At 65.1% G+C, this 57,486-nt stretch carries 48 protein-coding genes and 2 pseudogenes (1 of these 50 only partly in view); 10 read left to right on the top strand and 40 right to left on the bottom strand.

Translation table 11 applies throughout. The features are described from left to right. Positions 1-330: 330 nt before the first annotated feature. The 22 genes from ACXRVZ_RS13290 to ACXRVZ_RS13185 form a co-directional block, all read right to left on the bottom strand. Positions 331-1,026, bottom strand: coding sequence for a class I SAM-dependent methyltransferase (locus ACXRVZ_RS13290; RefSeq protein WP_458232469.1), 696 nt, complete (start codon positions 1,024-1,026; stop codon positions 331-333). A gap of 68 nt (positions 1,027-1,094) precedes the next feature. Beyond that, the gene (locus ACXRVZ_RS13285) at positions 1,095-2,189 is read right to left on the bottom strand and encodes a DegT/DnrJ/EryC1/StrS family aminotransferase (RefSeq protein WP_457427324.1); all 1,095 of its coding nucleotides are present in this window, start codon (positions 2,187-2,189) and stop codon (positions 1,095-1,097) included. After that, positions 2,190-2,777 (bottom strand): DapH/DapD/GlmU-related protein, encoded by a 588-nt coding sequence (locus ACXRVZ_RS13280; RefSeq protein WP_457427322.1) that lies wholly within the window; start codon positions 2,775-2,777, stop codon positions 2,190-2,192. Between the two features lie 5 nt (positions 2,778-2,782). After that, positions 2,783-3,853, bottom strand: a complete 1,071-nt coding sequence (locus ACXRVZ_RS13275) for a Gfo/Idh/MocA family protein (RefSeq protein WP_457427320.1) — start codon at positions 3,851-3,853, stop codon at positions 2,783-2,785. 16 nt (positions 3,854-3,869) lie between these two features. Continuing rightward, entirely contained in the window at positions 3,870-5,351 is a 1,482-nt protein-coding gene (locus ACXRVZ_RS13270) for a lipopolysaccharide biosynthesis protein (protein ID WP_457427318.1), read from the bottom strand. Further along, positions 5,348-6,610: a glycosyltransferase gene (locus tag ACXRVZ_RS13265; RefSeq protein WP_457427316.1), complete on the bottom strand. Its 1,263-nt coding sequence runs from the start codon at positions 6,608-6,610 to the stop codon at positions 5,348-5,350. The genes ACXRVZ_RS13270 and ACXRVZ_RS13265 overlap by 4 nt, the downstream gene beginning before the upstream one ends. Beyond that, complete coding sequence (locus ACXRVZ_RS13260; RefSeq protein WP_457427314.1) at positions 6,610-7,569, bottom strand: polysaccharide deacetylase family protein; 960 nt, start codon at positions 7,567-7,569, stop codon at positions 6,610-6,612. The genes ACXRVZ_RS13265 and ACXRVZ_RS13260 overlap by 1 nt, the downstream gene beginning before the upstream one ends. Further along, a complete protein-coding gene (locus tag ACXRVZ_RS13255; RefSeq protein WP_457427313.1) occupies positions 7,566-8,888 on the bottom strand; it encodes a putative O-glycosylation ligase, exosortase A system-associated in 1,323 nt (440 codons plus the stop codon). Before ACXRVZ_RS13255 ends, ACXRVZ_RS13260 begins: the two co-directional genes overlap by 4 nt. Then, positions 8,881-10,077, bottom strand: a complete 1,197-nt coding sequence (locus ACXRVZ_RS13250; protein ID WP_457427328.1) for a glycosyltransferase family 4 protein — start codon at positions 10,075-10,077, stop codon at positions 8,881-8,883. The genes ACXRVZ_RS13255 and ACXRVZ_RS13250 overlap by 8 nt, the downstream gene beginning before the upstream one ends. A 2-nt stretch (positions 10,078-10,079) precedes the next feature. After that, positions 10,080-11,246: a glycosyltransferase family 4 protein gene (locus ACXRVZ_RS13245; protein WP_457427311.1), complete on the bottom strand. Its 1,167-nt coding sequence runs from the start codon at positions 11,244-11,246 to the stop codon at positions 10,080-10,082. Then, positions 11,243-13,162 carry an XrtA/PEP-CTERM system amidotransferase gene (locus tag ACXRVZ_RS13240; RefSeq protein ID WP_458232468.1) on the bottom strand — a complete coding sequence of 640 codons (1,920 nt, stop codon included), beginning with the start codon at positions 13,160-13,162 and terminating at the stop codon, positions 11,243-11,245. The genes ACXRVZ_RS13245 and ACXRVZ_RS13240 overlap by 4 nt, the downstream gene beginning before the upstream one ends. A 122-nt stretch (positions 13,163-13,284) precedes the next feature. Further along, positions 13,285-14,430, bottom strand: coding sequence for a TIGR03088 family PEP-CTERM/XrtA system glycosyltransferase (locus ACXRVZ_RS13235; protein ID WP_457427307.1), 1,146 nt, complete (start codon positions 14,428-14,430; stop codon positions 13,285-13,287). A gap of 4 nt (positions 14,431-14,434) precedes the next feature. Then, a complete protein-coding gene (locus tag ACXRVZ_RS13230; protein WP_457427305.1) occupies positions 14,435-15,715 on the bottom strand; it encodes a nucleotide sugar dehydrogenase in 1,281 nt (426 codons plus the stop codon). Positions 15,716-15,757: 42 nt separating this feature from the next. Then, entirely contained in the window at positions 15,758-17,329 is a 1,572-nt protein-coding gene (gene xrtA, locus ACXRVZ_RS13225; RefSeq protein WP_458232467.1) for an exosortase A, read from the bottom strand. Next, the gene (locus ACXRVZ_RS13220) at positions 17,323-18,519 is read right to left on the bottom strand and encodes a TIGR03087 family PEP-CTERM/XrtA system glycosyltransferase (RefSeq protein ID WP_457427301.1); all 1,197 of its coding nucleotides are present in this window, start codon (positions 18,517-18,519) and stop codon (positions 17,323-17,325) included. Before ACXRVZ_RS13220 ends, xrtA begins: the two co-directional genes overlap by 7 nt. A gap of 10 nt (positions 18,520-18,529) precedes the next feature. Then, complete coding sequence (locus tag ACXRVZ_RS13215) at positions 18,530-19,579, bottom strand: FemAB family XrtA/PEP-CTERM system-associated protein (RefSeq protein ID WP_457427299.1); 1,050 nt, start codon at positions 19,577-19,579, stop codon at positions 18,530-18,532. Beyond that, positions 19,580-20,473, bottom strand: coding sequence for an XrtA system polysaccharide deacetylase (locus ACXRVZ_RS13210; RefSeq protein ID WP_457427297.1), 894 nt, complete (start codon positions 20,471-20,473; stop codon positions 19,580-19,582). Between the two features lie 16 nt (positions 20,474-20,489). Next, positions 20,490-21,587 carry an XrtA/PEP-CTERM system-associated ATPase gene (locus tag ACXRVZ_RS13205; protein ID WP_458232466.1) on the bottom strand — a complete coding sequence of 366 codons (1,098 nt, stop codon included), beginning with the start codon at positions 21,585-21,587 and terminating at the stop codon, positions 20,490-20,492. Positions 21,588-21,613: 26 nt separating this feature from the next. Further along, positions 21,614-23,224, bottom strand: a complete 1,611-nt coding sequence (locus ACXRVZ_RS13200) for a TIGR03016 family PEP-CTERM system-associated outer membrane protein (RefSeq protein ID WP_457427293.1) — start codon at positions 23,222-23,224, stop codon at positions 21,614-21,616. Continuing rightward, a complete protein-coding gene (locus tag ACXRVZ_RS13195) occupies positions 23,142-24,128 on the bottom strand; it encodes an XrtA-associated tyrosine autokinase (protein ID WP_458232465.1) in 987 nt (328 codons plus the stop codon). The genes ACXRVZ_RS13200 and ACXRVZ_RS13195 overlap by 83 nt, the downstream gene beginning before the upstream one ends. A gap of 1 nt (position 24,129) precedes the next feature. Beyond that, complete coding sequence (locus ACXRVZ_RS13190; protein ID WP_458232464.1) at positions 24,130-25,719, bottom strand: XrtA system polysaccharide chain length determinant; 1,590 nt, start codon at positions 25,717-25,719, stop codon at positions 24,130-24,132. A 67-nt stretch (positions 25,720-25,786) separates the two neighbouring features. Further along, entirely contained in the window at positions 25,787-26,395 is a 609-nt protein-coding gene (locus tag ACXRVZ_RS13185; protein WP_458232470.1) for an XrtA/PEP-CTERM system exopolysaccharide export protein, read from the bottom strand. Between the two features lie 273 nt (positions 26,396-26,668). Between ACXRVZ_RS13185 and ACXRVZ_RS13180 the strand changes: the two genes are divergently transcribed. Continuing rightward, positions 26,669-27,460, top strand: a complete 792-nt coding sequence (locus ACXRVZ_RS13180) for a PEP-CTERM/exosortase system-associated acyltransferase (protein ID WP_458232463.1) — start codon at positions 26,669-26,671, stop codon at positions 27,458-27,460. On the opposite strand, the gene ACXRVZ_RS13175 is transcribed toward ACXRVZ_RS13180, so the two are convergent. Continuing rightward, positions 27,461-28,339, bottom strand: a complete 879-nt coding sequence (locus ACXRVZ_RS13175) for a ThiF family adenylyltransferase (protein WP_458232462.1) — start codon at positions 28,337-28,339, stop codon at positions 27,461-27,463. 195 nt (positions 28,340-28,534) lie between these two features. Between ACXRVZ_RS13175 and ACXRVZ_RS13170 the strand changes: the two genes are divergently transcribed. Then, complete coding sequence (locus ACXRVZ_RS13170) at positions 28,535-29,611, top strand: molybdopterin biosynthesis protein MoeY (RefSeq protein ID WP_458232461.1); 1,077 nt, start codon at positions 28,535-28,537, stop codon at positions 29,609-29,611. Between the two features lie 36 nt (positions 29,612-29,647). On the opposite strand, the pseudogene ACXRVZ_RS13165 reads toward ACXRVZ_RS13170, so the two are convergent. The 8 genes and pseudogenes from ACXRVZ_RS13165 to ACXRVZ_RS13130 form a co-directional block, all read right to left on the bottom strand. Next, positions 29,648-30,766: pseudogene (locus ACXRVZ_RS13165) on the bottom strand (IS3 family transposase). Between the two features lie 473 nt (positions 30,767-31,239). Beyond that, complete coding sequence (locus tag ACXRVZ_RS13160) at positions 31,240-32,061, bottom strand: hypothetical protein (protein WP_458232460.1); 822 nt, start codon at positions 32,059-32,061, stop codon at positions 31,240-31,242. Positions 32,062-32,757: 696 nt separating this feature from the next. Continuing rightward, a complete protein-coding gene (prsT, locus tag ACXRVZ_RS13155) occupies positions 32,758-35,526 on the bottom strand; it encodes an XrtA/PEP-CTERM system TPR-repeat protein PrsT (RefSeq protein ID WP_458232459.1) in 2,769 nt (922 codons plus the stop codon). Between the two features lie 331 nt (positions 35,527-35,857). Further along, entirely contained in the window at positions 35,858-36,568 is a 711-nt protein-coding gene (locus ACXRVZ_RS13150) for a S1C family serine protease (protein WP_458232458.1), read from the bottom strand. Positions 36,569-36,621: 53 nt separating this feature from the next. Further along, positions 36,622-37,914, bottom strand: a complete 1,293-nt coding sequence (locus ACXRVZ_RS13145) for a GNAT family N-acetyltransferase (RefSeq protein ID WP_458232457.1) — start codon at positions 37,912-37,914, stop codon at positions 36,622-36,624. 97 nt (positions 37,915-38,011) lie between these two features. Continuing rightward, positions 38,012-39,373 (bottom strand): PEP-CTERM-box response regulator transcription factor, encoded by a 1,362-nt coding sequence (prsR, locus tag ACXRVZ_RS13140; protein WP_458232456.1) that lies wholly within the window; start codon positions 39,371-39,373, stop codon positions 38,012-38,014. Then, positions 39,370-41,469 carry an XrtA/PEP-CTERM system histidine kinase PrsK gene (gene prsK / locus ACXRVZ_RS13135; RefSeq protein ID WP_458232455.1) on the bottom strand — a complete coding sequence of 700 codons (2,100 nt, stop codon included), beginning with the start codon at positions 41,467-41,469 and terminating at the stop codon, positions 39,370-39,372. Before prsK ends, prsR begins: the two co-directional genes overlap by 4 nt. A gap of 117 nt (positions 41,470-41,586) precedes the next feature. Next, positions 41,587-42,930: a TIGR03013 family XrtA/PEP-CTERM system glycosyltransferase gene (locus ACXRVZ_RS13130; protein WP_457427189.1), complete on the bottom strand. Its 1,344-nt coding sequence runs from the start codon at positions 42,928-42,930 to the stop codon at positions 41,587-41,589. Here ACXRVZ_RS13130 and ACXRVZ_RS13125 point away from each other — a divergent pair. Continuing rightward, a complete protein-coding gene (locus ACXRVZ_RS13125) occupies positions 42,823-43,137 on the top strand; it encodes a hypothetical protein (RefSeq protein ID WP_458232471.1) in 315 nt (104 codons plus the stop codon). The two genes, ACXRVZ_RS13130 and ACXRVZ_RS13125, sit on opposite strands and share 108 nt — an antisense overlap. A 511-nt stretch (positions 43,138-43,648) precedes the next feature. Here ACXRVZ_RS13125 and ACXRVZ_RS13120 read toward each other — a convergent pair. From ACXRVZ_RS13120 to ACXRVZ_RS13110, 3 genes are all read right to left on the bottom strand, one after another. Then, a complete protein-coding gene (locus ACXRVZ_RS13120) occupies positions 43,649-44,791 on the bottom strand; it encodes a branched-chain amino acid ABC transporter substrate-binding protein (RefSeq protein WP_457427193.1) in 1,143 nt (380 codons plus the stop codon). 124 nt (positions 44,792-44,915) lie between these two features. Next, a complete protein-coding gene (locus ACXRVZ_RS13115) occupies positions 44,916-45,338 on the bottom strand; it encodes a DNA polymerase III subunit chi (RefSeq protein ID WP_457427195.1) in 423 nt (140 codons plus the stop codon). Further along, positions 45,338-46,801, bottom strand: coding sequence for a leucyl aminopeptidase (locus ACXRVZ_RS13110; RefSeq protein WP_457427197.1), 1,464 nt, complete (start codon positions 46,799-46,801; stop codon positions 45,338-45,340). The genes ACXRVZ_RS13115 and ACXRVZ_RS13110 overlap by 1 nt, the downstream gene beginning before the upstream one ends. Positions 46,802-46,831: 30 nt before the next feature. Between ACXRVZ_RS13110 and lptF the strand changes: the two genes are divergently transcribed. The 4 genes from lptF to ACXRVZ_RS13090 are packed head-to-tail and all read left to right on the top strand — an operon-like array spanning position 46,832 to position 50,376. Then, positions 46,832-47,929, top strand: a complete 1,098-nt coding sequence (gene lptF, locus ACXRVZ_RS13105) for an LPS export ABC transporter permease LptF (RefSeq protein WP_457427199.1) — start codon at positions 46,832-46,834, stop codon at positions 47,927-47,929. Beyond that, the gene (lptG, locus tag ACXRVZ_RS13100; protein ID WP_458232454.1) at positions 47,926-49,053 is read left to right on the top strand and encodes an LPS export ABC transporter permease LptG; all 1,128 of its coding nucleotides are present in this window, start codon (positions 47,926-47,928) and stop codon (positions 49,051-49,053) included. The genes lptF and lptG overlap by 4 nt, the downstream gene beginning before the upstream one ends. Continuing rightward, complete coding sequence (locus tag ACXRVZ_RS13095) at positions 49,050-49,421, top strand: sirohydrochlorin chelatase (protein ID WP_457427203.1); 372 nt, start codon at positions 49,050-49,052, stop codon at positions 49,419-49,421. Before lptG ends, ACXRVZ_RS13095 begins: the two co-directional genes overlap by 4 nt. Positions 49,422-49,431: 10 nt before the next feature. Next, complete coding sequence (locus ACXRVZ_RS13090) at positions 49,432-50,376, top strand: CysB family HTH-type transcriptional regulator (RefSeq protein WP_458232453.1); 945 nt, start codon at positions 49,432-49,434, stop codon at positions 50,374-50,376. 224 nt (positions 50,377-50,600) lie between these two features. On the opposite strand, the gene ACXRVZ_RS13085 is transcribed toward ACXRVZ_RS13090, so the two are convergent. Beyond that, a complete protein-coding gene (locus tag ACXRVZ_RS13085) occupies positions 50,601-52,361 on the bottom strand; it encodes a type IV pilus assembly protein FimV (protein ID WP_457427207.1) in 1,761 nt (586 codons plus the stop codon). A 350-nt stretch (positions 52,362-52,711) separates the two neighbouring features. On the opposite strand from ACXRVZ_RS13085, the gene ACXRVZ_RS13080 reads away from it, so the two are divergent. Then, on the top strand, positions 52,712-53,416 hold the full coding sequence (locus ACXRVZ_RS13080; RefSeq protein ID WP_457427209.1) for a Crp/Fnr family transcriptional regulator: 705 nt from the start codon (positions 52,712-52,714) through the stop codon (positions 53,414-53,416). A gap of 62 nt (positions 53,417-53,478) precedes the next feature. Next, a complete protein-coding gene (locus tag ACXRVZ_RS13075) occupies positions 53,479-54,552 on the top strand; it encodes a phosphotransferase (protein ID WP_458232452.1) in 1,074 nt (357 codons plus the stop codon). Here the strand turns inward: ACXRVZ_RS13075 and ACXRVZ_RS13070 are convergent. Then, positions 54,549-55,280 (bottom strand): hypothetical protein, encoded by a 732-nt coding sequence (locus tag ACXRVZ_RS13070; protein ID WP_458232451.1) that lies wholly within the window; start codon positions 55,278-55,280, stop codon positions 54,549-54,551. The two genes, ACXRVZ_RS13075 and ACXRVZ_RS13070, sit on opposite strands and share 4 nt — an antisense overlap. Positions 55,281-55,353: 73 nt before the next feature. Between ACXRVZ_RS13070 and ACXRVZ_RS13065 the strand changes: the two genes are divergently transcribed. Continuing rightward, positions 55,354-56,046, top strand: a complete 693-nt coding sequence (locus ACXRVZ_RS13065) for a glutathione binding-like protein (RefSeq protein WP_458232450.1) — start codon at positions 55,354-55,356, stop codon at positions 56,044-56,046. Positions 56,047-56,116: 70 nt separating this feature from the next. Here the strand turns inward: ACXRVZ_RS13065 and soxA are convergent, their stop codons facing one another. The 4 genes and pseudogenes from soxA to ACXRVZ_RS13045 form a co-directional block, all read right to left on the bottom strand. Further along, entirely contained in the window at positions 56,117-56,512 is a 396-nt protein-coding gene (gene soxA, locus ACXRVZ_RS13060; protein WP_457427217.1) for a sulfur oxidation c-type cytochrome SoxA, read from the bottom strand. A 77-nt stretch (positions 56,513-56,589) separates the two neighbouring features. After that, positions 56,590-56,769: pseudogene (locus ACXRVZ_RS13055) on the bottom strand (sulfur oxidation c-type cytochrome SoxA); the annotation flags it as partial. 71 nt (positions 56,770-56,840) lie between these two features. After that, entirely contained in the window at positions 56,841-57,164 is a 324-nt protein-coding gene (locus tag ACXRVZ_RS13050) for a thiosulfate oxidation carrier complex protein SoxZ (protein WP_457427219.1), read from the bottom strand. A 2-nt stretch (positions 57,165-57,166) separates the two neighbouring features. Then, positions 57,167-57,486, bottom strand: the 3' portion of a protein-coding gene (locus ACXRVZ_RS13045; RefSeq protein ID WP_457427221.1) for a thiosulfate oxidation carrier protein SoxY. The gene runs 91 nt beyond the window's last position; the window shows 320 of its 411 coding nt (coding positions 92-411); the start codon falls outside the window, past its right edge; it ends in the stop codon at positions 57,167-57,169.

Here is a 57,486-nt window from a genome sequence, read left to right as displayed (position 1 = left end):
CCCCCCGCACAGATCCGAACGTACGAATTCACGCACTCAGCTCGAACTCAGGAGTTCGACGGCAATCCGCTCATACAGCGATGGATGTTGGATCTGTCGGCGCCGATCCAATATTGACCCACCGCGAGATCCTTCCCGCGCCACCGGCGGCGTGCAAGGGCAGCGAGCACCGGAGAAAACAACGAAATCAGCATGCACACTTGGGCACGCCAATTGCAGATTGACGGCGGGGGCCCCATAGGCCGATTCGCGGGTCAACCTGAGCGTTCCGTACCTTTGCTTTGCCGCAAAGAGAACCAGGACCGCGCCATGAACCTGTTCAGCCCCGAGCTAACGCCGCCGACCGGTGAAGAGAAACCATCCCCCTGCTCGCTCAAAGCTTTCCCATCCAAGAATTTTCTGAAGTCGCTCAGGCCGGTAGCGATTCCAGCGCAGTTCTCGCCAATAGCTCTGCCAAGAAAGATCGAAGAGGTAAGGCTTCTTGATACGCACAATACTGTCAATCTCAATGAGATCACCGTAGCGATCCCGCACCTGCTGTTCGCTGGTGAACACCCGAACATGGTTTTCAGCCTCGAAGTTCGGCACACTGCAAACGCAACCTACCCCTTTAGGCCAAAGGCCAACAACCTCTCGGTCAGCCTCAATGTGCTCCAATACCTCGGTGCAAATGACGGCATCGAAGTCGCCCTCGTACTGCTGCTGCAACCGCGCATCGCCCACCCAGAACCGGTCACCGCGCTCCCCTTCCCCTAGCCTGCCCTTCGCTCGCGCGACAGCAATGGGACTGAAGTCAAATCCGCGATATTGCCCCCCATTGCCGCGTTCGGCCCAAAGGTGTGCGAAACCGCCTGTCCCACACCCTACTTCCAAAATGCTGCGGGCATGCAACGCAAGACTTGCTGCTAGCACGCCCTTAAAAAGCGGGTAATAGCCACTCAGTCGATACGGCAAATCGTAAATTCTGTCCGCCCCTCCAGAGGCATAGACGCTGTCGTATTCACCACTACCCCACTCATTCGGCATTTGCACCCCTTCACTCAAATTCGCTGTAGATAGTGGCCGATTGTGCTAACACAATCACCCCAGAATACCTAGAAACATGCTGCCAGCGCAGCGACAACCCGAACCTGCTGCTCGTCCGTGAGGTCGGCGCTCATCGGCAGGCTCATCACGCGTGCGGCGGCGGCGATGCTGTGCGGGAAGTCCTCGGGCCTGGCGTACTGGGCGTACGCAGGCTGGTGATGCAGCGGGCGCGGGTAGTGCACTGCGGTCGGCACGCCGGCCGCCTTGAGCTTGGCTTGGACCGCCTCGCGGTTGTCGACGAAGACGGTGTATTGAGCCCAGACGCAATCGCGGTCATCGCGCACGGCCAGCAGTTGCAGGCTTGGGATCGCCGCCTGCAGCTTGGCGCGGTAGGCGTCACCGAGTTCCAGGCGGCGGCGCACTTCCCATTCGAAGCGGTCCAGCTTGCCGAGCACGACGGCGCATTGCAGCGTGTCCATGCGGCCACCCACGCCGACGCGCGTGTGCAGGTAGCGCTGGCTCTGGCCGTGCGTGCGAATCTCGCGGCATGCCTGGGCCAGCGCGTCGTCGTTCGTGAAGATGGCGCCACCATCACCGTAGCAACCCAGTGGCTTGCTCGGGAAGAAGCTGGTGCAGCCGAAGGTCGACAGATTGCAGCTCTTCTTGCCCTGGTAGCTGGCGCCAAAGCTCTGCGCAGCATCCTCGATGACAGCCAGGCCATGCTTGTCGGCAATCGCGTTGATCGCGTCCATGTCCGCGACCTGGCCATACAGGCTGACCGGCATGATGGCCTTGGTCCTGGCGGTAATGGCCTCTTCAATCAGCGCCGGGTCGATGTTGGCCGTGTCGGGCTGGATGTCGACGAACACAGGCACGCCGCCGGCCAGCACGATCATCTCGGCCGTGGCGGCAAACGTGAACGGGCTGGTGATGACTTCGTCGCCGGGCTTGAGGTCCAGTGCCATCAGGCAGATGAGCAGCGCCTCGGTGCCGCTGGCAACGCTGATGCAATGCCTGGCGCCGGTGTAGGCGTTGAGCGCCGCTTCCATCTCCTTGACCTCAGGGCCGAGGATGTACTGGCCATGGTCCAGCACGGCCTGGATGCGGCCATTGATGTTGTCGCGCAGGGCCGCGTACTGGCTCTTGAGGTCGATGAAGTCCATTCAGTTCTCGATCAGTTGGAGTTGCTGGCCGCTCAGGCGGTACCGGTCGCTGGTGTTGGGGCAGGCGACTTCGACGGGTTCGGCACTGCTCAACGGCAGTTCCAGCCGCTCGCCGAAACGGCTCATCCAGCCGATCTGCCTGGCCGGCACGCCGACCATCAGCGCAAAGTCGGGCACGTCGCGGTTGATGACGGCGCCGGCGCCAATGAAGGCGTAGCGGCCGACGGTCGTGCCGCAGACTATTGTTGAGTTGGCACCCAACGTCGCGCCCTGCCTCACCAGCGTGCGGCGGTACTCGTCCTTGCGCGTGACGGCCGAGCGCGGGTTGTAGACGTTGGTGAACACCATGCTCGGGCCGCAGAAGACATCGTCTTCCAGCGTCACCGCGTCATAGACGGAAACGTTGTTCTGGATCTTGACGTTGTCGCCGATGAGCACGTCATTGCCGACGAAGACGTTCTGGCCGAAGGAGCACTTGGCGCCGATGCGGGCGCCCATACTGATGTGCACGAAGTGCCAGACGCGGCAGTCGGCGCCGAGCTGGGCGCCGTCGTCGACGATGGCCGAGGGGTGGATGGTCGTGGCCATTTTCTTCAGTAGTGCAGCGGCAGGTTGACGCGCTTGCCGTCGCGGGCACTCATGTACATCGCGATCAGCAGCTCCAGCGACTTCAGGCCCTCGCGGCCGTCGGTCTCGGGGTGGGCGTTGCCCAACTGCGTGTTGATGACGTTGTCGTAGTACAGCGGGTGGCCGAAACCGTAGACCGACGTGGTCTCGTAGCTCGCATCGGCGATCTGGGCGTCCATCTCGTGCGGCGTGTCGAACTGCCAGTGCTGGATCTCGTTGACGGCGACGCCGCCGATGCGCACCGAACCCTTCTCGCCGAGCAGCGTGATGGAGCCTTCGAGGTTCTTCGGGTAGGTCAGCATGCTGACGTTGACCGTGCCCATCGCGCCGTTGCGCCACTTCAGCGCGGCCACGCCACTGTCCTCGACCTCGATGTTGCGCGCCAGCGTGCCGGTGTAGGCCATGACGCTTTCGACCGGGCCGCAGACCCAGTCCAGCAGGTCAATGTAGTGGCTGGCCTGGTTCATGAAGGCGCCACCATCGAACTCCCAGGTGCCACGCCACTCGGCACTGTCGTAGTAGGCCTGGGGACGCGTCCAGAACACGTTGACGGCGATGTTGTAGAGCCGGCCGAAGCGGCCTTCGGACACGGCGCTCTTGAGCAATTGCAGTGTCGGGTTGCGGCGGTTCTGCTTGACGACGAAGAGGCGCACGCCGGCGTCGTCGCAGGCCTTGACCATGGCCAGACCGTCCTGCCAGCGCGTGGCCATGGGCTTCTCGGTCATCACGTCGATGCCGGCCTGAGCCACCTCGATGGCCTGGCGCGGATGCAGGCCACTGGGCGTGGTCAGCACGACGCAGTCGATACCCAGCTCCGCACGCGCGGCCAGCAGCTCGGTCAACGACCCAAAGCCGCGGGCGCCGGTCTTGGCGACGGCCGCGTTGAGTGCTGCGGCGTCCACGTCGGCCACGGCCACCAGCTCTGCCCGGTCGGCGTGCTTCTTGATGGCTTCGAAATGGTTCTGCGCGATACGGCCGCAGCCGATCAGCGCGAAGCGGACCCGGCGGCCGGTGACGAGGGAGCGGGACTGTTGCATGCGAATCACCTGTGAGTTATCGATCCTGAACGGTATTGTCGGCACGTCGCCGCCCAAACCGGGTCAGTCTGGAGAAGGCCGGATCGGCGGCCAGCGGATGACGGCACCAGGTCAGCGCCACCAACCAGGAAATGATGCAGCTGAGGATGGCCAGTGCGAACCAGGGCCAGGGCATGGGCGCGCCCGGCGCGCGCGGCTGCACCCACAGCAGCAGCGCTGGCAGAACCACCGCAATCAGCGCCACGGTCAGGCTGCGCGCCAGATGGCTGCCCAGCGCACGCCAGTCGTTGGGCAAGAAGCGCCCCTTGACGGCGTAGACCAGCGGCAATTGCAGCAGCATGGCCACGACCAACGCGGCGGCGCAAGCCCACGGTTCGCGCCAGAACCAGGCAGCGGCAGCGATCAGCCCAGCACGCGCCGGCTGGAAGACCAATTCCATGCGGGTCAGCAGGTCCATTCGACCCATCGCCACGATCAGATTGCCTATCAAACTGCTGGTGGCCGACAGGGCGCCGGCCAGGCAGAACAAGGGCACCAGCGGCGCGGCGGCATCCCATTGCGGGCCGAACAGCAGGCGCAGCGTCTCCAGTGCGTAGAGCGACACGAAACCATAGAACGGCCAGGCGACGACGGTGACGTAGGTGACGCCGATCACGTACAGCGGCTCCATCGCCTCGTGCTCGCGCACGGCCTTGGCGTAGGCCGGGTAGGCCACGTTGCGCACGGCGCCCATCAGGTCACGGTGGAAGAGGTTCATCAGCCCCTGCGCGCGGCTCAGCAGCGCAACGGGCTCGAAGCCCATCAGTTTGCCGACGGCAAGATCGTTGATGTCCATGGACACCGACGTGACGATGCCGACGGCCGAGCTCTGCGCGCCGAAGCGAAACAGGCTGCGCCAGAGCGACAGGCTGGGCCGCAGCAGCCGGCGTTCGCCCTGCGCCCACCAGGCCGCGAAGCCGGTCGTCGCGCTGATGACGAGCGTGCCCGCCACCAGACCCAACGGGCCGTAGCCTGCCCAGGACAGTCCCACGCTGGTCAACGCGCCGGCCACAGTGGCGATGAGGTTGACAACCGCGAGCACCTTGAAAGCCAGCCGCCGCCGCAGCAGCGACAGCGAGATGGTCGAGAACGGCAGCAGCAGGAAGTTCACCGAGGCCAGCCACAGCAGGTCGCGCATGCGCGGCTCGCGATAGAAGTCCGCAATCCAAGGCGCCGCGCCGAACAGCACGAGGGCCAGCGCAACGCCGATGACCAGCGTGACGCCGAGCGCCGTGCGGATGTGGTCGTCGGTGAGGTCCTTCTCCTGAATCAGATAGCTGGCGACGCCGAAGTCGCGCAGCACCTGGGCGATGCTCATGACGGCCAGCGTCACCGAGTAGACGCCTATCTCGGCCGGCGTCAGCAAGCGGGCAATCAGCAGATTGGCCGCCAGGTTGATGACGATCAGCGCATAACGCTCCGCGAACGAGAACAGCAGTGCGCGGCGCACGCTGCTCATCGCAGGGGCTCCAGCACACGGCCTTCGGCGGCGGCATCCAGCACCTGGGCCAGGCGCGCGGTGGTGGCCGCGCGGCTGTAGCGTGCGATCCCTTGCGATGGCGCCACCCGGGCTTCGCCGCGCAGCCAGCCAAGGAGCGTCTCGGCCAGCCCGGCCACGTCACCCGGCTCGCAGCGCACACCGCCACCCGTGTCGTCGAGCACCCGTGCCACCTCGCTGCCCTGCGGCACGACGGCCAGCACGGGGCGGCCGCAGCCCAGATACTCGAACAGCTTGCCAGGCAGCGACGCCGTCGCGTAGTAGCCCGTCGGCACCGGCAGGTAGAGCAGATCGGCCTGCTTCATCAGCGTCAGCGCCTGGCCATGCGGCACCGGGCCGAGCTCGGTCACCCAGTCGGTGACACCGGCCTCGGCAGCGGCGCCGGGCTTGAAGCCGGCGGCCTGCACGCACAGCCGCGCCAGCTCCGGCCGGCCTTGCGCCTTCAGCAGCGTGATCGCTGCGTACAGGTCCTGCAAGCCGTAGCCCTGGCGCCAGACACCGGTGTAGGCGACGCGCAGCAACCCGTCGGCAATGGGTGCCACCTCGCCGGAAAAATCCTTGGGCTCGAAGCCGTTGGTGATCAGGTGCAGGCCGCTGCGGCCGCAGTCGCGGGCGATGCTGTCGACCAGCGCCTGCGTCACCGTGACGATGGCCGCCGCGTCGCGCGCCGCCAGCCGCTCCAACGCCGGGTTCTGGCTCGCTTGTGCAGCCGACACCTTCTCCCAGGCCATGTCGCCGCTCGGTGTCCACTGGTCGCGGTAGTCCAGCACATAGGGCTTGCCGGTGCGGCGCGACACCTCGCGGGCGATCAGGAAGCCTGTCCACGGCCAGCCACTGGCGTAGATCGCGTCGAAACCCACGCTGTCATGCAGGGCCATCGCACGCGCGACGGCGGGCGCGAGCCAGCTGGCGGCTTCGTCCGGTACATCGGCGCGGACACGCAACCGCCAGGCCAGAGCCTCGACGACCCGTTCACCCAGCCAGCCTGCCCAGCGGCGCGCCCGCAGGCGGCTTTGCAGCGCCACCCGCTCGATGCGCGTGCCGGGGCGCACCTCGGCCAGCAGTTCCGCATCCAGCGGCGCCTGCGGCTCAGGCTCCAGCGTCAGCACCAGCGGCTCCCAGCCCACGTCGGGCAGGTGGTTGGCGAAGGCGAGGCTGCGCCGCGTGCCCGAATTGGCGACCGGCGGGTAGAGGTAGGCGATGAAGAGGACGCGGCGCATCAGTTGAGCAGTTGGCGCGCCAACCGCAGGCCGAACTTCAGGCGGTCACGATCCCAGGGCGTGAAGCGCGGGATCTGGAACACGTCGTCTGCTCGGCGCGCGGCGGCCCAGCGCGTGGCTACGGCGGCGTCGAAACCCAGCTCGCGCACGATGGCCGGGTGCACGTCGGGCAGGTAGTCGGTGCCCGGCTTGCCGTTCGGGTAGGCGAACAGACCGACCTTCTCGCCAAGCAGCGCCTGCAACACATCGCGGCTGCGGCCGATCTCGTCAGCGGCCTGCCGCAGGTCGAGCTTGGCCAGGATGGGGTGGCTGACGGTGTGGGCGCCGATCTGCATGCCGGCAGCCCGCAGCGCACGCACTTGATCGCTGCTCATCATGAGGTCGTCCGGCGCTACCACCTCGGCGCGCGCGGCGATCGCGTCGACACAGGCCACGCGAGGCTCGGGCGGCAGGTATTTGACGCGTTCGATGAGCTTGCCGAGCGCCGCTCGGCGGCCGGCGGTGTCGCCCAACGCATGCTGGCCGAGGTCCTCGCCCCGCCCGTCGACCAGGCCGCGCAGGTCCAGCGTAGGCAACCGGCTCAGGCGCACCGATTCGATCAACGTGTCGTTCCACATGCGGCCACCGTTCAGGAAGCCGGTAGCGACGAAAAAACTGCAAGACAGGCCGTGCTTGCGCAGCAGCGGCAACGCCACGTCATGGTTGTCGGCATAGCCATCGTCGAAGCTCAGCGCCGCCGCACGCGCGGGCAGGCTACCCTCGTGCAGTTGCTGAATCGCCGTGTCCAGCGGCAGCACGTTGAACCAGGACTTGACCCAGCCCAACAACTCGCCGAATCGGGTCGCGTCGACCTCGTCGGGGAACAGCGGATCGGGTTCGCGCAGCACGCGGTGGAAGATCAGCACGGTCAGGCGCGCACGCGCGCCGGCCGGGGACAACAGGCTGAACAGAGGTTTCATGACAGGTTGGGAATGTTCTTTTTCTTCTTGTCGAAACGCTTCTTCATGAACGCTGGCCAGTAGATGACCGGCTCCGCCTGCTCAGTCAGCCACTCCTTGCGCTGCAACCATCGCTGGCCGATGACGGCCAGAATCATCAAGTTGTACGGCAAGTCCCAATAGCTCAGGCTCAGGAATGCGCCGCCTACGGCATACCCGGCCAAGCTCACCTGCAGCATGCCACCGAGATCGGACAACCAATGGGTCTGCGCATGTGCGCGGCCCTTGATGCGCAGCGACCCGGCCGTGAACCAGACCATCGTGAACAACGCCAGGAAAAGGAACAAGCCGAGGAAGCCCTGCTCGCCAAGCACCATGAAGTAGATGCTGTGCGCTGCATGCGTGTCGTTCGGGTCGGGGGCGTAGACAGCGAAGATGATCCCCGTCCAGATGTAGAAGCCGCCACCGAAGAAGTGGGCCTTCGCCAGGTTCCAGGCCATCCACCACGCATTGATGCGCCCCAGGGCCGACTCGTCCTGCTGGTAAGTCTTGATGGTGTTCATGCGGTCCCACCATTCGGCCGGCATCACCGACAGCAACGCGGCCCCGATGACCACCATGACGATGGCACCAACCAGCTTGTTCTTGCCGCGCCACCATAGCACCAGGGCCATCGCCGCGATGGCCAGCAACGCGCCCCGCGAATGGCTGCCCAGCGCCGCCATGGCCATCAACATCATGCACACGGCCATCGTCACCTTGGCCCATTTGGCCTGCATCTGCATCTGCAGGAAGCGCATCAGCGGGATGACGATCACGATGGCGAGCGCAACCTCATTGTTGCCCTCGATGTAGGTGTTTTCCGGCCCCCAGACCTTGTAGCTGCCGCCGGTCAGCAGCGTGAAGGCGCCGCCCTTGACACCGAAGAAACCGATGGAGATGACCAGCACCCAGGTCAGCAGCATCATGTGGCGCTTGCTGTGCAGCAGCACGATAGCCACGAGGATCATCAGGTCGATCTTCATGACCCGCTTCCACAGGTCGAAGCTTTCGTCCCAGATCATCGAGAACGGCAGCGTGATGCAGATCCACAGCATGAAGAGCATCAGCGTGATGTTCTCGCGGTTCGTCGAGTAGTCACGCCGGTCCTTTGTGATGAACAGGCCCAGCAGCGTCGCGCCGCCGATCGCTGCGGCGAAGGGCATGGTGCTAAGGTTCCATGACAGCTGGTGCGGGTTCATGATGCTGAGCCAGGTCCAGCACAGGATGCCTATCCACGGCCGCTTGAAGGCCTGCAGGAAGCACCAGCCGATGACAGTCAGCAGGGCCAGGTCACGCATGGCGGCCCGCCTCCCGGATGGCGCTGAACAGGCCCAGCTGGCCGTCCGTCGTCGCCTGCCAGCTGAAGCCTTCGGCATAGCAACGCGTGGCGGCACGGTCGACACCAGCGGCCAGCAAGGCCTCGATGCCGGCGGCAAAGCCGGCGCCGGTACGCTCGGTCACCAGCCGCCCCGCCTCCGGCGCGGCAACGACTTCGGGCGTGCCCCAGATGTCGGTCGCGACCACGGGCGTGCCGCAGGCCATGGACTCCAGCAGCACGTTGGCCCAGCCCTCGCGGCTGGAGCACAGCAGCAGCACGTCGGCGGCGCTGTACCACTTCAGCAGTTCGGTGTTGGGTAGGGCGCCTGTCAGGCGCACCTTGTCGGCCACGCCCAGGCGGGCGGCCAGCGCCGTCAGCGCCGCCCTCTCCTCGCCCTCGCCGATGACGACAAGGCGCGCGCCGGCGCGCTGCTTCGCGAGTTCGGCCAGCGCCTCGATGGCGACATGGTGGCCCTTGCGCTCGATCAGATGGCCCACCGACAGCAGCAGCGGCTCGCCGCTCACACCGAGCTCGGCGCGCATGGCCGCCTGCGGCAGCGGGCGGAAGCGCTCCAGGTCCACGCCATTGCGCAGGGTGTGAAGCCGGGCCGGGTCATGGCCCCAGCCGCGCAGCACGTCCATCAGAGCGGCGCAGACGCCAATGGAGGCGGCGGCGCGCCGGGCCGCCCACTCGATCATGCGTTTGGGCAGCGCGTGCTGCGGGATCAGGTTGAGGTCGGTGCCGCGGGCGGTGATGGTCAGAGGCTTGTCGAACCACTTGGCCAGCAGCGCTCCGGCAACGCCGTCGGGGTAGTAATAGTGAGCGTCGATGAGGTCGAAGTCGAAGCCTTCGTCGATGAGCTGCTGCACGGCGGCGCGGGCACCCAGCGCCATCGTCAACGGTGCCGAGGTCATGCCCACTTTCGGCAGCAGCAGATAGCGCGGATGCCGCACGTCGATGCCGTTGCGCTGCTCGCGTACGGGCGTGGCGGCGAACTTGGCGTAGTCGCCCCAGCGCGGATCGTTTGAGGGGAACCATGGCACGGGCGCGATGACGCGCGACTCGACCTGGCCGCTCTTCAACAGCTCGCGCAGGCGCGTCTCGACAAAGATGCCGTGCGTCGGGCGGACGCTGCTCGGGAACAGCGTCGAGAAGGTCAGCACGCGCAAGGTCAAGGGCGAGCTCCCGCGCGCACCGCCAGGCCCACGGCCTTGCGGGCATTGCCGGCCCAGGTGAGCTGCATGCGGTTGATCGTGTCCCGCGCGCCGTCGCCCAGGCGCTGGCGCAGCGCCGGCTCGTGCGCCAGACGGGCCAGCGAGCGCTCCAGCCCCGCGGCGTCGCCTGGTTCGAAGAGCAGCGCGTTGACGTCATCGCTCAGCACCTCGGCGATGTTGGGCTGGTTGGGCGCGACGATGGCCTTGCCAAGCGCCAGGTATTCGATGAGCTTGAGCGGCGAGGCGTAGGCGACGACCGCCGGTTGCAAGGCCACGTCGAAGGCGGCCACCAGACCCGGCACGCGGTCGCGGTGGACGACGCCGGTGAAGCGCACGCGGTCGCCGAGCTTCAGGTCGGCGGCCAGTTGCTCCAGCTCGGCGCGCACCGGACCGTCGCCGACGACGAGCAGGCGCGCCTCCACCGGCGCTGCGGGGCTGGCCATCCAGCGGATGACGCGGTCCATGCCGTGCCAGTCGCGCACGAAGCCGGTGAAGCCCAGCACCAGCGCCTGCGGCCAGCCGAGGCTGGCTTTGGCATCGAGCTGCGACGGCGCGGCGGCGAAATGGGCCTCATTGATGCCGTTGGGCACGACGACGATGCGCTCGTCGGGCACGCCGACAGCGCGCACATGGTCGGCCAGCACGTCGGTCACGGGCAGCACGAAGTCAGCGCCGCGCCAGGCCTTGGCTTCGGCCCAGCGGGCCAGCCATGGCAGCCCGAGGCCGCCGAACTTGCCACGTTCCTCGGCCAGCGGCGCGTTCACCTCCAGCAGCAGCGGCAGGCCGGTGCGGCGCTTGAGCATCAGGCCGGCCAGCAGGAAGAGGTTGTAGCGCTCGTAGATGACGTCGGGCTTGAACTCGCGTGCCGCGGCGGCGACGCGCCGATAGGCCACCAGCGTGTAGACCAGCTCCAGCAGTTCGTAGACGGCCTTGGGCAGGCGGGCGCGCAGCCGCGCCACCCAGCCGACCTCGGCGCCCATCTGGCCGCTGGGCTCGTCGTCGCCACCGCCGGGCGCGACGACGCGCACCTCGTGGCCCTGCTCGCGCAGCGCCGTGATCATCTCTTCGATGTGGACCGCCTGGCCGTCCTTGGACGCAGTGCGGTGGTGGTAGAGCACCCTCATGCGGCGGCGCTCGCACGCGCCTGGCCGAGGCCGGCGTTGCGCAGGAAGGCATCGAACATCAGCAGCACCCACAGCGRCTGCGAATGGTCGAGCTGGCCGCGTTCGTGCTGGTCCAGCATGCGCGAGATGACGCCGGGGTTGAACCAGCCAGTTTGAGCCAGCGCGCCCTGTTGCAGCGCCTGACGCGTCTGCTCGCGCAGCGGGCCGCGCAGCCAGCGCGCCAGCGGCACCGAGAAGCCCATCTTGGGCCGGTACAGCACATCGTGCGGCAGCATCGGCTCCAACGCCTTCTTGAAGATGTACTTGCCCTCCTGGCCACGCAGCTTCAGGTCGGACGGCAGCGTCGCCACCCACTCGACGAGTTGGTGGTCCATCAGCGGCTCGCGCACTTCCAGGCTGTGGGCCATGCTGGCGCGGTCGACCTTGGTGTTGATGTCGCCAGGCAAATACGTGTGAATGTCCAGGTACTGGATCAGCGCCAGCGGGTCGTCGGTGCCGGCACGCTGGGCGTGGTGGTGGAAGACCTCGCTGGCATGCCAGCCCTGCAGCTCGCGCTTGAAGCTGTCGCTGAACAACTCGTTGCGCATCGGGTCGCGCACCAGGCCCATGGTGTTGAAGTAGGCGTCGACCGAGTTGCGGGCGATGGCCTGGAAGGTGGTCTTGGCGCGGAAGACGCGCGGCGCCCAGTCGGCCTTGGGGTAGAGCCTGGCCAGCGGGCCGAACACGCCCTTGCGCAGCGCCAACGGGAAGGCGCTGCGCATGCGCTCTTCCATCATGTGCATCTTGTAGCGGCGGTAGCCACCCAGGCTTTCGTCGCCACCGTCGCCACTCAGCGCCACGGTCACATGCTTGCGGGCCAGTTCGCAGACGCGGTAGGTAGGAATGGCCGACGAATCCGCGTAGGGCTCGTCGTAGAGGTGGGCCAGCAGGTCGACGAGGCCGAAGTCGTCGCTGTTGACGACTTCGACGCGGTGGTTGGTGCGGTAGCGGTCCGCCACCTGCTGCGCGAACGCGGTCTCGTTGAACTTGGGGTCGTCGAAGCCGATGGAGCAGGTGTTCACCGGCTGGTCGTCCAGCCCGGCCATCGCCGCGACGACGGCGCTGGAGTCGACGCCGCCCGACAGAAAGGCGCCCAGCGGCACCTCAGCCTTCATGCGCAGCTTGACGGACTCGCTCAGGCGCCGGCGCAACTCCTCGGCGGCCTCTTCCTCGCCGATCTTGGCGTCGAGCGTGAACTTGACATCCCAGTAGCGCTGCGGCGTGCCGAGCGCCTGGCCGCGCTTGACGAGCAGGCGGTGGCCGGGGGCGAGCTTCTGGGCGTGGCGGTAGATGGTCCAGGGGTCGGGCACATAGCCCAGCGCGAAATAGGCCTCGACGGCGCGCGGGTCGATCTCCTGGCGCAGGCCGCCGTGGGCCATCAGGCTCTTCAGCTCGGAGCCGAACAGCAACCAGCCGTCCTCGGTCAGCGCGTAGTGCAGCGGCTTCACGCCCAGGCGGTCGCGGGCCATGAACAGGCAGTCGCGCTTGCGGTCGTGGATCATGAAGGCGAACATGCCGCGCAGGTGATGCACGCAGTCCTCGCCCCAGTGCTCCCAGGCGCGCACGATGGCCTCGGAATCGCTCTTGGTGCGGAACACGTAGCCGTGGCCGCGCAGCTCGTCCATCAGCTCCAGGTAGTTGTAGACCTCACCGTTAAAAACGAGCGCCACCGACTTGTCGTCGTTGAAGATGGGCTGTTGGCCGGTCGCGATATCGATGACTGACAGGCGTCGGTGACCGAAGCCCACGCCGGGCTCGATGTGCAGGTCACCTTCATCCGGCCCGCGATGGTGCTGGGATTCGTTCATCCGATGCAGGCGCTCGCGCTCGGGGAGGCGCTGGCCGCGGGTGTCGAACAGACCGGTGATGCCGCACATGGGTTGGGACCTGATTCAGCCAAGAGGAAACCGCGCCAGCGCGACGCGGGGAAAGACGGATTCTTACCGAGCTTGGGCGTGCTGCCCGGCTACGGCGGAGCCAGGCGTGATCTCGCGCACGCCTACCCCCCTGTCCGGGGGAGGCAGCCGGCATAAAGCGCTGCATAGGCGCCCACCATGCCGTCCAGGCTGAACTCGGCCCGCGCCCGCGCCAGCGAGGCCTCGGCGAGCCGTCGGCGCAGGGCCGGCTCGTTGACGAGGCGGGCCAGCGCGGCCCCAAGCGCCGCGCTGTCCTGAGCTGGCACCAGCAGGCCGTTGCCGCCCTCGCCCTCCTCCACCAGTTCCGGATTGCCGCCCACATCGGTCGCCACGGGCGCGCAGCCGCAGGCCATGGCCTCGAGCAGGGTGTTGCTGATGCCCTCGGCCTGGGACGGCAGCGCAAAGATGTCGAACTGCGGCAGCAACTGGGCCACGTCGCTGCGGTCCCCGGGGAGCCAGGCCTGCTCAAGGGCGCCGGCTGCGGCGAGGCGTTCGCGCGCCGCGTCGAGCAGCGGGCCGCCGCCCAGCATGACGAGGCGCAGTTGCGGCCAGTCCGCCGGACAGAGTTCGCGCAGCCGCAAGAAGGCGTCGACGAGGTTGAGCGGATCTTTCACCGCCTGCATGCGGCCGACCGCGCCAATGACGAGATGCTCGCCGCGGCGGTAGGGCCAGGCCGGCGGCACCGTCGTCGCCGGCGCGAAACGCTGGGTGTCCACGCCGTTGCAGATGCGCTGCACGCGCGCTTGCGCAAAGCCGACAGGCCCGGTCAGGTAGGTCTCGATGGCCCTGGACAGCGCAACGAAGCGGTGCGTGCCCGCGCCGTAGACGCGGCGCAGTCGCTGGTTGTTGCGGCTGACGCCGCCAAGGTCGTTGGTATCCCAGCCATGCTCGCTGTGCACGCGCAACGGCACGGCGGCCGCCCAGGCGGGCCACTGGAACTCCATCGCGCCGAGGTTGCGCGTGTGCACGACGTCCGGGCGCAATTCGCGCAGCAGGCGGTAGACGCGCGGATACAGCCACAGGCCCTGTCCCGGCGGCTTGTTCAAGGCAATGAACTGCGTGCCCGGCGCCTGCACGCGCTCCTTGAAGGCGGTGATCTCGGTCACCGCCACCACCGCATGCCGGAAGGCCGGCAGGTGGTTGATGAGGTTGACGACGCCGTTCTCCAGCCCGCCGGTGTCGAAGCGGTGCAGCAGGTGGACGACCAGCGGCCGCGCGTCGCTGCTCACGAGATCAGAGACGCCAGAGGCGGAAGCCTGCGTCGACCAGCGCCTTGGCATCGAACGCCGCCTTCACGTCGATGAAGGCGCCGCCCTTGACGAGCTTTTTGCCGATATCGGCAGCGCTGAGTTCGGCGTACTCGCGGTGCGACACGGCGGCAACGATGGCATCCGCCTGCGGCAGGTCGTCAAAGGGCATCAGGCGCACGCCGTACTCATGCATGGCCTCGTCGGCCTCGGCCTGCGCGTCGGTCACGAAGATCTCGACGCCATAGGTCTTGAGCTCGTTGATGATGTCGATGACCTTGGAGTTGCGCAGGTCGCCGCAATTCTCCTTGAAGGTCAGGCCCAGCACGTTGATGCGCGCACCCTTGACCGGGCTGCCGCTGGCGATCATCTGCTTGATGGTCTGCTCGGCGATGAACTTGCCCATGCCGTCGTTGATGCGTCGGCCAGCCAGGATGACCTGCGGGTGATAGCCCAGCATGTCGGCCTTGTGGGTCAGGTAGTAGGGGTCGACGCCGATGCAGTGACCACCAACGAGACCCGGCTTGAACTTCAGGAAGTTCCACTTCGTACCGGCGGCTTCCAGCACCTCGGAAGTGTCGATGCCGAGCTTGTCGAAGATGATGGACAGCTCGTTCATCAGCGCGATGTTGAGGTCGCGCTGGGTGTTCTCGATGACCTTGGCGGCCTCGGCGGCCTTGATGCTGGAGGCACGGTGCACGCCGGGCTCGACGATCATTTCGTAGACCTGGGCGACCTTGGCGAGCGTCTCGGGCGTGTCGCCGGAGACGATCTTCAGGATCTTGGTCAGCGTGTGTTCCTTGTCGCCCGGGTTGATGCGCTCGGGGCTGTAGCCGACGAAGAAGTCTTCCTTCCACTTCAGGCCCGACTCGCGCTCCAGCACGGGGATGCAGACCTCCTCGGTCGCGCCCGGGTAGACGGTGCTCTCGTAGACGACGATGGCGCCCTGCTTCATGTTGCGGCCGACGCTGATGCTTGATCCGATCAGCGGGCGGAAGTCGGGGATGTGAGCCTCGTCCACGGGCGTGGGCACGGCGACGATGATGACGTCGGCCTCGGCCAGCAGGGCCGGGTCATCGGTATAGACGGCGTACTTGGCGGCCTGGACTTCCTCGTCCGTCAGCTCTCGGCTCGGATCGGTGCCGCGCTGGCAGGCCTCGACCTTGTTCTTGGCGATGTCAAAGCCGATGGTGCGGATCTGCTTGCCGAACTCCACCACCAGGGGCAGGCCCACGTAACCGAGGCCGATGACTGCGAGCGTGTTCATGGATAGGTTCTCGTTGCTGTGATTTTTGAAGGCGCGTGATTGTCACTGCTTGTGTGCGGCGTCACGGTCTCGGACCCCACGCAAAGCGGTGTCCAGCGTGGACCAGTGCGCACGCAGAAAGTCCCTCAGCAGCGCGTCTTCGTCACCCACGTCAGCCTTGTCGGCGTAGACGAGCACAACCGCTGCATCATCACCATGCCCCAGCAGGCGCTGCAAGGCGCCGTAGAGCTTGGCCTGCCAGTCGCTAATGAACGGCCGGCCGTTGATCCAGTAGATCTGCCAGACCCGCAGCCGGGGCGCCTGGTTGCCACCACCGCTGACCTGGCTCAGCGCCTGGCCACGCAGCTCCCCGGTGAGCCAGGGCAGCGGCCCGGCCGGCGCGTCGAGCATGGCTTGGCCCGAGCCCGTCTTTGACCAATCCTTGTCGTTCTCGTCATTGACGAGCTGGTTGACCGAGGTGATGAGCTGATGGCCGTAGCGCTGGTCGCGGTAGTAGCCGACATAGACACCGACAGCCGGCCCGCCGGCTTCCGGCTCGAAGCGGCCATGCAGCACGGCGGCCGGGTTATCGAAATGCGGTCGCCAACTCGTCAGCGGCTCGTCTTGCCAGGCCCAACCCGACACGGCGGGTGCGGCCAGCATCGGTTCGCCGTGCGCGCCCGCTTGCTGGGTCTGGGAGCGCAGCAGTRTGGGCAGGGCCAGCGTCAGCGCCGCAGCGAGCAAGGCGCCCGACCACAGCGCGGGCGAGGCAGCATGCAGGGCGACACCGGCGGGCGCGGGCTGCAGTTCCGGATCGGGCTCGGACCAGCGTGCACCGATCATGAACATGGCCAGCATGATGATGCCGAAGAAGACCCAGCCGTAGATGATGTGGTCCACCCCGACGGCCAGCCTGTTGCCGGACAGATGGCCCAGCATGACGATCATGTAGGCACGCAGCCAGTTGGCTACCAGCGGCGTGATGATCGCGACGCCAACGAAGGCCCATCGCTTGCGGTAGGAGCGGTAGTTCAGATACGCGAACAGCGTGCCGACCATGAGCGACGCCATCAGGTAGCGGATGCCGCTGCAGGCCTGCACGACCGACCAGGAGCCCGTCGGGATGATGAACTGCGTGCCTTCACGGAACACCGGGATGCCGGTGATACGCAGCGCGACGACAGTGAAGTCCGCCGTGCGGTCGATCAGCCACGGCGTCATGAAGTCGCCAAAGGGCACGGCAAAGAACAGGAAGCCGAGYGGGAAGGCAATGCGGCGCGCAACCTCGGTGCCCAACAGGGCCGGGACCATCAGGACGAACATGCCCACCAACGCGAACTGCGTCGCCGCGTTGGCCGCCACCAGATCGCCCAGCAGCCACAGCACGCCCAGCAACGGCATCAGCCACAGCCAGCGCAGCACGGGACGGGGCGTCACGACGGCCAGGTCGGCGCGCAGTCGCCAGACCAGCCAGGCCGAGATGGGCGGCACCACCCAGGCGTGGGCGAAGGTCTCGGAGCGGTTCCAGATGAACACCATGGCCGCGCCGGTGTCGTAGTACAGCGCGGCGACCAGCGCCCAGGCCAGGGCCAGGCCGAGCAGCGGCAGCCGCCAAGGCTTGGGCAGGTTCAGCATGCCGTCTCCAGATGATGATCAAGGCCGGCCAGGTGAGCATCCCAGCTGTAGGCGCCGACGACGAAATTGCGCGCGCTGCTGCCGGCAGCGTCGGCCACAACACGGTCAGCCAGCAGTGCGCCGATGCGCGCCAGATAGTCTGCTGCGTCATCAGCGGGCTGCAGACCGGGCTGGGCATCAAGCGTGATGGCGCGCACGCAGCTGCCGGCGGCGACGACCGGCCTGGCCATGGACATGGCCTCCAGCACCTTGTTCTGGAGGCCGCGCGCCAGCCGAAGCGGCGCGACTACGGCGGCCGCGTGTTGAAGATAGGGCCGAACGTCGGGCACAGTGCCGGTCACGTTGACGGCCTCGCTCGCCAGCGCCTGCACGGCCGGCGCCGGGCTGCGGCCGACGATGTGGAAACGCAGCGCCGGGAAGCGCTCGCGCAGCGCCGGCAGCATGTCGGTCACGAACCAGGTCACCGCGTCGACATTGGGCCAGTAGTCCATCGCGCCGGTGAACACCAGCGGCAGTTCGCTGGCCACGAACGGGCTGGCGCGGGCCGGGTCGGGCACGAAGAAGTCGGCGTCGACGCCGTTGCCCAGCGCGGCGAGATTCAACGCCTGGCCGGGGGAGAGTTCGCGGAAGAGTGCGACCTCGTTGTCGGTGACGAAAAAGCTGCATGCAGCCTCGCGCGCGACGCGCTGCTCGAAGCCCAGCAGCTTGTTGAACTCGCGGCGGTAGAGCCACGACATGGGCCAGGCATGCTCGGGCGCGTAGTCGCGCCACTTGGCCGAGTCGACGTCGACGAAGTCCACCAACGTCTTCACGTTCTTCAGGCTGCCCGTGTACTGCGCCATCACGCCGCTGAAGACGACGACGGCATCGAAGCCGACGCGCGCGGCCGTCTCGTCCACCCAGGCCTGCAGGCCGGCGTCGCGGTAGTAGGGCAGGCTCAGAGCCTCGCCGCTCAGCAGGCCGCGCAGGCTCAGCAACTTGGCGCTGCGCGGGTTCAGGCGAGCCGCGTGCAGGCTGGTGCACAGCTCGCGCACGCGCGGCAGATGCTGCTCGTCGTCGGGGTCGTCGACGAAGGTGCCGAGATGAACCTCATGCCGCGCCGCCAGGTGCTTGAGCAGGTGGTAAGAGCGCACCTTGTCGCCCTTGTTGGGCGGGTAGGGCAGGCGGTGGACGAGGTAGAGGATCTTCAACTGACCCGCCTCAGCCGAGGTTCTTGACGATGAAGGGACCGAGCCAGTTCGCGACGCCGATGGGCAGCTTTCGCCAGGCCTTGATCATCAGCTGGTACTTGGGGTTGTTCGGGTTGTTCTGGGGAATCGCGTCGCGCTTGAAGAGGCGGTATTCGTAGCTCAGCGGCTGCGGCTCAAAGCCCCAGTTCTTCTTGAAGGCATAGGGGCCGGTGCCCTGCTTGCTGCGGCCGTAGTCGAAGACCTTGAGGCCGCGCGCGCAGGCACGGCGCATCAGCTCCCAGTACTTGAAGTCGTTGGCGGCGAGGTCGCGGGCCGCCTCGTCGTCGCCGGCGTAATAGGGCAGCACCTCGTCGCGGAAGTAGAAGCTCAGCACGGTGGACAGCGGCTTGCCGGTTGGGGCCGTGACGGTCAGCACCTCAGCATCGGCGCCGAACTCATCCAGCAGCGCCTGGAAGTATTTCTTCGGCATGGCCGGTGTGCCGTGGCGGTGCACGTTGTCGGCATAGAGGTCGAAGAAGCGGTCGACGTTGGCGTCGATGTCCGCCTTCAACTCGTTCTTGATGCCCTTGCGCACCATGGCCCGCTGTTTGCGCGGGATGGCCAGCATATTGGCCTCTTCGTCCGCCAGGATCTCCTTGCGGAAGGTGACGTAGAGGTCCTGGCGCGGCCAGTCGGCGTGGCGGGTGGGGCCGAGGTTGCGGTACTCGAGGTGCTCGGCGCCCTGCCCTCTGGCGATCTTCTCGGCTTCGGCTTCGAGGGCCGCCGCCGCCTCGTCGTTCAGCGCGGCGACACCGCCGTAGACCGCGAAGGGCAGGCTGGCGACCGAGTGGCCGAACAGCCGGCTCTTGACCTCGGCCAGCGGCAGCACGCCTTCGATGACGCCGTCACGCTCGGCATAGAGGAAGAAGCCCTTGTGGCCGAAGCTGCGCTCGATGACGCGCAGCCAGCCGCTGCGGTGGAAGAAGGTGGCCTGCGGATGGGCGAGGACGAAAGCGTCCCAGCGCGCGGACAAGGCTTGGTCTTGCGCGGCGAGCCGCGCAATGCGGAGGGAAGCGCTCATTCAGGCCTGGCTCAGCGAGGGCGCCGGAGCGCGCGGGCTGGCCTCGCGGCCAAGGAAGATCTCGTCCATCCGGCCCCAGCGGAAGTCTTCCAGCAGCCGCGCGATGCGGCCATGGGTGCGCGGGATGTTGACGTAGTGGCGAAAGCGCGTCTTGGCGTTGATGCCGGCCACGCGCGGCTGCTCGGGGTCGATTTCCCAGGGGTGGAAGTAGAAGACCGCAGACTCGCCGTCAACCTCGTTGACGCGGCGAATCATCCAGCGCGACAGCGCATAAGGCAGCAGCCGGAAATAGCCGCCGCCACTGCTGGGCAGGTTGCGCGAGCCCAGGCGCAGCGTCGTCACCGGGATCTCGAGCAAGCCCTCGCGCACCGGGTAGGCGAAGCGCGGCGAGTCGGGCATGCCGTAGTGGTCATGCGCGATTGGGTAGACGCTGGACGAGTAGCGGTAGCCCGCGTCGCGCAGAACGTCGAAGGCCCAGAGGTTGCCCTTGCCGATGGAGAAGCTCGGCGCGCGGTAGCCCACGACGGGCACACCGCCGAGGTCTTCCAGAAGCTTCTTGGCGCTGGCGATGTCTTCCAGGAATGCCGCCGGGCTGAGGTCGCTGGCGCGCTCGTGGCCATAGCCGTGGCTGGCCAGTTCGTGCCCGCCGGCCACTATTGATCTGACGAGCTGCGGGTAGCGCTCGGCGATCCAGCCCAGCGTGAAGAAGGTGGCGTGGACCTGCTTGTCGGCCAGCAGCGCGAGGATGCTGTTGATATTGCGCTCGACGCGGCATTCCAGCCCGTTCCAGTCCTCGCGCTTGATGTAGGGCGCAAAGGCCGAGACCTGGAAGTAGTCTTCCACGTCGATGCTCATGGCATTGCGCAAGGCGGGGGTCTTGGTGGGCATCAGCATGGCAATCTCACTCGATTCAATGCTGCTTGACGGCGTCGACCAGCTTCTGCAGCAGGGCCAGCGTCTGCAGGTTGATGCGCTCCAGACGCATCATGCTGCGCTCCAGCCGCTGCAGGCGGTCGGTATGGTGGTCGGCGTTGAGGGCGGCAATCTCGGACGACAAGCCGTCGACATCGGCCACGCTCAACTTCAGGCGCGAGATGTCCAGCGATCCGGGCGCACTGTCCAGCGCACCGGGCCGGCTGTCCGGCAGCCTAGCGGGCGTGCTGTCCAGCGGGCTGGCGTCGCTGTTGCGCGGGATCTCGCTCTCCTGGGCGATGTCCTTGAGCACGTCCTTCACGTCGGCCAGCGTCAGGTGGCTGCGGCCCTGCATGAAGCCCAGCAGCAGCAGGCGGTCGCAGAGCCGGTTGATGCGGCGCGGGATGCCGTTGCTGGCCTTGTGGATGGCCGGGAAGGCCTCGTGGTCGAAGGTGGGCTTGCCAGTGGAGCCTGCGCACTTCAGGCGGTGCTCCATGTAGCGCTGGGTCTCGTCCTCATCCAGCGGGCCGATGTGGCAAGTGGCCGCGACGCGCTGGCGGAACTGCTCCATCTCCGGCTTCTGCAGGATGCTGCGGAACTCGGGCTGGCCAACGAGGAAGGTCTGCAGCAGCGACTGGTTGGCGAACTGGAAGTTGGACAGCATGCGCAACTCCTCCACCGCGCGAGCGGTCAGGTTCTGCGCCTCGTCGACGATGAGCAGGCAGCGCTTGCCCTGGGTCACCTGGTTGACGAAGAAGGCCTCCAGCGTCATCAACAGCTCGGACTTGGGCGCGTCCTTGACGCGCACGCCAAAAGCCGCGCCCACCATGCGAAGCGTGTCCTCGGCGTCGAGCTGGGTCGTCACGACATTGCCGATGACGACGTTGCTGCGGTTCAGGCTGTCCAGCAGGCCGCGCAGCAGCGTGGTCTTGCCGGCACCGATCTCGCCGGTGATGACGATGAAGCCGTCATTGCGCAGCACGCCGTAGTCCAGATAGGCCTTGGCCCGGCGATGCTGTTTGCTGCCGAAGTAGAAGTTCGGATCCGGGCTGAGCTGGAACGGCTTGCTGCTCAGGCCGTAGAAGGCTTCGTACATGTCAGTGGAGCCAGGGGCGTTTCATGTCAGAACTGTTGGGTCAGGTTGGCGTAGACCGCATTCTCGGTGTACGGCGTGCCACCTTCGAACCGGCTGCGGCGAGCGCCCAGCTGCCCGTTGAGCCGCTGACCAAGACGGATGTTCCAGTTGGCGAGCAGGCTGGTCAGCCGCACCGACTGCCCATTCAGGTCGCCTGTTGTCTCCAGGCGGGAGGCCGTCAGCGCCACGCCAGACAGCGGCGTCATCTGATGGCTCGCCGTCAACGAGTAGGAGCGCTGCTCGATGCGCGAGGTGTTGGCGAGATCGCCTTCATTCTGGTTGTTGCCCAGCCGCGTCGTGACCGAGCGGTTGACCTGAACGGACAGGCTGCTGCGCACGCCTTGCAGCGTGACGTTGAGCATCTGGCTGCGCAGCCGACTCGGCCCCGTCGACAGGAAACCGCCCGCCACCGCAGCGTCGGGCGACAGCCCCTGCGCCTGCAGATACGCGCGCACGAGGGAATCGCGCTTCACCACGTCGGGTTCGATCGACGCGAACAGCAGGAAGAACTGGTCGTAGTTGGTGCGCAAGCCACCCGTGGAGCCGGTGTTGCCCAGCATGGCGCTGTCCGTGTCGGAGAAACGCCAGACGGAGCGCGAGAGGCGATGCTCAAAACTCAGCGCGTGAGTGTTGCCGTAGTTGTGGCGCTGCAAATCGACGTTGATGCGGGTCCGCTGTGTCGGCGTCCATTCCGCGCTCGCACCGACGGTCGGCCCGTTGGCGTTACCACTGCCCTGGTAGTCATTGCGCTCGCGGCCAGCATTGACCGTGAAATTCCAGTCCGGGTCCGGCCGGTAGTTCAGCCCCGCCGTCAATGACTCGTTGTGATTGGATACCGCCGTTGCCGACGACGAGGTGACCCGCTGGCTGGTGGCTTGCAGCCACCAGCCTAGTACGCCAGCATTCCATTCGCTGATGCGCAACGAGCCACCGCTGCCACGGCTGTCGCCCAGGCTGCTGCCACGCACTTCGGTGCGCGTGAAGTCGCCGCGCAGGTCATAGGTGGCCACGCCACCCAGCATGCCGCGCAACGACGGCGACACCGCGAGCGTGGCGGTTTCGCGCTGGTTCTCGTTGGCCAGGCTGGACGCCGCACTTTGAGAGCCTAGCGTGGGAGCGCTTTGCACACCGAAGGCTGAGGTGTTCTGCTGGCCGATGCTGGCCCGGACGTCGACGAAAAGGGTACGGCTAATCAGCTCGGCCTGCAGGTTGGCCGACAGCGAGTTCTGAAGGCGTGATGGTTGATCGGACTTTACGTAAGCGATGCCATTCAGCGAATAGTCCAGCGTGCCGCGCAGTGCGCCGCTGTTGCTGAAGAGACTGAAGCCGGGCGACACCGTCGTGATCAGCGCCGCGTCCTTGTTCTTGTCGTCCAACCGCAGGTTGTCCGTCCAGGTCTGCGTCACACCCAGTCGCGTCGACACGAGCATGCCGCTGCTTCCTTCGGCAGCACCGCCCTGCTGAGCCTGCGCTACCGTGGCCCAGGCGGCAAGTGCGAACGCGAGGCAACGCTGCTCAGCTTTGCGCCGAGTCATTGCTGCCATACCCATAGCCGTAGCCGTACCCGTATCCGTAGCCATACCCATAGCCGTAGCCACCGGCAGCGTTGGGGCTCGCCTGGTTCAGAAGCATCATCTTCACCGGGCAGTTCTCGATGGCGGCCAGGGCCTGCTGGACAGCGCTCTGCGGTGTCTTCTCGGCATGGACCACGATGATGATCTGCCCCATGTGGGAGGCCAGCACGCGCGATTCGGTCGTCAACAGCAGCGGCGGCGAATCGAAGATGATGATGCGATCGGGGTAGCGCTTGGCCATGGTGTCGAGCATGTGGCTCATCGCATCGCTGGCCAGTAGTTCTGTCGCGCGGGCATGGGGCGTGCCGCTGGGCAGGATGGTCAGCTTCTCGACATTGGTGCGCAGCAGCACCTCGGACATGTCGACCCTCTCCTCCAGCACATCCAGCAAGCCTGGCCCTTGCGGCAGGCCCAGCATGCGCAGTACCGAGGGCCGCGCCACGTCGGCATCGACCAGCATGACCGTGTTGTCCAGTTCGGCCGCGATGCTCAACGCGAGATTGACGGAGGTGAAGCTCTTGCCCTCGCCCGCCAGCGCGCTGGTCACCATCAACAGATTGGCATGGTTGATGGTCGAAGCGCCCTTGCCCATGGCGTTCTTGATCAGTGGGCGCTTGATGACGCGGTACTGGTCACCGGTCTGCGAGCGCGGCGTGTGCGGCATCAAGAAGCCCTGCGCAGCCAGCGCCACCACGTCCAGTTCGACCCGCTTGGAGGACGGGTGCGGGCCATCCTCAACCACCGATATGCCAACCGGCAGCGGTGCGGGTTGGGCCGAGGGCTGACTCACCGCTGCGGCAATTGCAGGCGGTGGCCGGACGAGCGATTGCTCGACTGGCGGCGCGCCCTGCTCGTCACCAGGAAGCACTACGCCAGCCTGGCGCAGTTGTTCGAGCCGCTGGGCGGCCTGTTCGATCAAGCTCGCCATATCAAACCACCTGCCGACTCAGTTGAACGGCCAAGACCGTCAAGGCAACGGCAAACATCACCAGTAGCCCTCCGGCGCCCGCAGAAAACCGAATCAGATCGACGCGAAAACGCGCACGGTCTGCATCGGTGACAAGCCGGGTCACCACACCCAGTATGGGCAATTCGACGCGAGCGCGCAGGTCGTTGGCGTCATGAAATACCGGCCGCAACTGGCTCGCCGCAAAGGTCGTGAAGAGCCCCACAAGCAGGGCCGCAGCCATGGCGCCGGCCAGCATCAGCAGGCGGTTGGGCGCCACCGGTTTGGGATTGGCGCGCGGCGGGTCGATGACACGGAAATCGGCCACGCCGGACGCGACGTCCAACTCGCCTGAAATAGACGCCTGCTCACGCCGTCCGACGAGGTCCAGGTAGTTCTTCTTGTGGATTTCGTAGTCGCGATTCAGCTGAGCCGCCTCGGACTCCATCTGCGGAGCCGTCTTGAGCGCTGCCATCGCCTGGGCGTAGCGGGAGGAATACTCGTCCACCCGGGCCCGCAGCGATGCCACCTGCACCTCGGTCGTCGCAAGGATGCGCACCATTTCCTGGACAGCCGGGTTGCCCGAACTCTGCGCCCCAGATCCCACCGGTACGTTCATCGCCGCCTTGCGCAACTCGACGAGCTCGCGCTTGCGCTGGTCCTCGAGATCCTTGATGAGCTTGCGTGTGGAGACGATGTCAGGATGCTGATCCGTAAACCGCTGCAGCAAAGCGTCAAGGTTGCGGCGGTGCTCGGATATGCGCGCATCGAGCTCAGGCGTGCTGACGTTGGCCGTCGACTCCTGCATCAGGCTCTGCGCCGTCGTCTGCGCACCACCACGACCCTTCTCGGCCTCCAACTGACTCTTGGCGGCATCCCGCGCATTCATGGCCTCGCGCAATTCGAGCCGGGCCTTGTCAAGCTGGGTACTGAGTTCGCCGATGTGGGCTGCCGCGTCCTTGCCGTCGCCGGCCATGTTGGACAGATTCTTCAGCCGAAATTCTTTGAGCCGGGCCTCGGCCTCCTCCAGCTTGGTCTCGTACGACTTGATCTGCTCGTTGATGAAGGTCGTCGCCGTCGACGTGCCCTGACGTGTCTGCCCGAGGCTGGACTCCACAAAGATCGACACCAGAGACTGCACGACGCGCTTGGCAGTCTCCGGATCGCTGTCGCGGTAGCCGAGCATGTAGAGGTTGTCCCGCCCGCTGCTCTGGATGGAGAGATTGGCCGTCACCGCCTCGATGGTGGCCTCCTGCTGTGCCTTGGACTGGTTCTTCAGATCCAGGTCGGCCATACGCACCAGCTTCTCGACGTTGGGCCGGCTGATCAGCGTGCGACTCAGCATCGTGACCTGCTGCTCGACATTGGGCTGCACCGCCAGGCCCGCCATCAGCGGCTTCAGGATGGACTGAGTGTCGACATAGATGCGGGCACTGGCCTCGTATCGATCCGGCAGCACGAACACGACCACCGCGCCCACCACACCGGCCACCCAGGCCACGACCAGCCCAATCCAGCGGTACTTCCACATGCGCCGGACGATGACCAGCAACTGAGCAATCAGCAATTCCATCGAAAACAGTCTCAGTTAATGCCTTGGCGACGACGGCCGCAACTCGGCGCTCAAGCGCCACGCCGATTCAGAACAGGCTCTGCGGAATGATCAGAATGTCGCCCGGCCGCATTTCGACATTGGCAGACACATCGCCGCGCTTGATCAAATCCTTCAAGCGCACCGAGTACTGCTGGTTGCCTTCGGCCGTTCGCAAGATGGTGGCGCTGTTGCCCGCCGCGAAGTCCGTCAGGCCGCCCACGGCGATCATCACGTCCAGCAAACTCATCTTCTGCTTGTACGGTAGGAACTGCGGCTTCGCAGCCTCTCCCACGACGCGAATCTGCTCACTGTACGGGCCGACAAAGCTTGTGACGATGACGGTCACGACCGGATCGCGCACGTACTTGCTGAGCTGCTTCTCCACGTCGCGCGCGACCTGGACCGAGGTCTTCCCCTGCACAACGATCTCATCCACCAGCGGCGCAGCGATCTTGCCGTCGGGTCGAACCGGCACAGCCATGGACAGTTCGGGATTGCGCCAGACCTGGATGTTGAGGTTGTCACCGGCGCCGATGATGTAGCTGTATTCATCGCCTGCCACCTTGAGCGGCGCAGGCGGATGCGATGGGGTTGCACACCCCACCAGCCACACCGCCAAGAGTGCGAGAACCCCCCCCCGCAGCCCGCGCCGCACCTGCACGCCGCTCGATGACGTCAATTGCGCATCAATGCGATTCGAAGCATGAATGGCGTTCAAGGCGAGTCCTCTCCAGTCTGATCATCAAAAAGCCTAAGGCCTGAAGCAACCGCCCAGGCCAGATTTGGCGCGCTGCATGATGCCATAGGCCGGTCACCGCTCCAGCAGCCGATTCGGGGGGAGAACGTGTTTTCCGGCACACCCTCGGAGCCAGCCGCCGTCAAAACTCACAGTGAGGCTACCATGCACACAAACTCAAAGGGCTCTCACATGCTTGAGTCGCAAGGAACCCGCGATCTAGCCGTAGCGTTCCAGAATTACTTCACCATCACGCCCGCACTCACACGAGAAACGCGCGAAGAGGTCTACCGCATTCGACACGACGTGTACTGCCGCGACCTCGGATGGGAGCCCATCAGGGCCGATGGCATGGAAACTGACGACGTCGACCTGCACTCCGTCCATTGCCTGCTGYGCCAGCAGGGCACGCTGGACCCGGTCGGATGCACCCGCTTGATCCTGGCTCGGCAGGGTAAGGATCTACCGTTCGAAGAGAGCTGTCACGACGCCCTCGATCGCAGCATCGTCGACCCGAAGAAACTACCCAGAAATTCCATCGGTGAAGTTTCACGCTTGGCCGTGGTCAGCGCCTTCCGGCAGCGCAAGGGCGAACAAGGCGTCGCCATGACCTCGGTATCCGAAACGAATTTCGCGCCGGATCAACCGATGCCGCGCTTCCCCTTCATTCCGGTCAGCCTCTATCTTGCCGCCGCCGCCGTTGCCAGACACCTCGGCGTGGAACATGTCTTCGTGCTGACAGAACCTCGGCTGGCCAGCCACTTTCTACGCATCGGTTTCGACATCCGTACTGTGGGGAACCCCATCGAGCACCGCGGCACGCGCGTGCCATCCCTGCTCAGTTCCAGCAAGGTGGTTGAAAATCTGCGCCCGATGATTCGCCCGCTCTACGACGTGGTGCAGAAATCCGTCGAAAAGGCCTTCGCCAGCCACCCGGAAGCGATCGAAGCCCTCAAGGCGAATGGATGGCACCACGGCGGCTGATCAGCGAGACCCCTTGCCCTCCAGCAGCGGCCTGATCAGCATCAACATCAGCTGCTGAATCGGGTTGGCATTGCCAAAGGGGCGCCAGGTAAAGCGCAACTTCTGGCGATAGGCATCGAATTGCATACCCCAGGGCGCCGGCCGGATGGGCCCACGCTTGAGAAGCACCTTCAGCACCGATGTACCCATGACACCCGCGCACAGGTCGCAGGCCATCATGGTCGACGGCCCCCGCTTCTCGTCGAAATTCACGGTCGACGGCTCCACCAGATAGCCACGCTGCAGCATTGCCGGCGAAAGGCCGGCAATGAAGCGAGCGTACTGCTCTTTTTCGCTGCGGCCCTCCACCCGGAAATACTGCTCGAAACTCATGGCGCCAGGTTTGAAATACATCAAGGCCACTCCCATGCCCAGCGGCGCCGCCGTCAGTGCCGGGATACCCCGCTCGTAACAGGCCCTGAACAACATGCGCCGCGCAGGCAGCGCAAAGAAGTCGATACCGTCGACATATACATCGACCTCGCTAAGAAACTCATCGAGATTTTCGGCGGTCACACCTTTTGGAAAAATCCTGATATCCCCTTCAGGATTGATATCGCRCACCATCTCGGCGAGGACTTCCGCCTTCGGCCGATCGATGGTCGACATGAACGCGCCCACCTGTCTATTGAAGTTTTGCAGACCGAATTCATCAAAATCGGCAATATTGAAATTGGTCACACCTAGCCGCGCCAACGTCAACAAATGGGCGCCACCAACCCCACCCAAGCCCGCGATAGCCACACGAGAAGCCCGTAATTTTTGCTGCTCTGCCTCAGTAACCCAGCCAATGTTCCGCGAGAATGCTCCGGCATACTTGAACGAATTGGGTTGATTCACGCGCTTCTCCTTATGATCCTGAATCGATGGCACAGCCTAGAACAAGGCGCCTGCCGGCCAAAGGGCACAACTCCGCCTACCCTGACGCGCAACCTGGTCAGACGCGGCATGCCGGTGAGGGCGGCATGATGCAGCAATCACCTTCGGTGCGCCATCGCGGGAAGCTACCACCGCCCTTCAAGAAAGGAGGTTGACATGGACAACGACAGCCGCATTCGGCAAATCCTCGATAAAGCCCGCTGGGCTCCTAGCGGCGACAACACACAGCCCTGGCGCTTCGAGGTTGCTGGACCGGATCGAGTGATCGTGCACGGATTCGACACTCGCGAACATTGTGTTTACGACCTCGATGGACACCCTAGCCAGATCTCGCTGGGCGCCTTGCTCGAAACCATTGCCATCGCGGCGTCCGCGCATGGATTGGAGGTGGACGCAATCCGCGCAACCGACGCCCCAGAAACTCGACCTCGGTTCGCGCTGACCTTCCGTCGGTGTGAGTCCGTGACCGTCAATCCGCTCGCGACGGTGATTGAGCAGCGCAGCGTCCAGCGTCGCGCACTCCAAACCCGACCTTTGACTACCGTTGAGCGTCAGCAACTTGAAGACGCGGTGGGCCCTGATCATCGAGTCCATTGGCTGGAAGGATTTGGCATGCGCGCACGCGCAGCCAAACTGATGTTCCACTCAGCCAAGATTCGCCTGACGATACGCGAGGCCTACGAAGTTCATCGGGACATCATCGAATGGCATGCGCACGTCAGCAAAGACAAAGTGCCGGACCAGGCTCTTGGCGCAAGTCAGCCGACTTTGCTATTGATGCGACAGGTCATGAAGAGTTGGTCGCGCGTCCAGATCTTCAACCGCTTCCTCGCAGGCACGTGGGCGCCCCGCATTGAATTGGACTTCATCCCAGGCCTCGCTTGTGCTGCGCACTTCGTGATCTGCGCAAGAAACCATGTGCCATCGACCATTGACGACYACGTGGCTGCTGGCCGTGTCACCCAGCGGTTTTGGCTCACCGCCGCGCTACTGGGCCTGCAACTTCAACCCGAAGTGACGCCACTGGTATTCGCTCGCTATGCCCGCAACCGCCTCAAATTCTCTGACAGCGCGAATGCAATGGAACGTGCAGAGCGCGTGGCAGATCGCTTGGCTGGACTGATTGGTGAGGAGAATGCCGTCCATGCCGTCTTCATGGGAAGAATCGGCGCCGGCCAATCCGCCAAGGCCCGATCCACGCGCCGAGATTTAGAAAGCCTCATGCGCTCGTGACTGCGCATTTCGTCCGCGCTCAACCGCGGCGAGGACTCAAATGCACATCGAACTGACCTGCTCGGGAATCCTGTGACAGCAATTCCAGAAGACGGCGGGTTGCAGGTCTTGACGGCGTTGCTGTTTGAACTCCATCGGGGTCAAGTATTGCAGGCTGCTGTGCGGCCTGACCTCGTTGTAGTGCTGGCGCCAGGCCTCGATGACGACCTTGGCCTCGCGGCGCGAGCGGAACCATTCGACCGACAGGCACTCGTCGCGGAACTTGCCGTTGAAGCTCTCGTCGGTACCGTTCTGCCAGGGTTTGCCAGGGTCGTTGAACACGGCGGCGATGCCGGCGCTGGCGATCCACTCCAGGATGGCCTGGCTGACGAACTCTGGCCCGCTGTCCGAACGCATGAACAGCGGCGCACCATGCACACTCACCAAGCGCGACAGCACCTCGATCACCCGCTTGGAACGGATCGAGCCGGCGACGTCGATGGCCAAACACTCGCGGGTGTATTCGTCGATGACGACCAAGCACTTGAGCTGTTGGCCGGTGGCCGTGGTGTCGAAGACGAAGTCGTAGGCCCAGCCCATGTTGACCTTGAAGGGCGTGTGCACGCGAGGCATCGTGGACGCAATGCGCTTGCGCGTGCGCTTCCTGGGCACCAGCAGGCCCGCCTAGCGCCACAGCCAATGCGTGCGCGACCAGCTCAGCTCGAAGCCGCGCCGTCGCAGGAAGATGCGGATGCGCCGATAGCCGTAGCGCGGGTACTGGGCCGACAACTCCTTCATCGCATCGATCACCGGCGCATCCTTGGCCGGCAGGCGCCGCTTTTGCTGGGCGTGGCGCGCGACATGCCGATCAGCCCGCAAGCCCGACGCAGGCTCAGGCCACGCTCGCGAGCGAGGTCAACCTGGGCGCGTCGAGCCAGCGGGCTCACCATTTTTTGCGTTGATCTCCTTGAGGACTTCGATGTCCAGATCATGCTCGGCCAGCAGCTTCTTGAGCCGGCTGTTCTCCAGTTCAAGGGCCTTCAGGCGCTTGACGTCAGCAACCTCCAGCTGGCCAAATTGCTTGCGCCAGGCGTAGATCGTGGGCTCGCTGACCTTGTGCTTCTTGGCCGCCTCGGCCACCCTGGTGCGGTCCGCTTCGCGCATGATCGCCCCCATCTACTCTTCCGTGAATCGACTCTTTCTCATGGGCTCCTCGGGGGGGGGGTGGAGCCATCTTCTCTGGAATCAGGGTCTCGGAGAAACCGGGCAGGTCAGCGCCACTTGAACACCAAGTTGGCGTTGATGCCGTGGGCCATCGCGATGCATGAGACCGACGCGCCGGGCAGCAGGCATTGGCCCGACAAGCTCGCGCTTGAGCTCGGGGCTGTGGTCGCGCCTGCGGCGCTTGGAGAGTGTGTCCTGATTGGCCATGGTGTGCGCTTGCGAAGCCTGATGCACACCATCTCGAGTGCGCAGGATCAGCCGATCTTGCTCACGATGCCACCGCCACACCAAAGGGCCGTGAGGCCACGCTTACGTTATCACTGACTCCGGAACACCAACTCTGGCAAGCACTCGGTCAGATGTCCGGCGGAAAAACAAAAAGGGTGGCAACTGCCACCCTTTTTCCAATACTGCGGAAGCGCAGCTTACTTGCTTTGACGACGACGCACGAAGCCGAGGCCAACCAGTGCCAGACCGCCCAGCAGGAGCGAACCCGGCTCGGGAAGTTTGCGCACCAGGTAAGCATCACCAGCGGAAGCGACGGTCAGGCTGACACAACCGTTGCCTGCACCGTAGGTCACGAAGCTGCAAGCGCCAGCGCCGATCACGCCGGTCGTGTTGTTGTTGGTGACAGCTTCAAACAGCACATTGCCCGCAGCCATTTCCGACTGCAGGGAAACACCAGCGCTGTCCTTGAAGTCGAACGGCGTCTTCAGGTAGTTCAGCACCGTACCGAGAACGGTGGAGTCCCCGTTGATGCCGCCGATCACAGCCGTGCTCGAGGAATTGCCGCCGAGGCCAACAATTGTACCGGACGCGTAAGAACCGCCAGTACCCGCGATCGCGAAATTGCCCGAGTCGAAAACGTACTTGAAGCCACCGCCAGGATTCAAAGCGGTCACGTGACCTGCCACGTTCGTGAAGGACAGCGTCAGGAAGTCACCCAAGAACGAGGGCGAACCGGAGTCACCAGCGCCAACCACGTTTTCCTTGGTGTAGGTAACACTGAAGATCTGGCCAGATTCAGTGAACTTGGCATTGACGAAGGCGTTACCGGTGCCATCAACTTCTTGGTTGACGGTGGCAGTGCCACTCACCAGGTTCAGGCGGCCGATTTGCTTGGTGTCCGTGACCGGCGTCAGCAATTCCCAACCGTCAAGCACTTGGTATGCAGCGAAGGCAGGTGCGGCAGCGCCTGCGAGCAGAGCCACCGACGCTGCGTGCATCAGCTTCTTGGCAAAAGTCATCATGATTCTCCTGAGGGATTAGATAAGGAGCAGCCTGCTTGCTGTCGCGAGCTCGGCAGCGCCGCCGTCCTTCCTGTTAGCAACGCCCGTGCCAGATATTAATATCCTTTTAAATTCAACAACTTGCGTCCTCCATACGGTCGAGAGAGGCTCTACCACACGTTAGCTGTAAAGATCTCCGACACCTTGGGAGTGCCGCTTCAAGCCGCTAGCGATCAAATGACTCGATCCTGAAGCGACCGGCGCCGATGGCATAAGCCGCCGGACGCCGGCCACATCGTCGAGGCCCGTCATCAAGACGCCCAGTCGACTCCGGTGCGCGAGCTTGTCCCGAGGCGCCAGGCTTGCAGCACGCGCGAGTCCTTGGAGATTTTCAGCGCTTGGCGCTCCACGCCTTTACTCCGGCAGCGGCGCAGCCGATGCCGGAGTTTGCAGTGCTGAATGTCCTGGTTTGGTGGCGCAGCGCCCGAACTTGAAGTGCCTGCGCCACTCTGTCGTGCCGTGCAGCGCTTTGCACCAGCGCCCCTATGCGCTCGCCAAAGGCTCGGCAGTCACGCAGAAGCCTCTAGAGTTCTCGTCGAGAAAACCGCTTCCGCCCCTCCAGCAGGCCGGGCCGCCTTTTCTTCCGACAAATAAGGTACCGAACGCATATGCGCAGAGTAACAGCGTCCAAATGACTCCTGCGGACAAACCGATCTAGATTTTCTCCAGCAGTTCTTTGACACGCACCTGCCGGTCAAATCTTTCACCCAATCCGCTCAGCCAGTCCAATTCCTTTTTTGCAAGCTGCCGATCGCCATTCTTAATTAGCATTTCAGCGAGCGTCAAACGTTGCTGTGGAACACCCGGATCCAAAGCAATGGCCTTCTTCTCACTTTCAATCGCCGCGCCCATCTGTCCTGCAGAGGCCTGCAGGGATGCAAGGGTATCCCAATAATTCGCTTCGCGAGGACGAAGTTTTACAGCTTTCCTCGCCCATTCTGCAGCATCAGGCTTGCCTTGCTTTCCAAGCACCCAGGCCAAATTGTTCAATGCGCCCGCATTGCCGGGATCCTGGTCGACCAATTCCGCGAACAGCCGCTCAGCCCTCGGCCACTCGCCTTTCAATACAGCCTCACCAGCAAGATACTCGACAAATCTGCCATCCCGCGAATGGTTTGCACGCCAGCCGGCTTCGACTCGCTTCGCTTCCTCGGTCTTTCCGGAGAGCAGAAGCGCATGATGCAATTTTACCGCCCAGCCTGCTTGGCGTGGTTCGCGCTGGAACAGCCGGCCGTAGACATCCGCAGCCTTGGCCCAATTCCCTTGTCGACTCTCGATTTCGCCTAAAAGCGCGTTGCCCAAGTTCTCATCCACGTTCAAACGAACTAGTCTTGCAAAGCTATATGCATCCTCCAACTTGGATCCGTCAACGTATGATTTGATCAACCACATCATCACGTCAAAATTCTTTGGGTCCAAGGCGTTAGCCCTCTTGAAGGCTGATGCTGCGGCCGAAAACTCGCCCCTCGCGAAATACATCTGCCCAAGACGCAAATGAGGCAGAGCAGATTTTGGCTGCATCGCTGCCCAACGAGAAAAGCTGCTGACCGCTTGATTGCTATCTCCTACAGCAGTTTGCATTCTCCCGACCGCATCCAACATTTCCGCACTTTCAGGAAGGGCGTTCAACCCCTCCTGCGCAGCGTTCAGCGCACCTTTTGTATCGGCCATATCAGCATATGTTCCGATCAAAGCAAGACGAATCTTCGGCAAGTTTGGATTCTTCTTGACCAAGTTCTTCAGCGTAGGCAAAAGGTCGGCAGGCGGAGTGCCCGCATCGCGACGCAGCGCAATCAACATCGCCTCAATTTCGGCATTGCTCGGATATTTTTCCGAAACCTTCTTCACTCGATCGACCGCCGCATCAAAATCACCCTTTCTCACGTCAAAATTAGCCAGGCTAACCAGAGATAAGTAGTGATCCGGCCGCAGCGCCAGCGCGCGCTCGAAGCTTGCCCGAGCCGCTTTCTCGCCACCCTGCGCAAGTTCAATACGGCCTCTCAGCGCCGGAGCTTCTGCCTGCTGAGGCTTTTTGCGTTCCAGAGCGTCAACGGCCGCCAGCGCTTTGTCAAATTCACCCCTCCCTAGGTGTGCGTYGATCAGCGCCAGATCAATAGCATCATTCTTGTCCACCGACGCAAGGCTCTTCAGTTCATCGAAACCCTGATCGGGGTGGCCGCGCTCAATATGCACAAAAGCAAGAGCCGTCTTACTTCTTAGGTCTTTTGGATCCTGCTTTGTAGCACCATCGAAATACGATTCGGCTTTCGCAAGGTCACCACGCTGGAGATACGCCTCTGCCGCCAGCGCAGAAACCAAGGACTCCTGGTTCTGCTGATTCAATATAGGCTGCAATGCGGCCAAAGCCTTGTCTGGATTGCCACCCATCAAATAAGTACGAACAAGCAGCAATCGCCCCGTGACGCCCTCGGGCCATGCAAGCACAGATTGCTCCAGATACTTCTGGGCCTGCAACGCACTGCCAAGCTGCAGTTCTATGGCGCCGGCCAACTCAAGAGCTCGCGGCTCACCTGGAGTGAGTTTTAAGAGCTTATTGACATGCAATCTAGCCTCGGCGAGATCGCCCCCCTTAAGCGCCGCAAGACTAGAGTAATAACTTTCCAAAGGATGATTTGGAAATCTCTTGCGCATCTGCCCAAGATTTTCCTTAGCAAGATCCAATTTTCCCAGGCCCAGACTCAGGGAAATTATCCCACCGTACGCTCCGATCGAGTTTTTGTCAACTTTAAGAGCTTGCTGCATTGCAGCGAGTGCATTTTCTCGCTGAGCCATGTAATGACCCAACAATTCACCCTTCATGACCCAAGCCCGCGAAAAGTTGGGGGCTACCGCCAGAAGTTTTTCAACCACTTCCAACGCCTTCGATGCATTTCCAGCTTGCAACGAAAGACTTGCAACGGCGAGTTGAGCTCGTTCGCTGCGGGGGCTAAGAGCAGCAGCTTCATATATTATTTTTTCAGCGACTGCAGCATCCTTGAGTGCGAGATGCGCCAACCCCACCGATGTCAACACGTCGGCCCGAGCTTCCGATGAACCTAGTTTTAGGTCACCGTAGTCTTCGATCAACTTCTTATACTGCTGCTCTTGCAACAAGACCTGTGCCAATTCCGGCAAAACCTTGTCTTTCTCGAAGCCAAGCTCTTCAGCTTTCTTGAACTCGACCAGCGCGCTTCGCATGTCGCCTGTCAGGACTAGCGCTCGGCCGAGACTGAACCTGGCAGGCCCCGAATTTGGATCCATCTTGAGTGCATTCTTCAGCTCGATGATTGCTGCCCGATAGTCGCCYTTTGCGGTGTATTTATCGGCATCCTTAAATGAATCTTCAAAATTCTTGTCTCCGCAAGCCGCGAGCATTGCAGACAACAGGATGAGTACCAAAGCACTTTTATTGACCGTTTTCATCTATGCATCGCCGATTAATTAATTTCCCTCGCAGGCGATGCGCGAGGCTTAAGGATGGGACGCTTGCAAGCGCGCATGAGCGTTACGAGATGAGTCCCAAAGAACGCACCGACTCTGGGTCACCGCGCATCAACAATGCCCCCTGCCCGCGTCATCGCCGCGGCAATTTTTAGTGGATCGTATCAACTAAACCTTTGAGGGGTTCCGTAGATTCCCCACCCAAATGCGGTGAAAGATGACCACCAGCAAGAGCCTGATCGAAGCCCGACACCGACGATAACGACAGGTGTTTGCCAAACACAGAGCACGCAATCCCTACTAGGGGCGAGCGTCACTTGGGCGCCTTGGCGTTGTCGATCAGCGGCGCAAGCAAGGAAGACGGGATTGCGTAGCTGATGCCGGAGGGCTGACTCAGCGCCGACTCCCTGCCCGCCTTCGTAAGCACCATGTTGAGAATGCCGACGACCTCGCCTGTTTCCTGATCCAGCACCGGGCCACCGCTGTTGCCCGGGTAGGCGGTTGCGTCGAGCTGCAGGATGTCGAAGCTACCGTCACGAAGCTGCCGCAGCGCTCTTGGGTCGAGGCTGCGGGCGCTTGCGGCCGGCAGCGAGATCGGCGTGATCGCGGAAATAATGCCGCGGTGGCTGACTGTGGAAAAGCCAAGCGCGCCACCAATCGGAAAACCCATGATCAGGACAGACCGCCCTTCGCGGGCCAATGCCGGGCTGGCAATGCGCAGCGCAGGGACGGCTGCACCCTCGAAGCCCAGCGCAACAAGGTCGTGGGCACGGTCCAGCGCAGCCATACGCGCCAGCCGCAACTCCCATTCGCCATTGGCGGCACGTACCTGGATGCTGACGCGCTGCTCGGTCTCGGTCACGTCCGGCGACGGCAGCACGTGGGCATTCGTAATGACAAGCGTGCCGTCCGCGACAGCGAAACCCGTGCCACGAAAGCCGAAGCGCGGACTATCGGTTGGTGAATAGGTGCCAACAAGGACGACCGAGGGCTTGCTGCGTTCGATCAGTGCGGGCAAATCCACAGCAGCCGCGCAAAACGGGACAAAACCAAGCCACAAAAGCAGGCTATGGCACCTCATTGGAGAAGGTCTCGCGACGTGAAGCCGCCCTCTAGGGCCGCGACACAACGGCGCCAGGTGTCGTCCGGCTCGCTGACCCGAAAACCATAGAAGCGGCTCCCGTCGGACTGTTTGGAGCGCACCACGCACACTTCGCTGCGCGACCAATCCTGCCGGCCAAGCTGGACGCGGGCCTCGCCCCTTATATTGAGCGGCAGGTCGAGCCGGGACTCGGCCTGGAAGCCCGACTGCGAGACCTCGACGACGTTGAAGACGAACAGGCGCTCGACGCCGTCGATCTCGAGCTTGAGTTCGGCCGGCGCACGCAATGAATAGCGCTGGTGGCGGCGCAGCGGGTGCCCGGCAGACGCCTCGCCGCCGACGAGGGGCAGCACACGCAAGTATTCCGGGCTGTTGTAAATGGCCCCGAGCAATGCCTTGCGGCGGCTGTCAAGGTTTTGGAAAACCTGGGTGCGTCGATTGAAGAAATAGTCGAGCAGATCCGGCGTCATGACCGGGTCGTTGGTCGTGAAATACCGGCGCTGCGGCATTTTGATATGCGGCAGCTTGAGCTCGAAGAAATAGCGACGCAGGTCCTTGCGCGGCGGCCGGTCGCGATAGCCGCGCCTGAAGATGGCGGGGGCCGCCTGCAAGTCCAGCGCCGCGCCGACCGCGGGAGCGCCGTTCACAAAGTCAAACTCGGCCACGGGCGCCTCGCGCAGGCGGTCGAAAAAGAGCAGCGCCTCGTAGAGGTCGATCTGGTCCGGATGGACGGCAATGACCAGATGGCGGACATCGAACATCTCGACGCAGTACTCCCGCATGAACTTCATCAGCGGGAACAGGATGGTGCCGCCGCTCTTGCGGAAATCCGGGTGCACGGCAAGCCCCGAGATTTCGGCGATCTGGCCATCCGCCTTGCGCACCTGTTCCAGGTCGAAGATGCTCTGCAGCGGGAAGCCGAAGACACCCTCACGGATCATCGAAATCGTGCCGACGACCCGGCCCTCCCATTTGGCGCAGAGCGTTGTCGTCGTCGGGAGCGCGTGATAGATCGTGACCCGCATGCCCGACGGGTCGGGCTTCATGAAGCCGCTGCCCACATAGGCGTCGTGCAGCAGCCTGAAGCAATCCTCCAGCTCCTGCTGGGTTTCGGCCACCTTGAGCTCGAGCCGAAGATCAGGATCGGGGTCGCAATCCACCGTGGCGCGATACATCGCGAAGCGGGCGCGTACGGGCAGGCGGGCAAACACCTGCCGCATCAATTGGTGAAACCATCGCTTTGCAGGAGAACGTCGAGTCGTGCTCATCGCGGGCTCCTCGTCAGCCTATTGAATGATCGGGCCGGCAGACGTCAGTTTGACGCCGCCCGCTGCCCGGGACGCCAGCATTTCGCCCTCATCGTCGTCATCTGATCTGCAACCGGTTCATCAGGTCGTAGAGCGTCGGGCGGCTGACGCCCAGCCGCTCGGCCGCCTTGACGATGTTGCCGTCGGTGCGGGCAAGCGCGGTGATGACGGCCTGGCGCTCCGCGTTCTCACGCACGGCGCGCAGGTCCAGATCGCTGTCGTCGCTGGCGGCCGATGGCGCAGCGCGCAGACCCAGGTCAGCCGCAGCGATGCGATCTTCATCCGCCATGATGACGGCGCGCTTGAGTATGTTCTGCAGTTCGCGCACGTTGCCCGGCCAGCGATGTGTTTCGAGAGCGCGCACAGCATCGTCGGACAGTGTCGGCACGGGGCGCCGCATCTCGGTGGCGAAGCGGCGCGCGAAGGCGTGCGACAGCAGCACCGGGTCGCCCACACGGTCGCGCAGCGGCGGGATCTCCACAACGATCTCGGCGAGGCGGTAGTAGAGATCTTCACGGAAACGGCCGTCGGCGATGCGCGCCTTGAGATCCTGGTGGGTCGCGCCAACGACGCGCACGTCGATGGGAATCTCCTGGCGGCCGCCGACGCGCTCGATGACCCGCTCCTGCAGGAAGCGCAACAGCTTGGCCTGCAGCGGCATGGGCAGATCGCCGATCTCGTCGAGCATCAGCGTGCCGCCGTTGGCCGTCTCGATCTTGCCCAGTGTCGATTTGTTGGCACCGGTGAAGGCGCCTTTCTCGTAGCCGAAAAGCTCGCTCTCCAGCAGGGTCTCGGGGATGGCCGCGCAGTTGATGGCGACGAAGCGGCCCTTGCGCTTGGATGCGTCATGCAGGCCCTGGGCCAGCACCTCCTTGCCGGTGCCACTCTCGCCCAGCAGCAGTACCGTCGCATCGCTAGGCGCGACTTTTTCGATCATGCGGCAGACGCGCTGCATGCCAGGGTCGCGCGTGATGAGGCCGGAGAAGACGTCGCTGCTCTGCTGCATCTGCAGGCGGCGGTTCTCCTGCTGCAATTCGTAGAGACGGTAGGCGCGCTCGACCGTGAGGCTCAGCACGTCGGGGTCGACCGGCTTGGCGAGAAAGTCGTAGGCGCCCATGCGGATGGCGCGCAGCGCGTTGCCCTGGTCGTTCTGGCCGGTCAGAACGATGACCTTGACGCCAGGGTCAAGCTCCAGCAGCTTCTCCAGGCACTTGAAACCCTCAGAGACGGAGTCACGGTCCGGCGGCAGGCCGAGGTCCATGGTGACAACCGCCGGGCTATGCCGGCGGAACTGAAGCACCGCGCTGGCGACGTCATCAGCAGTGACGGACTCGAAGCGGTCCAGCGACCACTTGAGCTGCTTCTGCAAGGCGAGATCGTCCTCGACGATCAACAGCGGCGCATGGCGGGGCGTGTTCATCGCGCGTCCACGGCAGTCAGCGGCGCGGCGGTCTGGGCATGGAACAAGGGCAGCAGCAGCGTCACGGCGGTGCCACGGTTCAATTCACTCTGCACGCTGATCTTGCCTCCCAGTTCCTGCACATATTGATAGCTCTCATGAGCACCTATGCCCATGCCGCTGGCTTTGGTGGTCTGGAAAGGCTTGAAGAGCCGATTCTGAATGAAATCCTCGCTCATGCCGCAGCCGGTATCGGTAACACGAACCCGGGCCTGGCTGCCTTCGGCATCCAACGTCAGGCGAACCCGGCCGCCCGGCGGGGTCGCATCGAAGGCGTTCTGCACAACATGGCCGAGCACGCGCTCGACGCGCTCGGCATGGCCGCGGGTGTTGACACCAGGCTGCAGCTCCAGTTCCAACGCCCTGCCCTTGCTTGCGGCCGCCGCAGCCAGGCGCTTGGCGATCTGCTCCAGGTCGACGCCGCTCGTCACGCCGTGCGGCTTGTCGCCCTGGCGCAGCTGCAGCATGAGCTGGCGCATCTTCTCGAGCGAGTTCTCGACGGTATCGAGCATGTCCTGCTGGAACTCGGGGTTGTCGCGCAGGCGCTTGGCGTTTTTCATCATCAGCGAGAGCTGGGTGACGATGTTCTTCAGGTCATGCACGACAAAGGCCGACATGCGGTTGAAGGCGTCGAACTTGCGAGCCTCCAGCAGCGCCTCGGTAGCCTGGGCCTGGGCCAGATAGCCGGATGCCTGGCTGGCGGCCGTGCGCAGCAGATCACGCACTTCCCAGTTCAGCTCAACGACGACGCGCGGTTTGCCGAGCACCGCAAACCCGATCAAGGCCTCGCGCACGAGCAAGGGCACAACCAGCCAGCAGCGCGGCTCGTCCACCAGCCAGGCGGGCAGTTCCAGGCCCGGGTAGGCATCGCGCCTGATGCGCCATTCGTCCACGTCGATGATCCACGCGCGCTCCTGCCAGAAGGTCGCCAGCGAAGCTTCGCGTGTCTCGCTGCCAGGCTGGGCGGGCAGGTTCCAGCGGGCCGCCTGCACGAACTCGGCATCCGCCGAACGCTGCATCCACAGCATGCCGCTCGGGCTTTCGACCAGGTTGCAAAGTGCACGCACAGCAGTCTCCGCCGTGTGCTCGGGCTCGACACTGCTGGCCAGCAGCCGAGTGAAGCGCAGCCACTCCTCGCGGTAGTCGTAGCGGTAGCTGAAGAAATTCTTGCTGATGTAGACGCGCAACCGGGCTCGCACCGAGCCCGAGGCAACGACCAGAGCCAAGGCGATCAGCGCCACGAAGACCAGCGCCACGGACAGCGCCCGACCCCATTGCCCACCGGTGTAGCGCACGTAATAGCCGACGCCGGCAACGATCAGAAGATAGGCGCCCACGAGCAGCAGGGCCGCCGAATGGAAGACTGCGGCACGCGACACATGGAGCTTGCCCAGCCAGCCGCCCTGCCGGCGCGATGCCACATAAAGCAAGGGCACGGCGGCTGCATGCACCAGGGAGCGCACGCTGACGGCATCGCCATCAAAGCTCTGGAACAGCGCGGCCTGCGAGCCGATGAAGAGGTCAAAGATGAAGATGCCGCCGAGGCCAAGACAGAAGGGCTTGGCATTCCAGCGCGCGTCAGCGGCCACGTTGCGCAGCATCTGCTCGACAAGCACCAGCCCGAGAACCGCCAGACCCAGCGCGCCGAAGGCCTGCGGCCGCGCCAAGGCATCTGCCGGCAACCGGTCGGCCATGAGGATCAAGGCCATTTGCGCCAGCACCGCCAGCGTGACCACCGGCCTCACCCAAGCCAGCCCGCCACCGCGCCGCGCCGGTGGCAGCAGGATCAGCAGGAAGGCAAACCAGAGGCCGAAACGCAGGAGGTCAAGACCCGACACGATCCAGGCGGGAAAGCGGTCGGACCAATGCCGCAKCTCATTCGCCAATGCGAAACCGGCCCAGGCCGAACTCGCCGCCAAGGCCGCAAGAAACACGACCGCCAAGGCCGTCACCGGCAGGCTGCCGCGCAGCAGGCGTTGCGCGAAATAGAGCGCAAACAGGCCATAGGCCGCGCAGCAGACCAGGTCTCCCAGGCTGCTCAGGGATGCGAAGGGCACGAGCGCCTCAAGCAAGGCACCTGGTGCGGAGTCCAATTCGGCGCTGGGCATGGCAGATTCAAGCATGCGCTGCGGACAGGCAGCATCGGCACCTACGCCGAGGCCGGCAACACTGGCTCAGCGAGCGCCCTTGCCGGTCAGCACGACGGCCACCGTCTCCAGCATGATCAGCAGATCAAGGAAGAGCGAGTGGTTCTTGACGTAGTAGAGGTCGTACTGCAGCTTCTCGACCGAGTCCTCGATCGTCGAGCCGTATTCGTAGCGCACCTGGGCCCAGCCGGTCACGCCCGGCTTCACGCTGTGGCGCACGGCGTAATAGGGAATCTTGCTCACCAACTCATCAACGAAGAACTGGCGCTCCGGACGCGGGCCCACCATGCTCATCTCGCCCCAGAGCACATTGAAGAGCTGCGGCAGCTCGTCGATGCGCACCTTGCGGATGAAGCGGCCGACGCGGGTGACGCGGTCGTCGTTCTTGGTCGCCCAGCGCGGCTTGCCGTCCTTCTCAGCATCGGTGCGCATGCTTCGGAACTTGATGACCTTGACCGGCACGCCGTTCAGGCCGACACGCTCCTGGCGATACAGCACCGGGCCGCGGGATTCGAGGCGGATGGCCAGCGCCGTGACCAGCATCAGCGGCCAGGAGACCGCCAGGATGAGGGTGGCGAAGATCACGTCGCAAACACGCTTGATCCCAGCCCGCAACATGCCCTGGCTGAACCCGTCGCCGAACACCAGCCAGCCGGCGTTGACATGCTTGATGTTGATCTGGGCCAGCGTCTTTTCGAAGTGGGTCGCAATGTCGACGACGCGCACGCCGGACAGCTTGCAGTCCAGCAACTGGCGCAGCGGCATGCTGCCGCCGCGGCGCTCGCTCAAGGCCACGACGATCTCGTCGACGTTGTGCCGCAGCGCCGCTTCGGTCAGGTTGGCACCGTCGTTGACGATCTCGGCGGCTGGCACTTCGTGCTGCTCTTCGTTCGGCCCGGCGTAATAGCCGACGATCTGCGCGTGCGGGTCCGAGGCACGCAGGGTGTTGCCAACCGTGCGTGCGGCGGGGCCAGTGCCGAAGATCAGGATGCGGCTGCGCAGGCGGGCCTGTGCGCCCGAATGCGCGGCGTAGACGCGGTGCACCATGACGGCCGCGACGGCCGCCATCGCCACCAGGGTCAACAGATCACGGTGGCTCGTGTCGGAAGGCACCAGGCTGAAGATGGCATAAGCCAAGGGCAGGCCAAACAGCAGACCGAACAATGCACGCGCGCAAGATTCGGTGACGGAGCGGTTGTGCACGTGCTGATAAAAGCCCGTGGCCGAGTTGATGACGAACATGCAGCCGGCCAGAGACAGGCCATGAGAGGCCGCGAAGGGCAGGACGGTCTGGGCAGCCTCGCCCTGACTCAGCACGACGGCGATGACGGCGAAAACGATCAGCCCGAGATCGAAAAAGACCTGGAGCAAGGTCTGCTTATGCAGGTAATGGTTGAATATTCGAATCATTTTTGTACCCGATCACTTCCGCTGGGCGCTTCCCGCATTTGCCATCCGATCAACGAAACTCAGAATTCATATCCGATATTCATTCATCCCGGCGCGGAGGCCGCCGGAACATTGCTCGCCTGCCGTCTCGGAGACCGCCTGGGCGAGCACTGCAAGCTCCGGGATTGACGCCGCAACGCGCACAGTCCACCCAACCTTGATCGCGCCGGCATCATGCCTCCGGCCGGTGGGCTTGAAAGCCCCCCGTTTGGAGGGTGCCTGCCCCTTGAATCCGTCTCGTCAGGCCGCCGCACGCCAGGCTGCGGCAAAGGTCTTTTTCACGTCGGCGGCAGTAGACCCGAAAGCCGGCGAGAGCACCATGACAGCGCTCCCGCAGCGCTGGGCAAAGCGTGCGAAACGCACAGGCGGACATTTGAAATTCGACAAAACCGTTTTTTCAAAGCCGCGACGCCGCCCGCGCACGACCGCGAGCTCCGATCGTGAATATTGCACGGCAATATGATCAATCCAGCGCCATTGGCGACCTGTCCGATCACGCTCTCGCTCGACGCATTCATTTGTCGTCTAAAACTCGGCGCAGTTTCAAACCAGGCGCCATAAAGGCGAAGAACCCGCCAGAGGCGGGTTCTTCGTCACAGGAAACGCTCGCCGGCGAAGGCGGGCGTCTGTCTGCGCAGGATCAGCGCACGACGGCGATCTGCTCGCGGTTGCCGCCCTTGTAGGTGTAGAGCGTCAGCGAGCCGTTCTTGACGTCGCCCTTGGCATCAAACGAAATCACGCCAGTCACACCCTTGTAGCCGCTGGTCTTGGCCAACTCGGGCAGGTACTTGGCCGGCTCCGAGGACTTGGCACGAACCATGGCGTCGACCAACACATTGACCGCGTCATAGACGTAAGGCGCGTAGATCTGGACGTCGATGTTGTACTTGGCCTTGAACTTGGCGCGGAAGTCGTCCATCGACTTCTTGGCTTCGCCCTCGACACCACCAGCCTCGGCGCAGACGACCTGGCCGTCAGCCATGGTGCTGGCAGACAGCTTGGGCAGTTCGCCCGTGCAGATGCCGTCACCGCCCATGAACTTGGCTTCGATGCCGAGCTGCTTCATCTGGCGCAGCATCGGGCCGGCCACCGCGTCCATGCCGCCAAAGAACACCACGTCGGGCTTCTTGGCCTTGAGCGTGGTCAGGATGGTGGTGAAGTCGACGGCCTTGTCGGTCGTGAATTCATGGCCCACCACGACAGCGCCCTTGCTCTTGGCGCCCTTCTCGAACTCCTTGGCCACGCCCTGGCCGTAGGCCGTGCGATCGTCGATCACGGCGACCTTCTTGGCCTTGAGCGTGGTCGCGGCGTAGCGACCCAACGTGCCGCCGAGTTGGCCGTCATTGGCCACGACGCGGAAGGTGGTCTTCAGACCGCGGCTGGTGAACTCAACAGCGGTGGCCGACGGGCTGATCTGGGGAATGCCGGCATCGCTGTAGATCTTGGACGCGGGGATGGACGTGCCCGAGTTCAGGTGGCCCACGACGCCGTTGACCTTGGAGTCAACCAGCTTGGATGCCGCAGCCGTGCCCTGCTTGGGGTCGGCGGCATCATCTTCTGCCAGCAGCTCGAACTTGGCCTTCTTGCCGCCGATCATGACGCCCTTGGCGTTCAGTTCCTCGATGGCCAGGCGGGCGCCCAGTTCGTTGTCCTTGCCCAGATGGGCGATGGCGCCACTGGTCGGGCCCACGTGGCCGATCTTGACGATCAGATCCTGGGACATCGCTGCACCGCTGAGCAGCGCCGCAACGGCACCGACCACCACATTTACTTTGACTTGCATGGATCAACTCCGGTTTGGAAGAGGAAGAGAGAAAGAGACTCGCAACAACTGTTGAGTTTTCAACGAAATGAACATATCCCAAATCCATAGGGTGCTCATTCGGGAAAGCGTTTACCCGCAGCAATCAGCCTGCCGCTGAAAAGTGGTCCAGCTTCGCGCCCGCTTGCTGGTAGGCACGGTAACGCACCCGCCCGGACTGAACGGCTGAAGGCTCGCAGCCGATGACCTCCAGCACACGCTCGAATGCAAAGGCATCGCCGGGCAGGTCTTCCGCCAAGTTCAGCAGCAGGCCGCGGTGCGGCAGAGCTGCCGCGTCATCGATGAGCAGCACCTCGCCGGGTGCGTGCGGTGTCGCGCCATCCCAACACCGATGCGGGATGAACTCGGTCGCATCGAAGCTCCACAGCAATTCGTCCAGCCTGGCCGCAAGTGCCGGCGGCACCCGCACAGCCACCGGCTTGCCCGACGCAAGAGCGCGGCGGACCAACCGGCAGGCGAAATGCAGCGGGTCGGCCGCGTTGCTGTAGAAGCTGACCTGCTGAGGCACTACTCGGCCAGGCTCAGCACGAAGTGGGTCAGCAGCCCGACGGGCCGGCCGGTCGAGCCCTTGGCGGCGCCACCCTTCCAGGCCGTGCCGGCGATGTCCAGATGGCCCCAGCGGTATTTGCCGGCAAAGCGCTGCAGGAACTTGGCCGCCGTGATGGAGCCGCCCGCGCGGCCGGCGATGTTGGGCACGTCGGCGAAGTTGCTCTTCAGGCCTTCGGCGTACTCGTCGTCCAGAGGCATGCGCCAGCAAGGGTCCAGCGCAGCGTCGCCTGCCGCCGTCAACGAGGCGGCGAGTTCGTCGTCGCTCGCGTACATGCCGCTGCGCACGCCGCCCAGCGCGATGACGCAGGCGCCGGTCAGCGTGGCCACGTCGACAACAACGGCGGGCTTGAAGCGCTCGGCGTAAGTCAGCGCATCGCAGAGGATGAGTCGGCCTTCGGCGTCGGTGTTGAGGATCTCGATGGTCTGGCCGGACATGGACGTGACGACGTCGCCCGGCTTGACCGCATTGCCGCTGGGCATGTTCTCGCAGGCGGCAACGATCATGACCAAGTTGAGCTTGGGCTTGAGCTCGGCCACCGCGCGCAGCGTGCCGATGACGCTGGCGGCCCCACCCATGTCGAACTTCATCTCGTCCATCTCGGCACCGGGCTTCAGCGAGATGCCGCCGGTATCGAAGGTGATGCCCTTGCCGACCAGCACGACCGGCGCCACCGTCTTGGCCGCGCCTTCGTAGCGGGCGACGATGAAGCGCAGTGGCTCGTCCGAGCCCTGGGCGACGGACAGGAAACTGCCCATGCCGAGCTTCTCGACGGCCTTCTTGTCCAGCACCTCGACCTTGAGGCCATGCGTCTTGCCCAGGGCCTGCACGACTTCGCCGAGGTAGGTCGGCGTCGCGTAGTTGGCGGGCCGGTTGGCGCATTCACGCGCCAGCTCGATGCCGGCGGCGATGGCCTCACCGCGCACGAGGCCGGCCTTCGTAGCCTTCTGCCCGGCCTTGCCGACGAGCAGGACCAGCTTGGCCAGCTTGGGCGCAGCGGGCGCGCTGGGCTTGGTGTGGCGATAGACGTAGACAGCGTCGGTGCCGATGATCGCGGCCTGCTCGGCCAGTGACTCAGCCAGGTCGGCCTCGAAGCCGACGAAGGCGACGGCCGCACTGGCCGCGCCACGCGACTTGATCTGGGCCAGGCCTGCCGCCAACGCCGCACGCGCGGCGGCCAACGTCGTCTTGCCGCTGGCGGCGAGGACGAGACGGGGCGCCTTGATGCCTTCGGCATGCGTCAGCGTCACCGCCTGGCCGCTTTTCAGGGCGAAGTCGCCGAGCTTGATCGCAGCCTGCGCATGTTTGGCGACGGCAGCATCCAGACCTTGAGGCAGCGAGTCGCCGCCAAGCACCACGATGAGAGCGTCAGCACCCGCGGTAGCGAGGGCATCCAGCTCTGTGGTTTGAACCTTGAAGTCCATAATGACCAGAAGTAGAAAGAAGTGCGTTTGATGTTATTCGATTCATCCACGCGGTCAGAGTTGGCGAAGAGCTTCGGGGTCACGCTTGTGGTCATCCTGACCATCATGCTCACGTCCACCCTGATCCGCACACTGGGACAGGCCGCAGGCGGCAATGTGGCACCGCAGGACGTCGTGCTGCTGATGGGTTACGCCACCATCAGCCACATGGCGACCATGCTCATCCTGTCGCTGTTCATCGCCGTGGTCATCACGCTGGGGCGCTTCTACCGCGAGTCGGAGATGACGATCTGGTTCGCCAGCGGCATCCCGCTGTCGCGCTTCGTGCGGCCGGTGCTGCGCATGGCCTGGCCCGTGCTGCTGGCCGTTGTGGTGCTGGAACTGATCGTCTGGCCCTGGGGCAATCAGAACAGCGCCGAGCTGCGTGATCGCTACCAGAAGCGCAGCGACCTCTCGCGCGTCGCGCCCGGGCAGTTCCAGAGCTCGCGTGACGGCAGCCGCGTCTTCTTTATCGAGCGAGATGGCGACAACGCCGCGACCGGGCGCAATGTCTTCATCCTCGCCAACCAGCATGAGCGCGAATCGGTCACGACGGCGTCGCGCGGCCGGCTGGACATGGAAGGCGACGACCGCTTCCTCGTGCTGGACCATGGTCAGCGCAACGAGACCCAGCTCAAGACCGGCGAGAAGAGCCTGGCCCGCTTCGAGCAGTACAAGGTGCTGACCGACACGCAGGTGCTGGCCAACGCCAGCCAGTTGCCGCCCAAAGCGACGGCCACGCTGGACCTGCTGCGCCTGCCCACGCCGAAGAACCAGGGCGAACTCGCCTGGCGGCTGGGCATGATCCTCGGCGGCATCAACATGGCCCTGCTGGGCGTGGGCCTGTCGGCGTCCAACCCGCGTCGCGCCAGCAACTGGAACCTGCTGTTCGCGCTGCTGGCCTTCGTCGTCTACTTCAACCTCATCAACCTGTCGCAGTCCTGGGTGGGCAACGGCCGCACCTCACTGCCCAGGGCGCTGATCGGCGTGCATGGCAGCGCCCTCTTCCTGGCGCTGGCCGCCATCTGGATACGAGACAACGGCAACCGCTTCAGCCTGCGCCGGCGCGTGCAGAGAGTGACCGCATGAGAACCGTCCGCAGCCTGCTCTACAAGGACATCATCGGCTCGGTCGTCATGGTCGCGCTGGCCTTCCTGTCGCTGTTCTTCTTCATCGACTTCGTCGACGAAGTGGATCGCATGTCCCGCATCGGCGCGGGCAGCGCGCAGGCTGCATTGTTGGCCGCGATGGAGCTGCCCGGGCATTTCTACGAACTGTTCCCCATCGCCGTGCTGATCGGCGCCATCGTCGCGCTGGCCCGCATGGCGCAGAGCAGCGAGTTCACCATCCTGCGCACCGGCGGCCTCGGGCCCGCGCGGGCGTTGAGCCTGCTGGCGGGCCTGGCTGCCGTGTTCGCGGTGCTGACCTTTGTCATCGGCGACTACGTGGCGCCGCAGGTTGAGCGCCAGAGCGATGAGATGCGCGCCCGCTTCAACCGCAGTGCCACCGCGCCCAAACGCGGAGCCTGGCTCAAGGACCATCGCAATGTCGATGGTCAGGAGCGCAGCTACTCCGTTCAGGTCGRCCGCGTGGGTGGCGGGGGCGAGCTGGAGGATGTGCGCATCTTCGAGTTCGACCACGAGGGCCGGCTGATGTCGCGCACCGAGGCCGGCAAGGTTGACGTGGACGGCCAGGGCCTTTGGCACCTGGAGACCGTCAAGCGCACGATCTGGAACCCAGGCGCACCGACGGCCAGCGGCTCGGTCGGCGAGGTCGTCGTCAGCGAGCAGCAGCTGGACAAGCTCGACTGGCAAAGCTCGCTGCATGCCGGCGTCATCGCCGCAGCGGTGCTGCCGGCCATGTCGATGTCGACGCTGGAGCTCTACCGCTACACGGCCCACCTGTCGGCCCAGGAGCAGTCGGCCCAGGCCCACAACATCCAGTTCTGGCGCAAGGCCTTCTACCCCTTCGCCTGCTTCGTCATGGTGGCGCTGGCCCTGCCCTTCGCCTACCTGCACGGCCGCTCGGGCGGCATCAGCATCAAGGTCTTCGGCGGCATCATGCTGGGCATCAGCTTCGTGCTGCTGAACAACGTGGCCGGCCATCTCGGCATGCTGAAGAACTGGACGCCCTGGGCCGTGGCGGCCACGCCGAGCCTGTTCTACCTTGGGCTGTCGATGGCGGCGTTCACATGGCTGGTGAGATACCGATGAAGGAAGGCCTGCTGCTGTTCGCCCATGGCGCGCGTGACGCCGCCTGGGCGCGGCCCTTCGAGATCGTCGCCGAGCGCCTGCGCACCATTCGGCCCGACACGCCGCTGGTACTGGCCTACCTCGAACTGATGTCGCCCGGCATGGAGGAGGCTGCCGCACAGCTCGCCGCCGCCGGCTGCACGCGTGTGCATGTGATGCCTCTCTTCCTCGGTACCGGTGGCCATGTGCGGCGCGACGTGCCGCCGCTGCTGGACCTACTGCGCGAGCGCCATGGCAGCGCCATCGAGTGGCGGCTACATGCGCCCCTGGGTGAGCAGGAAGCCGTGCTCCAGGCCATCAGCCAGACCTGCTTGAGCGTCCTCGACTGAGCGTCCTCGAATGAACCTGCACCAATTCCGCTTCGTCCAGGAAGCCGCACGTCGCAACCTCAACCTGACCGAGACGGCCAAGGCGCTGTTCACGTCGCAACCCGGCGTGTCCAAGGCCATCCTGGAGCTGGAGGAGGAGCTGGGCGTCGACATCTTCTCGCGCCACGGCAAGCGGCTGCGCCGCATCACCGAGCCGGGCCAGCAGGTGCTGGCCTGCATCGAGATCATCCTGCGCGAGGTGGCCAACCTGAAGCGCATCGGCGAGGAGTATTCGCGCCAGGACAGCGGCACCTTCTCCATCGCCACGACCCACACCCAGGCCCGCTACGTGCTGCCCGCGCCCGTGGCCCAGCTGCGCAAGAACCTGCCGCAGCTGCGCATCAGCCTGCACCAGGGCAGCCCCGACCAGGTCGCCCGCATGCTCATCGACGAGACCGCCGACCTAGGGCTGGCGACCGAATCGCTGGCGCATTACCCCGAGCTCGTCACCCTGCCCTGCTATGAATGGCAGCACGTGATGGTGGTGCCGCGTGACCACCCGCTCGCCACTGTCGAGCGCGTCAGCCTGGAGCAACTGGCCGCCGAGCCACTGGTGTCCTACCACCCCAGCTTCACGGGCCGCACCCGCATCGACAAGGCCTTCGCTGCACGCCACCTGACCCCCAACGTCGTGCTCGAAGCCATCGATTCCGACGTCCTCAAGACCTATGTGCGCCTTGGCATGGGCGTGGGCATCGTGGCCGAGATGGCCATGCGCGAGGAGCCGGCGAACAGCGACCTCGTCGCACGGCCGCTGGGCGCCATGCTGGGCAGCAACGTCACGCGCATTGCCTTCAAGCGCGGCGCTTACCTGCGCAACTACGTCTACAGCTTTGCCGAGTTGCTGTCTGAGCGGCTGAACCGCAAGCTGATCGAGCGGGCGATGACCGGCGAGTCCGACGACTTCGAGCTGTAGGCATTGAAACTTGCGGTCCGAGCGCCGGGCCTGCCATGGGCCAGAGGCCCATGGCCTTCCGTAGGCACAAGCAGTCCGCAGGGACTGCTTGTGTCCGACTCCAGTTCGCCAAGCCGGACCGCTGGCGATGTGCGAGCGGGGCCTTCCCCGCGAGCATCGCCGTCCCCTCGGGGGACCGACTGGGCACGCCCGCGTCCAGCGTGGCGAGACCGGGCGAGGGGGCTTCAGTTTTCGTCGAACTTGGAGTCCAGCGGCAGCATCAGGTCCACGTCGTCGCTGCGCAGGCCAGCCTCGAAGAGATCGCGCGCCACACCATAAAGCGTCAACAGGTCGCGGTAGGCCGGCAGGTCGAAGTGCGGCGCACCGGGGCCGGAGCCGCGCGACAGCAGGTCCTGCAGCATCTGCATGGCCGCGCCGGGGTCGGCCCAGACCACCTGCAGATGCGCGATGACGCTCGGGTTGGCGTCCAGAGTGCGGCCGCGCGACAGGCTCTGCGACCACTGCGGCGCCTGCGTGCGAAAGCGCTGCTCGAACTGCTTGACCAGTTCCGCAAACACCTCGGGCTCGCCGCGATGCTGGCAGATCTCCATCAGCAGCAGATAGGCCATGGCGCCGCAGTTGCCGCGTGACAGCCGGGCGGCAAGCAGGTCGGCCGCAGCCTCATGCTGGCCCAGCAGTTGCAGGAAGTCGACCTGCTGCTGCAGGTCCAGCAGTTCGTCGGCGACGGTCAGTTCGTTGGACGGCGGCGGCGCCTCAGCGGCCCGCACAGGCATAGGCTGCGTCGCCTGCATGGACGTCGGTAGCGTCGCGGCTGCGGCCGGCGCGGCGGGCGCGAAAGGAGCGATTGGCGCGGGCGGCCAGGGCATGGGCCGCGGCTGGGGCCGCGTGGCCTGGTGCTGGCCCTCGTCCGGCAACGGTGCCGCATTGCCAAACACCGCCGGGGCAATACCGGGCGATGGCGGCGGCGGCCGCGGGGCGGGAATGGGCTCCGCAGCGCCCTCGGCGGCGTGCATGGCACGCCAGTAGGCCAACTCGCGGCGGGCGCGTTCGTCGCGCCAGCGGCTGCCGTAGAAGGCCGCCGCGCCAGCCAGCAGGCTCAGACCCAGCGTCAGCACCCAGGTCATGGGGTCGCGATAGGGCGAAGGCCGCGTCGCTGGCGAGGCCGCCGGCGTGGGCGCTGATGCGAAGGCTTCAGGAGGGGGCGCCGAGGCCGCCGAAGCGGTCGTCAAGGCGGCAGCCGACGCCGCAACGGCCTCGGCCTGCAGGCGAGCCTCCAGCTCGGCGCGCAGCTGGGCCACGGTCTGCTCGAGTTGGGTGATCTGGGCTTCGAGCTCGGGCGTCATGTCCGCCTCTGGCGCACTCTTTGCAGCCGGGCGCTGCGGCGCCTGGCTGACCAGGATCTCGGGCCGCTCCAGCACCAGGCGCGGGCCGCTCGCCTTGGGCTTGGGTCGGACGCGCGGTCGGGCGGAAGGTACGGGCGCGGGGCTGGCTTCGGCGACGGCAGGCGGCGCCGGTTCGGCGGCCGGCGGCGCCGCGGGAACAGGGGCCGGCGCAGGCGCAGGCACGGCCGCCGTACTCGCGGGCGGGTCGATGAAGGCGTTGAACTCGCGTGTCAGCCGCAGCGGGCAGCCCAGCGCCAGCGTGATGCGCAAGGCCGGCTCGTCGATGCGCACCAGGCTCTGCAGGCGGATGCGCAGCTGCCCGGGTTCACCTTCGACGCGCATCTGCAGCAGCCCGGCCGGCACACGCGCATCGCCGGCCGAGACCTCGGCACGCACGCAGTTGTCCGGCAGTTGCTCGCCATCGGCCAGGCTCAGCGGCACGCTGGCATCCAGCGGCTTGCCAAGGGCGGAATGGACCAGGGGCCGGCCCAGACCCATGGCCTCGGCGCCCTGCGGCACCAGGCCGAGCAACGGGCCGAGCATCAGTGCCAAGGCGGGGGTGAGGGCACCCAGCAACGTTGGGCGCACGGCCGGAATGGGCATTGACGGCGGGCGGCTACAGGCGGTTGAACGAGGGTGGGGGGACAGTGCGGTTCACTCTAGCATGGGGCCACAATGCAGCAGGGCCTGTTCACACTACGGCAACGGGTCGCGTTGTCACCAAAGAGGCCGCGAGCAAGGCGCAAAGCGGAGCCGGGTCGGACACCCGGCGAGCATTTGCAACGCCGCGCGCGGCCTATTTGGTGACAACCCTTCGGGAAGGCTCGTCGCAAGCGGCCACTCGGCGTTGCACCGCTTGCCCGCACACAAGTGCGGGCGGCGCGCTGCGCCTTGATTGGCCGCTTGCGACGRGCCTTCGCGTCCCATTGCCGTAGCGTGAACAGGCCCTCGCCATGAACGCACTCAGTCTCACCCCCACCGAACGCCAGCAGATCGACCAGGGCGTCTGGTTCTCCAGGTTGTCCGAGGCCCTGCGCAACGACATCCTGCAACGCGCCTTCGTGCGCCGCCTGCCCGACGAGACCATGCTGTCCCATCGCGGCGAGCCGGCCGAGGAGTGGTCGGCCGTCGCCAAGGGCGCTGTGCGCGTCAGCTCGGTGTCGCTGGCCGGCAAGCAGATCTCGCTGACCTATGTCGAACCCGGCACCTGGTTCGGCGACATCGCCCTGTTCGACGGCCTGCCCCGCACGCACGACGCCTATGCCCATGGCGAGACCACGCTGCTGTGCGTGCGCAAGGCCGACTTCCGCGTGCTGCTGCAAACGCATTCCGAGCTCTACGACGCGCTGTTGCGCCTGAACTGCCGGCGTCTGCGCCTGATGTTCGACATGATCGAAGACCTCAACACCCGCCCGCTGGCCGCGCGTCTGGCCAAGCAGGTGCTGCTGCTGGCGCGCTCCTACGGCGTGCAGGAAGGCGAGGAGACCCGCATCGGCCTGCAGCTCGCGCAGGAAGACCTGGCCCAGCTGCTCGGTGCGTCGCGCCAGCGTGTGAACCAGGAACTCAAGGCCTTTGAGCGCGAAGGCGCCGTCCGCGTGGAACCGACTCGCCTGGTCGTGCTCAACCGCGACAAGCTGCTGGCAGCAGCGTCGCGCTGAGGACACGCCAGCCGACGCCCTGCTCGCAAAATGGAAAGTTCGCGCGCTACTGACGGACCTCCATGGAAGCATTCACCGGCACACGCCCCCTCTCTCAGGCCCTGGACAGCACGGCGCTCCAAGCCTGGCTGGACGCCCATGTCGACGGCTTCGCCGGGCCGCTGACGATAGAGCAGTTCAAGGGCGGGCAGTCCAACCCGACCTATCTGCTGACGACGCCGGGCGCGCAATACGTGATGCGCAGCAAGCCGGCGCCGGTGGCCAAGCTGCTGCCTTCGGCGCACGCCATCGAACGCGAGTTCCAGGTCATGGGCGCCCTGGCCGGAACCGACGTGCCCGTGCCGGCGATGCTGGCGCTGTGCGAGGACGAGGCCGTCATCGGCCGCGCCTTCTACGTCATGGAGTTCATGCCCGGCCGCGTGCTGTGGGACCAGAGCCTGCCCGGCATGACCCAGGCCGAGCGCGCCGCGCATTACGACGAGATGAACCGCGTCATCGCGGCGCTGCACCAGGTCGACTTCAAGGCTGTGGGCCTCTCCGCCTACGGCAAGCCGGGCAACTACTTCGAGCGCCAGATCGGCCGCTGGAGCAAGCAATACCTGGCCTCGGTCACCGAGCCCAACGCGGCGATGGACTCACTGCTGGCCTGGCTGCCGGCGCACATCCCGGCCTCAGCGCGCGACGAGGCCGAGGTGTCCATCGTCCACGGTGACTACCGCGTGGACAACGTCGTCTTCCACCCCACCGAGCCGCGCGTCATCGCCGTGCTGGACTGGGAGCTGTCGACGCTGGGCCACCCGCTCGCGGACTTCAGCTACCACTGCATGAGCTGGCACATCGAGACCTCGGGCGCCGCCCGCGGCCTGGGCGGCAAAGACCTCGCCGCGTTGGGCATTCCGAGCGAGCGCGTCTACGTGCAACGCTACTGCGAACGCACCGGTCGCGCGGATGTCGAGTCGGTCATGGCCGACTGGAACTTCTACATGGCCTACAACCTGTTCCGCATCGCGGCCATCGTGCAGGGCATCGCCAAGCGCGTGGTGGACGGCACAGCCTCCAGCGAGCAGGCTCGGGAGACGGCCAAGGGCGTCAGGCCGCTGTCGGAGCTGGCCTGGAGCTTCGCGCAGAAGGCCTAGACGTTCCCTGGCCGCGTGGTCGGGGTCCAGGCGATGGAGGTCGTCGTGGGCCAGGCGCCGGTATCGGCCAGTCGGGCATTCACACGCAGCGCCTCGCGCGCCGCGCATTCAAGCAGCCGCACCATTGCCTGCACGCGGGCCAGGTCGGGCTCGGCCATCTCGGTGCGCAGATAGAGGTTGCCGCGCATGCACATCAGCACGAAGGGGTGGCCTTCGGGCAGCAAGTCCTGGCTGGCCTGGGCGAGAGCTTCGCTGAGATCGCCGTCGATCCAGGCGCCGGTCAGCTCCTTGGTGACGCCGACAACGCCGTAGCGCTGGCGCACGATCTGCGAGGCCGCGTTGTTGAACTTCGGGAACATCACCAGCCAGCGCATCTCCTCGGGCGTGTCGGTGTCGACGCGGGTCTTGAGCGTGTCGGTGTAGGCCTCGAAGACGGCGCGCTCCAGGTTCTCCATCAGCGCGCGGCACAGCACCATGGTCTGCAGGTCGGGGTGCAGGCCCATTTCGCAGCGCATGCGCAGTTCGGTGCCGGGCAGGTAGCTGCGCTGGGAGACGCCCCACTCCACGCGCAGCGGGCCGGGCAAGGCCTTGGGCTGCTCGATGAGGAAGCCCGAGCCGTCACGGCTTTGCGCGAAGCTGGCGCCACGCGCTTCGGCCCAATCCTGGATAGGACGCCAGCGTGCCGCGTTGGCGCGGGTCACCAGCCAGTGCTTGACTTGCTTTACCACCATGAGTCGTGAGGAAGTCTGAGAATGGGGCCGCTGCTGGCAACTGCCTGAGCGCACCGGATGGAGGCGACGAATGATTGAAGTCTACTCATGGCCCACGCCCAACGGGCACAAGGTGCACATCATGCTGGAGGAGTGCGGCCTTGCGTACCGGGTCCATCCCGTGGACATCGGCGCCGGCGAGCAGTTCGCACCCGCCTTCCTCGCCATCAGCCCCAACAACAAGATCCCCGCCATCACCGACCCCGACGGCCCGGGCGGCGAGCCGATCTCGCTGTTCGAGAGCGGCGCCATCCTGCTCTACCTCGCCGGCAAGACCGGCCGGCTGCTGCCCGCCGACGTGGCGGCCAAGTACGAAGTGCTGCAGTGGCTGATGTTCCAGATGGGCGGCGTGGGGCCCATGCTCGGCCAGGTGCACCACTTCCGCGTCTACGCGCCCGAGAAGCTGCCCTATGCAATCACTCGCTACACCAACGAGGCGAAGCGGCTCTACAGCGTCATCAACAAGCGCCTGGCCCACACCACCTACCTGGGCGGCGCCGAGTACAGCATCGCCGACATCGCCGTCTTCCCCTGGCTGCGTTCGTGGAAGAACCAGGGGGTCGAGATGAGCGACTACCCGCACCTCAAGGGTTGGTTCGACGAGATCGCCAAGCGGCCGGCCGTGCAGCGGGGGGTGGAGGTGCTGGCGGGAGCGCGCCGGCCGTTGACGGATGACAAGGCGCGCGAAGTGCTGTTCGGCGCCAGGCAAGTCAAGCAGCACTGAGCCTGGGGGCCTGTTCACCCCGTCGGATGGCCTTCCCGAGTTGTGGCCAGAAAGCCAGCGCGCGCGCCTCTCAGGGGCGCACGCCGGGCGGCTGCATCGCCATGCCGGCCGCGCGGCGCGCGAGGTAGACCTCCAGCGCCAGCAGCTCCGCGCTGTCCCAGTCCCAGACCCTTGCGCGAACGCCGCTCAGGCAGCCGCGCAGGCGGCGCTGCAGGCTGCCAAGCGACTGCCACTCCAGGCGGTAGACGGGGTAGTCGTCGACGTGGCCTTGCGGGATGAGGCTGCCGCCCAGGCGCTGGCCGGCGCGTTCGTCGTGGCACTGCGCGCAAGAGAGGTTGAGCGCGCCGATACGGGTTGTGTAGAGGCGCTGGCCTTGGGCTGCGGCCTTGTCCAGCTCGGCGCCGCGCGGCGGCTGCAAAGGCAGGCCGCGCGACTGCTGGGCGACGAGTGCCGACAGCGCGAGCAAGGGCTCGGCCTCGGGCGCGCCCAGGCGGCCTGCTGCTGATGGCGCACGCGGCAGCGCTGAATACGGCAGGGGAGATCGACGAGGCCTTGGTCCCAGGCCGGGTAACGGGCCGCAGCGCCGCGCAGCTTCTCGGGCTCTCCGTGGCAACTGGCGCAAGACTTGGCACCGGCGGCCCACTGCTCGCGGCCCAGGGCCAGCGCGAGCTGGGCAGGATGCTGGGCGTCGTCGGCCTGCAGCGTGCGCAGCGCCGGGCTCATGGTGTCGCGGCCGGAGCGGCGCTCGTCGGCATGCACGGCAAGCGCGACGACGAGCAGCAGCCAGACGCTTCTCATGCGACGGTCAGCGGGCGCGTCTCGCGGTGCTCGAAGCCGTTGTCGCCGCGCCAGCTGAACCTCAGCTCGCCAGGCTTGTCTGCACGCAGCCAGAACGCCAGATACGGGTTGGCCGAGACGGCCGCGAACAGGTCCGCGGCAAAGACCAGTTCGCCGTCCAGCCGGCACTCGAAGCGGCGCACGAGGTCGCGCGGCAGGCGGGCGCCTTCGTCGCTGCTGCGGTAGCCGGTCTCCATCGCGTGGGCGACCGTGGCACGCACTTCAAACACCTCGCCGGGCTTGACGGTGGCGGGCAGGGTGATGACGGCTCTTGTTGCCATGCCTAGGGCTCCACGCAGGCGGCCAGCGTGACGATAACCTCCACGCCCGCCTGCCAGCAGCGGCCGTCTGCGGCCCTGGCGACCGCGACGATGCGCTGGCTGCGCGCCAGGCGCATGCGGGTGCTGAACTCGGGCCTGGCGATGGCCGCACCGAAGGTGACGTGCACGACCTCGGGCTCGGGGTTCAGCGCCGTGAACAAGGCCAGGCCGACGACCGGCTCGCTGGCCGCGACGCGCACCGGAACCGCGTTGCCGTTCTCCACCAGCTCGGCGACGTCGATCTTCAGCACACCCGCCTCCGGCTCGCGGCCTGCCCAGGCGC

Source organism: Roseateles sp. P5_E8, from assembly GCF_054177665.1.
This window is presented reverse-complemented; position numbering and strand designations above follow the sequence as displayed.

Excerpts from the sequence above, each read along its gene's own strand:
- ACXRVZ_RS13290 (WP_458232469.1), bottom strand. The coding sequence starts at position 1,026 with ATGCCGAATGAGTGGGGTAGTGGTGAATACGACAGCGTCTATGCCTCT.
- ACXRVZ_RS13285 (WP_457427324.1), bottom strand. The coding sequence starts at position 2,189 with ATGGACTTCATCGACCTCAAGAGCCAGTACGCGGCCCTGCGCGACAAC.
- ACXRVZ_RS13280 (WP_457427322.1), bottom strand. The coding sequence starts at position 2,777 with ATGGCCACGACCATCCACCCCTCGGCCATCGTCGACGACGGCGCCCAG.
- ACXRVZ_RS13275 (WP_457427320.1), bottom strand. The coding sequence starts at position 3,853 with ATGCAACAGTCCCGCTCCCTCGTCACCGGCCGCCGGGTCCGCTTCGCG.
- ACXRVZ_RS13270 (WP_457427318.1), bottom strand. The coding sequence starts at position 5,351 with ATGAGCAGCGTGCGCCGCGCACTGCTGTTCTCGTTCGCGGAGCGTTAT.
- ACXRVZ_RS13265 (WP_457427316.1), bottom strand. The coding sequence starts at position 6,610 with ATGCGCCGCGTCCTCTTCATCGCCTACCTCTACCCGCCGGTCGCCAAT.
- ACXRVZ_RS13260 (WP_457427314.1), bottom strand. The coding sequence starts at position 7,569 with ATGAAACCTCTGTTCAGCCTGTTGTCCCCGGCCGGCGCGCGTGCGCGC.
- ACXRVZ_RS13255 (WP_457427313.1), bottom strand. The coding sequence starts at position 8,888 with ATGCGTGACCTGGCCCTGCTGACTGTCATCGGCTGGTGCTTCCTGCAG.
- ACXRVZ_RS13245 (WP_457427311.1), bottom strand. The coding sequence starts at position 11,246 with ATGAGGGTGCTCTACCACCACCGCACTGCGTCCAAGGACGGCCAGGCG.
- ACXRVZ_RS13230 (WP_457427305.1), bottom strand. The coding sequence starts at position 15,715 with ATGAACACGCTCGCAGTCATCGGCCTCGGTTACGTGGGCCTGCCCCTG.
- ACXRVZ_RS13215 (WP_457427299.1), bottom strand. The coding sequence starts at position 19,579 with ATGAGCGCTTCCCTCCGCATTGCGCGGCTCGCCGCGCAAGACCAAGCC.
- ACXRVZ_RS13210 (WP_457427297.1), bottom strand. The coding sequence starts at position 20,473 with ATGCTGATGCCCACCAAGACCCCCGCCTTGCGCAATGCCATGAGCATC.
- ACXRVZ_RS13205 (WP_458232466.1), bottom strand. The coding sequence starts at position 21,587 with ATGTACGAAGCCTTCTACGGCCTGAGCAGCAAGCCGTTCCAGCTCAGC.
- ACXRVZ_RS13195 (WP_458232465.1), bottom strand. The coding sequence starts at position 24,128 with ATGGCGAGCTTGATCGAACAGGCCGCCCAGCGGCTCGAACAACTGCGC.
- ACXRVZ_RS13190 (WP_458232464.1), bottom strand. The coding sequence starts at position 25,719 with ATGGAATTGCTGATTGCTCAGTTGCTGGTCATCGTCCGGCGCATGTGG.
- ACXRVZ_RS13160 (WP_458232460.1), bottom strand. The coding sequence starts at position 32,061 with ATGACTTTTGCCAAGAAGCTGATGCACGCAGCGTCGGTGGCTCTGCTC.
- ACXRVZ_RS13145 (WP_458232457.1), bottom strand. The coding sequence starts at position 37,914 with ATGAGCACGACTCGACGTTCTCCTGCAAAGCGATGGTTTCACCAATTG.
- prsR (WP_458232456.1), bottom strand. The coding sequence starts at position 39,373 with ATGAACACGCCCCGCCATGCGCCGCTGTTGATCGTCGAGGACGATCTC.
- ACXRVZ_RS13125 (WP_458232471.1), top strand. The coding sequence starts at position 42,823 with ATGAGAGGCCGCGAAGGGCAGGACGGTCTGGGCAGCCTCGCCCTGACT.
- ACXRVZ_RS13120 (WP_457427193.1), bottom strand. The coding sequence starts at position 44,791 with ATGCAAGTCAAAGTAAATGTGGTGGTCGGTGCCGTTGCGGCGCTGCTC.
- ACXRVZ_RS13110 (WP_457427197.1), bottom strand. The coding sequence starts at position 46,801 with ATGGACTTCAAGGTTCAAACCACAGAGCTGGATGCCCTCGCTACCGCG.
- lptF (WP_457427199.1), top strand. The coding sequence starts at position 46,832 with ATGTTATTCGATTCATCCACGCGGTCAGAGTTGGCGAAGAGCTTCGGG.
- ACXRVZ_RS13095 (WP_457427203.1), top strand. The coding sequence starts at position 49,050 with ATGAAGGAAGGCCTGCTGCTGTTCGCCCATGGCGCGCGTGACGCCGCC.
- ACXRVZ_RS13090 (WP_458232453.1), top strand. The coding sequence starts at position 49,432 with ATGAACCTGCACCAATTCCGCTTCGTCCAGGAAGCCGCACGTCGCAAC.
- ACXRVZ_RS13085 (WP_457427207.1), bottom strand. The coding sequence starts at position 52,361 with ATGCCCATTCCGGCCGTGCGCCCAACGTTGCTGGGTGCCCTCACCCCC.
- ACXRVZ_RS13080 (WP_457427209.1), top strand. The coding sequence starts at position 52,712 with ATGAACGCACTCAGTCTCACCCCCACCGAACGCCAGCAGATCGACCAG.
- ACXRVZ_RS13075 (WP_458232452.1), top strand. The coding sequence starts at position 53,479 with ATGGAAGCATTCACCGGCACACGCCCCCTCTCTCAGGCCCTGGACAGC.
- ACXRVZ_RS13065 (WP_458232450.1), top strand. The coding sequence starts at position 55,354 with ATGATTGAAGTCTACTCATGGCCCACGCCCAACGGGCACAAGGTGCAC.
- ACXRVZ_RS13050 (WP_457427219.1), bottom strand. The coding sequence starts at position 57,164 with ATGGCAACAAGAGCCGTCATCACCCTGCCCGCCACCGTCAAGCCCGGC.